The following is a 57,671-nucleotide window of genomic DNA, read 5'->3' as shown; positions in this document are numbered from 1 at the left end:
GTGCAGTTCGCCGAACTCGACCTCCTCGGGGGCGTCGAGGTAGCGGGCCGCGCGCAGGACGACGAAGAGGGTTTCTCCGTAGCGTTCCAGCTTCGGGCGCTGGTGGGCCTCCATCGCGTCTTCCAGGGCCAGCTCGTGGAGGTCGAACTCCTCCGCGAGGGACAGGAGTTCGGCCTCTGTTGGGCGTGCCAGGCCGATCCATGCCATTCCGTCCGGTGCGTCGCGCAGCTCGCGGAAGGTGTTGGCCAGGGTGCCGGGCGTCGCCACGCGGACGCCGTCGCGGTACAGCGCCGCCTCGACGACGCTGCCAGCGGCCGGCCGGGGAGCGGCCTCCCGAGGCTCCGGGTGCGGCTGCGTGCTCTCGGGAGGCGGGGCCGCCGGGGGTCGCGTCGCACGCCGCCATGTGTGCTTCTTGGTGTTCGCGGTCGGTGTGGGACGGGTGCGGCGCTCCGCCATGCTGGCCGCCTCCTTCGTCGATCGCTCGCCTATATGGTCACGGAGTAGGATATGCGGCCAAAAGGTGCGGGCGGAGCGGGGGCTCCGCTGTGCGGTGCCTCCGATGTGCGGGGGCCGCAGAGCCTCGTGTGCTTGCGGACCGTATCTGTCCTCGGGCCGCGTTAGCGTGCCGCCATGAAGACGACGAAACCGGTTCCGGCAGGTTCCGTACCCGTCCTGGGGGTGCGTGACCTCAATCGGGCCACTCTTGAGCGGCAGCTCCTGCTGCGGCGGGCGGACGACCTGTCCGTCAAGGACGCCGTGGCCCACCTCGTCGGCCTCCAGGCGCAGAACGTCAAACCGCCCTACTACGCTCTCGCCGCGCGCCTCGAACACTTCGATCCCGCCGAGCTCTCCGCACTCCTCGAGGCGCGCGAGCTGGTCCGCATCGTCACCCTTCGCTCCACCATCCATCTGCACACCGCCGACGACGCCCGCGCCCTGCGCCCGCTCGTGCAGGACGCGCGCGAACGCGAGCTGTCGACGTTCCGCAAGGGCCTGGCCGGCGTCGACCTGGCCGAGCTCGCGGGGATCGCCCGCGAGGCCGTCGAGGCGGAGCCCCGCACCATGAGGCAGCTCCGCGAGGTGCTGCTCGTGCGGTGGCCCGACGCCGACCCGCAGTCCCTCGCCGTCGCCGCCCGCTGTACGCTGCCGCTCGTCCAGGTCACCCCGCGCGGGCTGTGGCGGCGCAGCGGGCAGGTCGCGCTCACCACCCTCAATCAGTGGCTCGACGACGACCCTGGCCACAGCTCTGCCGACGCCAGGGGCGACGCCGAGGCCGCCTCCCTCGATACCGCCGTCCTCCGCTACCTCGCCGCCTTCGGCCCCGCCTCCGTCAAGGACATGCAGACCTGGGCCAGGCTCACCCGGCTGAGGGAGCTCTTCGAACGGCTCCGGCCCCGGCTGCGTACCTTCCGCGACGAGAACGGCGTCGAACTCTTCGACCTGCCCGACGCGCCGCGCCCCGACGCCGGCACCCCGGCCCCGCCCCGCTTCCTGCCCGAGTACGACAACCTCCTCCTCTCGCACGCCGACCGGGCCCGCGTCGTCCCCGCCGAGTACAAGGGCCGTACGTGGAAGGGGAACGTCTCCCACTGCGTCTTCCTGCTCGACGGGTTCCTCGCCGGGGTGTGGCGGCTGGAGGAGGACGCCAGGAGCGGGACCGCCGTGCTCACCATCGAGCCGTTCGGGCGGCCCGGCCGCGCCGCGCGGGAGGAGCTGGTGCGGGAGGCGGAGCGGATGCTGACGCGCATCGCGGAGACGTCCACGTCGTACGACATCCGCTTCGGGGCCGTCGTCGACGCCTGATCGGAGGGGCGCCTCGTTGCCGGTCGGCACCGTGAGCCGGTCACGGGAGCAGGCCCGCGCGGCGGGCCGCGACCACCGCCTCCAGGCGCGTGTGCGCGCCCAGCTTCCGCATCGCCGAGCGCAGGTAGCCCTTCACCGTCTCCGGGCGGAGCCCCAACCGGTCGGCTGCCGCCGCGTTCGTGATGCCCACGGCCACGCAGGACAGCACGTCGATCTCGCGGGGCGCGAGGGAGACGGGCCGGGCCCGCAGGCGGTCCGGCACCGTCACCGCCGACTCCAACCTGCCGCACACCGAAAGGAGTTCGGCCCGCAACGCCGCGTCGGCGATGCGCGGGGCCAGCGCCCGCAGCGCCCCGTGCGCCTCGCGCACCCGCTCCCAGGCCCCCGGGTCCGCCACCGGCTCCCGGGCCGCCGCGAGCAGCGACCGCACCTCGTCGCGCACGACGAGAGCCTGTTCCACGTCGCGGGCCGCGGCCACCGCCGCCGACAGGGTCCGGTCGCCGAGCGGCTGGGCCGCGCGCAGCGCGCCGTACAGGACTCCGCGCACCCGGCGACGTACCACCACGGGCACCGCGAGCACCGACCGCAGGCCCTCGGCCGCGACCGCCGTGTCGTACTCGTGGCTGATGTGCCGCGACACGTGGTAGTCGGTGACCGCGCACGGGCGCGACAGGGCGACCGCCTTCCCGCCGAGGCCGTTGCCGGAGAAGATGGCGAGGCCCTGGAGAGCGCGCGTCGCCGTACCGCTCAGTTCGCCGATCCGGACCTGGCCCGGTCCGTCGAGGAGGCCGCCGAAGGCCACCGGGAGCCCCGTGCCGCGGCGCAGCCGCAGCAGCGCGGCCCGCATTTCCACCGTCTCGCCGCCGTCAGCCGACACGCGCTCGCCCTTTCACCTCGTGACACCCCCGTCCGGGGGTGGTGAGACCTGCATCACGAATTACACGATGCTACGTAGCGTCCGGCAATGAGTACGGCAGTACGAGCAGCAGCGTGATCCACCGCGAAAGCGGGTGACGAGGGGTGCATATGACGACTGACGGAACGACTGACGGAACGACCGACGGGACGACTGGCGGGACGACCGACGGGACGGCTGGCGGGACTGATGAAGGGACGAGTGTGACGGAGCAGTTCCGGACCGCGCGGGACTTCCTCCTGCGGCATCGAGAGGACTACGCCACCGCGTACGAGGGCTTCGCCTGGCCGCGGCCCGAGCGGTTCAACTGGGCGCTCGACTGGTTCGACGTCATCGCCGACGGGAACGACAGGACCGCCCTGCACATCGTCGAGGAGGACGGCGGGGAGTCCCGCTTCTCCTTCGCCCTCCTCTCCGCACGCTCGAACCGCGCCGCCAACTGGCTGCGCGCGCAGGGCGTCCGGCCCGGCGACCGCATCGTCGTGATGCTCGGCAACCAGGTCGAGCTCTGGGAGATCGCCCTCGCCGCGATGAAGCTGCGCGCCGTCGTCATTCCGGCGACACCGCTGCTCGGCCCCGTCGACCTCCGCGACCGCATCGACCGGGGCCGCGCCCGGCACGTCGTCGTACGCCCCGAGGACACCGCGAAGTTCGACGACGTGCCCGGCGACTACACCCGCATCGTGGTCGGTGCGGGTGCGGGTGCGGGTGCGGGTGCGGGTGCGGGTGCGGGTGCGGGTGCGACGGTCGGGGAGGGAGCCGACGGAGGGAGCGGTGGTGGGTCGGACTGGCTCTCGTACGCGGGGGTCGATGACGCCTCCGACACCTTCGAGCCCGACGGGATCACCCTCGCCGACGACCCGCTGATGCTCTACTTCACCTCGGGCACCACCGCCCGCCCGAAACTCGTCGAGCACACCCATGTTTCCTACCCCGTAGGCCACTTGGCGACGATGTACTGGATCGGTCTCAAGCCCGGCGACGTCCATCTGAACATCTCCTCGCCCGGCTGGGCCAAGCACGCCTGGTCCAACCTCTTCGCCCCGTGGAACGCCGAGGCCACCGTCTTCATCCACAACTACGCGCGCTTCGACGCCGGGCGGCTCATGGCGGAGATGGACCGGGCCGGCGTGACGTCGTTCTGTGCGCCGCCCACCGTGTGGCGCATGCTCATCCAGGCCGACCTGACGCAGCTGCGCACCCCGCCGCGCGAGGTCGTCGCGGCCGGGGAGCCGCTCAACCCCGAGGTCATCGAGCAGGTGCGGCGCGACTGGGGCGTCACCATCCGCGACGGTTTCGGACAGACCGAGACCGCCGTGCAGGTCGCCAACTCGCCGGGGCAGGAGCTGAAACCGGGCTCCATGGGCCGCCCCACGCCCGGCTTCGCCGTCGAGCTCCTCGACCCGGTGACCGGTGCGCCGGGCGCGGCGGAGGGGGAGATCTCCCTCGACCTGGCCGCGGACCCGGTCGGCCTGATGGCGGGCTACCACGGCGACCCGGAGCGCACGGCGGAGGCCATGGCGGGCGGCTACTACCGCACCGGTGACATCGGTTCGCGCGACGCCGACGGCTACATCACCTACGTCGGGCGGGCCGACGACGTCTTCAAGGCATCCGACTACAAGATCTCGCCGTTCGAGCTGGAGAGCGCGCTCCTCGAGCACGAGGCGGTGGCCGAGGCGGCCGTCGTGCCGGCGCCCGACCCGGTGCGGCTCGCCGTCCCGAAGGCGTACGTCGTCCTCGCCGAAGGCTTCGAACCGGGCCCGGACACCGCGAAGTTGCTGTTCGAGCACTCCCGTGCGGTGCTCGCTCCGTACAAGCGTGTGCGCCGCCTCGAGTTCGGGGCGCTCCCCAAGACCGTGTCGGGCAAGATCCGCCGCATCGAGCTGCGCGAGGCGACCGCGGCCGGGTCGGACGCGGAGTACCGCGAGGAGGACTTCCGGTGAGTGCACCGACCGAAGTGCAGGGGGCGACTGAACTCTCGTACGCCCACGGAGTGAGCGGCACGCCATTGCTCGGTGACACCATCGGGCAGAACCTCGACCGGGCGGTGGCGGCCTGGCCGGAGCGGGACGCACTCGTGGACGTCGCCGCGGGAACCCGCTGGACGTACGCCGAATTCGGCGCCGCCGTGGCCCAGTTGGCGCGTGGCTTCGTCGGGGCGGGCGTCGCCAAGGGCGACCGCGTCGGGATCTGGGCGGTGAACTGCGCGGAGTGGGTGCTCGTGCAGTACGCCACCGCGCGTATCGGCGCCATCATGGTGAACATCAACCCGGCCTACCGCGCACACGAGTTGGAGTTCGTGCTCAACCAGTCGGGCGTCTCCGTCCTCGTCGCCTCACAGGCTCACAAGAGCAGCGACTACCGCGCGCTCGTCGACGAAGTGCGCCCCCGCTGTCCCGCACTGCGAGCCGTGCACTATGTCGGGGACGGCTCGTGGGACGAACTCCTTGACGCCGCCGTCGCCGTGAGCCCGGCCCAACTCGCCGCGCGCGAAGCGGAGGTGAGCTGCGACGACCCGGTGAACATCCAGTACACCTCGGGCACCACCGGCTTCCCCAAGGGAGCCACGCTGTCCCACCACAACATCCTCAACAACGGCTACTGGGTGGGCCGTACCGTCGGCTACACGGAGCAGGACCGCGTGTGCCTGCCCGTACCGTTCTACCACTGCTTCGGCATGGTGATGGGCAACCTCGGCGCCACCTCGCACGGCGCGTGCATCGTCATTCCCGCGCCGTCCTTCGACCCCGTCGCCACCCTGCGCGCCGTGGAGCGCGAACGCTGCACCTCGCTGTACGGGGTGCCGACGATGTTCATCGCCGAGCTGAACCTCGCCGACTTCTCGACGTACGACCTGAGTTCGCTGCGCACCGGCATCATGGCGGGCTCGCCCTGCCCGGTCGAGGTGATGAAGCGGGTCGTCGCCGAGATGCACATGGCGGAGGTCTCCATCTGCTACGGCATGACCGAGACGTCGCCCGTCTCCACGCAGACGCGCCGCGACGACGACCTGGAACGCCGCACCGGCACGGTCGGCCGGGTGCTGCCGCACGTCGAGGTGAAGGTCGTCGACCCGGCGACCGGCGTGACGCTGCCCCGAGGCGCGTCCGGCGAGCTGTGCACCCGCGGCTACAGCGTGATGCTCGGCTACTGGGACGAGCCCGAGCGGACCGCCGAGGTCATCGACGCCGGGCGCTGGATGCACACCGGGGACCTCGCGGTCATGCGCGAGGACGGCTACGTCCAGATCGTCGGCCGCATCAAGGACATGATCATCAGAGGTGGCGAGAACATCTACCCCCGGGAGATCGAGGAGTTCCTCTACGGCCACCCGAAGGTCGCCGACGTCCAGGTGGTGGGCGTCCCCGACGAGCGGTACGGCGAGGTGCCGCTCGCCTGTGTGATCGTGCGGGACCCCGGCGACGTACTGACTCTCGAGGAGCTGCAGGCCTACTGCGAGGGGCAGTTGGCCCACTACAAGATCCCGGCCGCTCTGCGCATCCTGGAGTCCTTCCCGATGACGGTCTCCGGGAAGGTGCGCAAGATCGAGCTCAGGGAGCGGTACGGGGAGCGGGGCGGGGAGTGATGTCGCCCCGGGCCGCGTGGAGGCCGCGGGACATGCAGAGGCGGGGCCAGCGGTCGAGGCCGAGTTCCGCCTCGTGCGCGCGGATCTCCCGCAGGGCGGGGGTGAGGTCGCTCTCCGCGAGTGGGCTGAAGCCGATGCGGGCGTAGTACGGGGCGTTCCACGGGACGTCGGCGAACGTGGTCAGGGTCAGTGCGGTCGCGCCCTCCGCGCGGGCACGCTCCGCGGCGTGCTCGATGAGGGCGCGGCCGACGCCGCGGCGGGCGGCGCGCGGGTGCACGGAGACCTGCTCGATGTGGAGCGCGCCGGCGTCGGGGAGCGGCTCGGCGATCAGGTACGCGAGCGGGGCGCCGCCCTCGTCGACGGCGGCCCAGGCCCGGCCCGCCCGGCGGAAGCGTTCCAACTCCTCGACGGTGGGCGGCTCGTCGTCCGCGATCGCGGCCATGCCGAGGGCGCGGAAGGGCTCGCCCGCGGCGCGCTCGATGTCCTGGAGCGCGGGCAGTTCGGCGGCGGTGACGGGGCGGATGAGCATGCGGCGAGTATGCGGCGAGTTGTGCCCCGGCCAAAACCTCTTGTGCGGGCGGGGGCCTACCGGCGATCGTAAGCCGGTCCGTCAGCCGATTCCGTGAGGTGAGTGTGCGCCTGTCCAAGGCCGGTGAACCCGAGGCCGGTGAACCTGAGGCCGCTGAACCCGAGGCCGGCGAACCCGAGGAGGCCGGGGCGGGTGGGTCGGGTGCCGTGGCGGGGGCGCCCGGACTCGGCCGGGGCATGGTGCTCCTCCTCGCCGTCACCTGCGGGGTGGCCGTCGGGAACGTCTACTTCCCGCAGGCCGTCAGCCCGTTGGTCGCCGACGGCCTGCACGTGTCGGCCGACACGGCTGCGCTCGTCGTGACGGCCACCCAGTTCGGGTACGCGGGCGGCATCTTCCTCCTCGTGCCGCTCGGTGACCGCGTCCCGTACCGGACGCTCATCGTCACGCTCCTCTCGCTGACCGGGCTCGGCCTGCTCGGCGCGGGCCTGGCGCCCGGCATATCGCCGCTGATCGGCGCGAGCGTTCTGGTGGGTGTCACCACCGTGATAGCCCAGGTCATCGCGCCCACCGCGGCGGGCCTCGTCCCCGCGGAACGGCGCGGCGCCGTCGCGGGCACGCTGCTGAGCGGGTCCATCGGCGGCATGCTGCTGTCCCGGGTCTTCGGCGGCACGGTGGGGGAGTGGCTGGGGTGGCGTGCCCCGTATCTGACGACGTCCGCCGTCGCCCTCGTCATCGCGTGCGTGCTGGCCCGCGCGCTGCCGAGGTCGACCGCGCCGTCCCGGCAGCGCTACCCCGCGCTGCTCGCCGAGTCGTTCCGGCTGCTGCGCACCGAGCCGGATCTGCGCCGCTCCGGCTTCTACCAGGCGATGATCTTCGGCGGGTTCTCCGCCCTGTGGACCGGTGTCGCGCTGCTGCTGACCGGCCCCGAGTACGGTCTCGGCGCGTCGGCGGTCGGCGTGCTCGCCCTGGTCAACGCGGCGACGATGCTCTGTACGCCGGTGGCGGGGCGGCAGGTGGACCGGCGGGGGTCCGACGCGGTCAATCTCGTCTGCATCGTCGGCGTCCTGGTGGCGTCGGCCGTGCTCTTCGCCGGGGGGCTCGGAGGGGCGGTGGGGCTCGCGGCCCTCGGGGTGGGGTCGCTGCTGCTCGACGTGGCGATGCAGTCGGGCACGGTCGCCAATCAGGTCCGGATCTTCGGCCTGAGCGATCAGGCTCGCGCCCGCCTCAACACGGCGTACATGACCTGCGCGTATTTGGGCGGGAGTGTGGGGTCCTGGCTCGCCGTGCACGCGTACGGCGCCTTCGGCTGGCCGGGGGTGTGCGGCCTCGTGGCACTCCTTGCCGCCTCGGCGCTCGTCCGTCACGTGGCGCACTTGCGGGGTGCGGGCCGGGAGCCCGTCACGCTGAGGTAGCGGTCGGCATTACGCCCCCGTCGCGACCAGTTCGTCCGCCGCGCTGTTGACGGGCTGGGGCGTGCCGGTCGGGTCCACGGTGAACAGGGGCACTCCTAGGGTGTCCGCGCCGGCACGGGCTCCGGCCGTGTACCCGGCGAGGGAGAAGAAGGCGCAGGCGACGGGGGTGTCGCCGGACTCGGTCATGGCGGTCAGCCAGAGGCACTCGACGTCGCGGAGGGTGGTGGGCCGCAGCGCGGGGTCGACCTGGGCCAGCATGCCGCGCGCGGAGATGCGGGAACCGGAGGGTGGGCGCCGGGCGGCACTGCGCGTGTTCAGGTAGCCGAGCCACCGCAGGTACAGGGCGACCACGGTCACGGCGTCGCGGGCGTCCCGAATGGCCACGGGCCGAAAGGCGGGCCGCGACCGGCGTGCGGCACGCGGCGCCTGCCGCCGCGATCCCTCTCCACCCGCCCCGTCGCCGGGGCCCCCACCCTCACCACCCCCACCCTCACCACCCCCCGCATCGCCCCCCTCTGGGGGCCGGTCCAGGGGCCGGGCGTCTTCCCCGCCGCCTCCTGAGGCCCGGGCCCGGTCACCGTCCTGCGCGCCGCGATTCCCGCCGCGGACCCCTGCGGCCCGGGCTCCATCACCACCCGTCGCGTCGCGGTTCCCGCCGTGGGCCCCTGCGGCCCGGGCTCCGTCGCCGCCCGTCGCGTCGCGGTTCCCGCCGCCGGCCCCTGCGCTCCGGGCCTCGCCACCGCCCACCGCGTCGCACCCCTCGCCGCCGCTACCTGCGGTCCGGGCCTCGTCGCTGTCGGTCTCCGCGTCGCGGCCCTCGCCGCCGGCCCCTGTGGTTCGGCCCCCGTTGTCGCCAACCTCCGTGCCGCTGGTCTCGTCGCCCTCTGCGGGTCGGCGTCCCTCGTCGTCGTCCTCTGCGGGGCGGCGTCCCTCATTGCCGCCGGCCGTCGCGTCGCGGCCCTTGCCCCCGGTCCCCGCGGGGCGCGCCCCCTCCCCGCCGAGCCCCGCGCCGCGGCCCGCCCCGCCGTCGACCGGAACGCGCAGAACCGTCCCGCACGGGCAGTCCAGCTCCGGCTGGGGCCACTCGCCTCGTTTGCCGCAGGAGTCGCAGTGGACTGTGATCCACTCGTCCGCCCAGGCCCGGTCGGTCACCGGGGTCGCCATCGCGTCCTGGGCCACCGGCGGGATGACAGGGGCGCCGCACGCGCAGGGGTAGGGCGGCGGAGCGTACAGATGCTCGCGCCGACAGGCCGGGCACCGCACCGGCACGCCACCGTCGTCCGTCATCGCCACCACCACCTGCCGTGAACCGCCCTGCCGAGCCCTCACCCAGCCACCCAGCCACCCAGCCACCCAGCCACCGAGCCTCTGCCGGTCCGTGCCGTCCTCCCCGACCTCTCTCCCCATCCTCCACCCAAGGAATGCCTGGCGACCGCCAGTTGGGACATCGGCCGGACCGGACGCGGCGGACGGCCTCCCGGAGGTGGTCCGGCACGTCCGGTCCGGGGATCTCTCTTGACGGTCTCCCGCACACCCGCTTACATTGCTTCCATATAGCAGAACAAACTTTCCATAATGCGGAAACAGAAGCTCACCGCGGGGCGCGACGGGAGCCGGATCCGCCAGCCGAATCCGGCAGCCGAAGAGCTGTCGAAGCTGTCGAAGCAGGAGAACCCCATGGCTCGTATGACCGCTGCCCGCGCGGCAGTTGAGATCCTCAAGCGCGAAGGCGTCGTCAACGCGTTCGGTGTGCCGGGCGCCGCGATCAACCCCTTCTACAAGGCGCTCAAGGAGGGCGGTGGCATCGACCACACCCTCGCCCGCCACGTCGAGGGCGCCTCGCACATGGCCGAGGGCTACACCCGGACCGCCCCGGGCAACATCGGCGTCTGCATCGGTACGTCAGGACCGGCCGGCACCGACATGATCACCGGCCTCTACTCGGCGATCGGCGACTCGATCCCGATCCTCTGCATCACCGGCCAGGCACCGACGCACCTCCTCCACAAGGAGGACTTCCAGGCCGTCGACATCGCGACGATCGCCAAGCCGGTCACCAAGATGGCCGTCACGGTCCTGGAGGCCGCACAGGTCCCCGGCGTCTTCCAGCAGGCCTTCCACCTGATGCGCTCGGGCCGCCCGGGCCCGGTCCTCATCGACCTGCCCATCGACGTCCAGCAGACCGAGATCGAGTTCGACCCGGAGACGTACGAGCCGCTGCCGGTCTACAAGCCGGCCGCGACCCGCGCCCAGATCGAGAAGGCGATCACGTTCCTGGTCGAGTCGGAGCGCCCGCTGATCGTCGCGGGCGGCGGCATCATCAACGCCGACGCCTCCGACCTGCTGGTCGAGTTCGCCGAGATCACCAACACGCCCGTCGTGCCGACCCTGATGGGCTGGGGCACCATCCCCGACGACCACGACCTGAACGCGGGCATGGTCGGCCAGCAGACCGGCCACCGCTACGGAAACGCCACGTTCCTGGAGTCCGACTTCGTCCTCGGCATCGGCAACCGCTGGGCCAACCGTCACACCGGCTACAAGCTGGACGTCTACACCCAGGGCCGCAAGTTCGTGCACGTCGACATCGAGCCGACCCAGCTCGGCAAGATCTTCGCGCCCGACTACGGCATCGCGTCGGACGCCAAGGTCGCCCTGGAACTGTTCGTCGAGGTCGCCAAGGAGCTCAAGGCCGCGGGCAAGCTGCCCGACCGCTCGGCGTGGGTCGCCTCCCACCTGGAGCGCAAGGAGACCTTGCAGCGCCGCACGCACTTCGACAACGTGCCGATGAAGCCGCAGCGCGTCTACGAAGAGATGAACAAGGCCTTCGGGCCCGAGACGCGTTACGTCACCACCATCGGCCTCTCGCAGATCGCGGGCGCGCAGATGCTGCACGTCTACAGGCCGCGCCACTGGATCAACTGCGGCCAGGCGGGTCCGCTCGGCTGGACCATCCCGGCCGCGCTCGGCACGGCGAAGGCCGACCCCGAGACGCCGGTCGTCGCGCTCTCCGGCGACTACGACTTCCAGTTCATGATCGAGGAGCTGGCGGTCGGCGCGCAGCACCGCATCCCGTACGTCCACGTGCTCGTGAACAACGCGTACCTGGGTCTGATCCGGCAGGCGCAGATCGGCCTGGACATCAACTTCCAGGTCAATCTGGAGTTTGAGAACCAGAACTCCCCGGAACTCGGTGTCTACGGCGTCGACCACGTCAAGGTCGCCGAGGGCCTGGGATGCAAGGCGATCCGCGTCACCGAGCCCGACGAGCTCCTGCCCGCCTTCGAGCAGGCCAAGAAGCTCGCGGCGGAGCACCGGGTGCCGGTCGTCGTCGAGGCGATCCTGGAGCGCATCACCAACATCTCGATGAGCCCCACCGCCGACATCAGCGCGGTCAAGGAGTTCGAGGAGATCGCGACGGAGCCGGGCCACGCGCCCACGGCGATCAGGCCGCTGAAGGTCTGACGCCACCCCGACAGGGGCGGTCCACCCGAGGGGGGTGGACCGCCCCTTTGGCGTGCGCTCACGCCGCGCTCACGCCGCGCTCACGCCGCGCTCACGCCGACTGTGACGTCGGGTCCTTGAGGTGGCTGAGCAGTTCCTCGGCGCCTCCGAATTCGGCGGCCTCGGCGCTGCGCGGGAATATGGCCCGCTCGTACTCGGCGAGCGCGGTCTCGACGTCGTCGGGGTGCGCGGCGAGGGCCGTGCCGAGTTCGGCACCGTCGAGCATGGCCAGGTTGGCGCCCTCGCCGTTCGGCGGCGAGAGGTGGGCGGCGTCGCCGAGCAGGGTCACCCCGGGCACCCGGCCCCACCGGTGTCCGGCCGGCAGGGCGTACAGGGGACGCAGGATCGGCGGTACGTCGCAGTCGGTGATCAGCGCGGTGAGCTCGGGCGCCCAGCCGGCGAACTCCCGCGCGATCCGTGCGGTGGCCGCGGCGGCGTCGGTGAAATCGACGGCGGCGAACCACTCCCGCGGCTCGTGCAGCCCCACGTAGGCGTGCAGGGTGTCGCCCCGTTCCCGGTGGGCGAAGATCTCCCGGTCCGGCGTGAGCGCGATCATCGCCCCGCCGCCGACCGTCTTCGCGGCGACCGGATGCCGGGTGTCGGACTCGTACAGATAGGTCTCGACGACCGACTTTCCGGCGTACTCGGGTGTGGCGGTGGAGAGCAGTGGCCGGACCCGGGACCAGGCGCCGTCCGCGCCGACCAGCAGGCCGGTGACGACGGTGCGGCCGTCGGCGAACGTCACCTCGTGGCGGCCGTCGCCGAGGGCGCGGGCGGCGGTGACCTTCCGCCCCCACCGGACGGTGCGGGCCGGGAGCGAGTCGAGCAGCATCTGCCGCAGCTCGCCGCGCTGCACCTCGGGGCGGCCCCCCGTGCCGTCGTCGGCCATCTCGTGCAGGACGGTCCCGTCCGGGTCGATGACCCGCATGGCCTGGCGGCCCTCCACGACGAGGCCGCGGAACTCGTCCATCAAGTCGGCCGTATTCAGCGCGAGTTGGCCGTTGTAGTCGTGGATGTCGAGCATCCCGCCCTGAGTGCGCGCTGCCGGGGAGGTCTCCGCCTCGTACACCGTGGCCGGTATGCCGCGGAGGTGCAGGACGCGGGCGAGCACGAGGCCGCCGAGCCCGGCGCCGATGATCGTGACGTCAGTGGGCATGAGGGATTCCTTCCTGGTCCGGCCGGTGCCGTGGGTGACCGGCGCCGACCGGATCCACTGTCCGCGCGGCCCACGACAGATCGCCGACAGATCGCCGACGGCCGCCGACAGCCGCCCGACACGCGCGCTCCGGCCCACGCGAAAGAGCGGCGGGTACGGGGACCGTCCCGTACTCGCCGCTCTTTCTCGACCGCCCCGTGGGGCTGTGGAGTTGTGACCGCCCGACCGCGCGCGACTGGCGGAACATGCATACGCGCTGCCGGACGGAGTTCGTGTCCCCCGAAGGGAAGGCCCCCGAAAGGAAGGCCCCGAAAGGAAGGCCCCGAAAGGAAGTCGGACGGGACCGCGGCGGTTGCGACGGACCGTGGGTTCCCCTCCCTCAGGTCGAGAAGGAATCCGCCGGACCTTGACCACCGCACTGGCTCGCAGAGCCGCCGCGGACCGTGCCTGCCCGCCCGCGTCACGTACCACCCCTCATCCGGGCCGTGACGTCGCGCGGGCTCAGCGCCGGTGAGGTGACCTCCCGTCAACCCACCGGCGCAGCCTGGGAGTTACTGCCCCGCTCAGTCCTCGCGCAGGGCGCGGACGGCCTCCTCGACGCGCTTGCCGTAGTCGGCGTCGGCGGCGTGGAAGTGGGCGAGGTTCTTCTCGATGACGTCGTCGCGGGAGACCTGGGACAGGCCGCCGGCGATGTTCGCGACCAGACGGGACTTCTCGTCCTCCGACATCAGGCGGTACAGCTCACCGGCCTGGAAGAAGTCGTCGTCCTTGGTGTGGGTCGCGGCCTCGTGCGTGCCGGTGTACCCGGCGACGGCGAGCGGCGCCGACAGCGGCTGGCCGGTCTCGACGGGGCCGTCGTACGAGTTGGGCTCGTAGTTCTTGCGGTCGCGGCCGTACGCGTTGGACGCCATCAGGCCGTCGCGGCCGTAGTTGTCGGCCTTGGCCGCCTTGGGGGCGTTCACCGCGAGCTGGGTGTGGTTGACGCCCAGGCGGTAGCGGTGCGCGTCCGCGTAGGCGAACAGGCGGCCCTGGAGCATCTTGTCGGGGGAGGGGCCGATGCCCGGAACGAAGTTGTTCGGGGAGAAGGCGGCCTGCTCGACCTCGGCGAAGACGTTGTCGGGGTTGCGGTCGAGGACCAGGCGGCCCACGCGCTGGAGCGGGTAGTCCTTGTGCGGCCACACCTTGGTGAGGTCGAACGGGTTGAAGCGGTAGTCGGCCGCCTCCGCCGCGGGCATGATCTGCACGTGCAGGGTCCAGGACGGGTTCACACCGCGCTCGATGGCCTGGAGCAGGTCGGTCTGGTGCGAGTTCGGATCCTTGCCCGCGGTCTCGGCGCCCTGCTCGGCGGAGAGGCAGCGGATGCCCTGGTTCGTCTTGAAGTGGTACTTGACGAAGAAGGCCTCGCCCTTGGCGTTCGTCCACTGGTAGGTGTGCGAGCCGTACCCGTTCATGTGACGGTAGGAGGCGGGGATGCCGCGGTCGCCCATCAGCCAGGTGATCTGGTGCGTCGCCTCGGGGGCGTGCGCCCAGAAGTCCCAGACGTTGTCCGGCTCCTGCTTGCCCGTGAACGGGTCACGCTTCTGGGAGTGGATGAAGTCGGGGAACTTGATGGGGTCCTTGATGAAGAAGACAGGCGTGTTGTTGCCTACGAGGTCGTAGTTGCCCTCTTCGGTGTAGAACTTCAGCGCGAAGCCACGGGGGTCACGGACGGCGTCCGCGCCACCGAGGTTGTCGGCCACGGTCGAGAAGCGCAGGAAGACCTCGGTGCGCTTGCCGATCTCGCTCAGGAAGTCGGCGTGGGTGAAGCCGGTGACGTCGTCGGTCACCTCGAAGTGGCCGTACGCACCGGAGCCGCGGGCGTGCACGACACGCTCCGGGATGCGCTCACGGTTGAAGCGGGCGAGCTTCTCCAGCAGGTGCTGGTCCTGGAGGAGGATCGGGCCACCGACGCCGGCGGTGGCGGAGTTCTGGTTGTCGGCGACGGGGGCGCCGGACTCGGTCGTAAGCACGCGCTTCGACATCGTGACCTTCCGTGCTGTGACTGCTGAGGTGTTCGGAGCGTAAGGACCCCTGAACTGCTACGTCAACAGTTTGTTGAAGTTGATGATGGGGTTCCGGACCGCGGCGACGCCTGGGCGCGACAGGACAGGTGTCAGCGCCACCGCGGCCCGGAAGTTCGAGGGGGCTCTGGAAGGACTAGAGCTCGGCGCCCGAGAGGCGCTCGACGGAGCGCAGCAGGGCGGAGTGGTCCAGGCCGCCGTCGCCCTGGGCGCGCAGCGAGGCGACCAGCTGGGCGACGACCGCGCCGACCGGCAGGGCGGCACCGACGTTGCGGGCGGCGTCGGTGACGATGCCCATGTCCTTGTGGTGCAGGTCGATCCGGAAGCCGGGCTTGAAGTCCCGGTTCAGGAAGTTGTCCTTCTTGCGGGTCAGCACGGTCGAGCCCGCGAGGCCGCCGTTCAGGACGTCGAGCGCGGCCTTCAGGTCCACGCCGGACTTCTCCAGGAAGACCACGGCCTCGGCGCACGCCTGGATGTTGACGGCGACGATGAGCTGGTTGGCGGCCTTCACGGTCTGGCCCGAGCCGTGCGGACCGCACAGCACGATGGTCTTGCCCAGAGCCTCCAGGAGCGGCTTGGCCTCGTCGAAGTCGGCCTGCTCGCCGCCGACCATGATGGAGAGCACGGCCTCGATGGCGCCCGCCTCGCCGCCGGACACCGGGGCGTCCAGGACGCGCAGGCCCTTCTCCTTGGCGGCCTTGGCCAGGTCCACGGAGGTCTGCGGGGTGATCGACGACATGTCGACGATCAGCGCACCGGACCTCGCGTTCTCCAGGATGCCGTCGGGGCCGTACGCGATGGCCTCGACCTGCGGCGACGCGGGCACCATCGTGACGATCACGTCGGCGTCCTCGACGGCCTCGGCGATGGACTTCGCGGCGGTGCCGCCGGCCGCGGCCAGGCGGTCCAGCTTGTCCTGCTCCAGCGTGAAGCCGGTGACGGAGTAACCCGCCTTGATCAGGTTCTCGGACATGGGGGAGCCCATGATGCCGAGGCCGATCCATGCGACCTTGGGAAGCGTGCTCATGAGGGTGCCTCTCTAACTGCTGTGTTACGACGATGAGTTGGCGCTCAGCGCGCGGCGCGGGCCTCGGTGGGCAGCCAGTCGAAGGACTCGGCGCTCGGGGTGTCGCCCGGCTTGTACTCCAGGCCGACCCACCCCTCGTAGCCGGTCTTCCTGAGCTGGTCGAGGAGACCCTCGAGCGGCAGCGACCCCGTCCCGGGAGCGCCGCGGCCGGGGTTGTCCGCGATCTGCACGTGGCCGGTCCTGGCCGCGTACTGCTCGATGACCTGCGGCAGGTCCTCACCGTTCATGGACAGGTGGTACAGGTCCATGAGGAACTTGGCGTTGCCGAGTCCCGTGGCCGCGTTCACCTTGTCGACGATCTCGATCGCCTTGGGCGCGCTCACGATCGGGCAGAGCGGCGACTCCGGCTTGTTCAGCGCCTCGATCAGCAGGATCGCGCCGACGCGGTCGGCCTCGCGGGCGGCGAGCACCAGGTTCTCCAGGGCGAGTTCGTCCTGGACGGCCGGGTCCACGCCGTCCACGCGGTTGCCGTACAGCGCGTTCAGCGCCGTGCAGCCGAGGGACTTGGCGAAGTCCGCCGCCACCGCGAGGTTCGCGCGGAACTTCTCGCTCTCCTCACCGGGGATCGACAGGGCGCCGCGGTCCGGTCCCGGCAGCCGGCCGGCGTAGAAGTTCAGGCCCACGAGCCGCACGCCGGCGTCCTCGATCGCCTTCTTCAGGGCGTCGAGCTCGGACTGCTCGGGGGTGGGGGCGTCGACCCAGGGCCACCACAGCTCGACCGCGCCGAAGCCGGCCTTCGCGGCGGCCGCGGGGCGCTCCAGGAGCGGGAGCTCGGTGAAGAGGATCGACAGGTTCACATTGAAGCGCTGGTCGGAGTATCCCATGGGGCTTCCGCGCTCCTTCCGTATTGCGGAAGTTCATTTCTGCTTGATGGAAGACTGCCTGCGATCTGCGGAAGCTGTCAAGAGGGGACTGCCGAAAAATCGAAGAGCGGCATTAGGTTGTTGAGCGTGCGATTGAGAGTGGAGTTCACGACCGAACCCTTCGATCTCGACGAGGCCCCGCCGCATGCGCTGGTGGCTCGTGAGGTCATTCAGGGGGCCCCGCTGGACACCGTGGACGTAGGTCCGTTCGGCAATACGGCCGAGGGCGACGTCGACGCGGTGCTTACCGCCGTCGACGCGATGCTGCGCCGGTCCCTCGGGGCGGGCGCCACCCGGGTGTCGCTTCAGGTCAACGTGATCGGCGAGCCGGGGAAGCCGGCGGACCCGGGGGAGGCGGATAAGTGACCGGTTTCGGGGACGACCCCTTCGTCGCCGCGGTGAAACCGCTGGTGGACGCCATGGGCGGCGAGATGATGCCGCCCGACCAGGCGGGAACCGACGACGTGGTGCTCGCCTGGGAGGGCGAGGACGTGGTGGCCGTGCGGCTGCCGCAGCTCGCGGACTCCCTGGACCACATCCTGCTCGCCCTCGAGCGCAAGCAGGGCCGGCCCCTGTCCGAGCTCGACCGCAAGGCGAAGCAGGAGGTCGTACGCGTACTGGAGGCGCGCGGCGCCTTCTCCGTCCGGCATGGCGTGGAGACCGTGGCCGGAGCGTTGGGCGTCAGCCGTTTCACCGTTTACAACTACCTGAACAGGGAGAACGCCGCGAAGGGCGAATAATCCCGCCTTCGTCCCGCCTCCCATGTCACGCTGCGCGGCCGAGCCGTCACCCGTATCGCCGGGTGGCGGCTTCTTTGTTCAAGTTATTTCAACAAAGTGTTGACGCTGCGTTGTTGAAGGTCTTAGCTGTTCCGCAGCCCGTCCAGCACAAGGCCACGGAGGCTCCCGTGACTTCGAGTACGACGCCGGGTATTGCCCGGTTCAACGCCTTGGAGGAGGCCGCGGCCACCGCCGCGCTCCACGAGGCCTGCGCCTCTTCGGCCTGGGGGAGCAAGCTGCTCTCCCGGCGCCCCTACGCCACCGTCGAAGCCCTCTTCGCCGCGAGCGACGCCGCCATGGCCGAGCTCACCGCGGACGATCTGGCCGAGGCGATGGCGGGGCACCCGCCGATCGGGCGCCCGAAGCCTGGGGACCCGACCTCGTCCCGCGAGCAGCGGGGCATGGCAGGCGCCTCCGAGGAGCTCAAGACCGAGATGCTCGAACTGAACCTGGCCTACCAGGACAAGTTCGGTCACGTCTTCCTGATCTGCGCCACCGGCCGCACCGGTGAGCAGATGCGGGACGCGGTCAAGGAGCGGATCGGCAACTCGCCCGAACAGGAGCGGGAGATCGTCCGCTCCGAGCTGGGCAAGATCAACCGCATCCGCCTGACCCGCCTCCTGGAAGAGGAAGCCGCATGAGCACGGAAACGACCGCCTCGGTGTCCACGCACATCCTGGACACCAGCGTCGGACGCCCCGCCGAGGGCGTCGCCATCTCCCTGTCCGCCCGCAGCGGCGCGGACGCGGAGTGGAAGACGCTCGGCGGCAGCAGGACCGACGCGGACGGGCGCTGCAAGGACCTGCCGGCCCTGCCGGAAGGCACCTCGCACGTACGGCTCGACTTCGAGACCGAGCCGTACTTCCTGAGCAAGCACGACACGCAGAACAAGCAAGCCGAGGCGCAGCAGGACGCCCCCGCGAATCGGGACAGCGGTGCGACCGGAGCGTTCTTCCCGGAGGTGGCGATCACGTTCGCCGTCACGCCGGGCGAGCACTACCACGTACCGCTGCTGCTCAACCCGTTCGGCTACTCCGTTTACCGAGGGAGCTAGCAGACATGCCCACCATTCTGGGACAGAACCAGTACGGCAAGGCTGAGAACCGGGTCGTAAAGATCACGCGGGACGGCGACACCCATCACATCAAGGACCTGAACGTCTCCGTCGCCCTCTCCGGCGACCTGGACGACGTCCACTACAACGGCTCGAACGCCAACTGCCTGCCGACGGACACGACGAAGAACACCTGCTTCGCGTTCGCCAAGGAGTACGGCATCGAGTCCGCCGAGCAGTACGGCATCCACCTCGCCCGGCACTTCGTGGACAGCCAGCCCTCGATCCACCGCGCGCGGATCCGGATCGAGGAGTACTCCTGGGAGCGCATCGGCGGCTCCGACAGCAACTCCAAGTTCATAGGCGCCGACGAGGTCAAGCACTCCTTCGTCCGCAAGGGGCAGGAGACGCGCCTCGCCCAGATCACCTATGACGGCCAGGAGTTCGAGGTCCTCTCGGGCCTGAAGGACCTGACCGTGATGAACTCCACGAACTCCGAGTTCTGGGGCTACATCAAGGACAAGTACACGACCCTCCAGGAGGACTACGACCGCATCCTCGCCACCTCCCTGTCCACGTGGTGGCGGCACAACTGGACCAGCGACGAGCAGCGCATGCCGAGCTGGGAGCGGTCGTACGAGCAGGCGAAGAAGCACATCCTGCACGCCTTCGTGGAGACCTACTCGCTGTCGCTGCAGCAGACGCTCTACCAGATGGGTTCGCGGGTCATCAACAACCGCAGCGAGATCGACGAGATCCGCTTCTCCGCGCCCAACAAGCACCACTTCCGTCAGGACCTCTCGCCCTTCGGCCTCGACAACGAAGCCAAGGACGGAGCCGTCTACTACGCCGCCGACCGCCCGTACGGCCTGATCGAGGCCACGATTCTGCGGGACGGCGTCGAGCCGAAGATCCCGGTCGACATGACCAACCTCTGACGCGGGATGCGCGCCCCCGCCCCACCGCAGTGGGCGGGGGCGCGCCACACCGGAGGGAACATCCGCAATGGCACAGCCTGCAAAGGGGCCGGCAGCAGCCGAAGGCCCGTGTTCCACCCCACCGGACATAGCTGACAGCGCGTCAACTGCCGACTGTCACCCGGTGGATGAGAAGCTCCACCCCTCGCGGCTCGTCCCCGCCGCACTCCAGCACATCGCCGCCATGTACGCGGGTGTGGTCACCCCTCCGCTCATCATCGGCCAGGCCTGCGGCCTGGACACCGTGGCCCAGACCAGGCTGATCGCCGCGGGTCTGCTGATCGCCGGTCTCGCCACCATCCTGCAGACCCTCGGCGTCAAGGGCTTCGTCGGCAACCGCCTGCCGTTCGTCAACGCCGCGTCCTCGGCGGGCATCGCGCCCATCCTCGCCATCGCCGAGACCAACGCCAAGGGCGACCAACTCCCCGCGATCTACGGCGCGGTGATGGTCGCGGGTGTCTTCTGCCTCGCCGTCGGACCCTTCTTCGGCAAGCTGCTCCGCTTCTTCCCGCCGCTGGTCACCGGCGTCGTCATCACCCTCATCGGCGTCACGCTGATGCCCGTGCCCGTGAAGTGGGCGCAGGGCGGCGACGACACCGACCCGACGTTCGGCGACATGAAGTACCTGGCGCTCGCCGCCTTCACGCTCGTCGTCATCCTGCTCTTCCAGCGATTCGGCCGCGGCTTCCTCAAGCAAGTCGCCCTGCTGGCGGGCATGTTCATCGGCACGCTCGCCGCGATCCCGTTCGGCCTCGCCGACTTCACCTCGGTGCAGACCGCCCCGCTGGCCGCGCTGCCCACGCCGTTCGCCGCAGGCGCCCCGATCTTCCAGCCCGCCGCGATCCTCTCCCTCTGCATCGTGATGCTGGTCCTGATGACCGAGTCCGCCGCCGGCATGCTCGCCCTCGGCGAGATCTGCGAGCGCAGGACCGACGGCAAGACCATCACCCGCGGCCTGCGCACCGACGGCATCGCCACCCTGGTCGGACCCGTCTTCGGCGGCTTCCCGACCTCCGCCTTCGCACAGAACGTCGGCGTGGTCTCGCTGACCCGCGTCCGCAGCCGCTACGTCGTCGCCGTCGCGGGCGGCACGCTCATCGTCCTCGGCGCCTTCCCGGTGCTCGGTGCGGTCGTCAACGTCGTCCCCATGCCGGTCCTCGGCGGCGCGGGCATCGTCCTCTTCGGCTCCATCGCGGTCAGCGGCATCCGTACGCTCTCCGAGGCGGGCCTGGACGACAGCTCCAACATCATCCTGGTGGCCGTCGCGCTCGGAGCGGGCATCATCCCGCTCGCCGCGCCCACCTTCTACGCGGAGTTCCCCGCGTGGGCCCAGACCGTACTCGGCTCCGGCATCAGCGCCGGCGCGCTCGTCGCGGTCACGCTCAACCTGTTCTTCCACCATCTCGGCACCCGTGGCGGCGCGCAGAGCGCGGCCGCGGCACTCAAATCTTCCTAGGGTCATGCCGTGCCCTCCCCCAAGCTCTTAATGAGCAGGGGGGACCCCCAACGCCACTCACCCACGAAGGAAGCACCATGGCAGCCTCGGCAAACCCCAGCTCTCCCGTAGAGCGCATCGTCATCGAGAACGCCGCGATCGCGACCGTCGACGCCCAGGACACCGAGTACGCCTCGGGACATGTCGTCGTCGCCGGGAACAGGATCGAGTCCATCGGCGCGGGCAAGGCCCCCGAGGGCCTGGAGAACGTCGTACGCCGTGTCGACGCCACCGGCCACCTCGTCACCCCCGGCCTGGTCAACACGCACCACCACTTCTACCAGTGGATCACCCGGGGCCTGGCCACCGACCACAACCTGTTCAACTGGCTGGTCGCGCTGTACCCGACGTGGGCCCGCATCGACGAGCAGATGACGTACGCGGCCGCGCAGGGCTCCCTCGGCATGATGGCCCGCGGCGGCGTCACCACCGCCATGGACCACCACTACGTCTTCCCGAAGGGCTCCGGCGACCTCTCCGGGTCGATCATCCGCGCCGCCTCCGAGATGGGCGTCCGCTTCACCCTGGCCCGCGGTTCCATGGACCGCAGCGAGAAGGACGGCGGCCTGCCGCCGGACTTCGCCGTCGAGACCCTGGAGGGCGCGCTCGCCGCCACCGAGGAGACCGTCAAGAAGCACCACGACGCCTCCTTCGACGCGATGACGCAGGTCGCCGTCGCGCCCTGCTCCCCGTTCTCCGTGTCGACCGAACTCATGAAGCAGGGCGCCGAGTTGGCGCGACGCCTGGGTGTACGTCTGCACACCCACGGCAGTGAGACGGTCGAGGAGGAGAAGTTCTGCCACGAGCTCTTCGGCATGGGCCCCACCGACTACTTCGAGTCGACCGGCTGGCTCGGTGACGACGTGTGGATGGCGCACTGCGTCCACATGAACGACTCCGACATCGCCGCGTTCGCCCGCACCGGCACGGGCGTCGCGCACTGCCCGTCCTCCAACGCCCGCCTCGCCGCCGGCATCGCCCGTGTCCCCGACATGCTCGCGGCGGGCGTCCCGGTCGGCCTCGGCGTCGACGGCACCGCGTCCAACGAGTCCGGCGAGCTCCACACCGAACTGCGCAACGCGCTCCTCATCAACCGCCTCGGCGCCCACAGGGAAGCCGCCCTGAACGCCCGTCAGGCCCTGCGCCTCGGCACCTACGGCGGCGCGCAGGTCCTCGGCCGCGCCACGCAGATCGGCTCCCTGGAGGCCGGCAAGCTCGCCGACCTGGTGCTCTGGAAGATCGACGGCATCGGCCACGCGTCGATCGCCGACCCGGTGACCGCCATCGTCTTCGGCGCGGCCGCACCGGTCACGCTCTCACTCGTCAACGGCAGGCCGGTCGTAGAGAACGGCCGCCTCCTGCACGCCGACGAGGACGCCATCGCCCGCTCCACGCGGGAGGAGGCACAGCGTCTCGCGCGGATCGCCGCCGAGAGCTGAACCCAAGAACTCCGGTCAGGGGGGACGGCCCCTGACCGGACTTGAGCAGCCGAGCGGGCTGCTCAAGTGCCGCCCCGGAACGTGACCCAAAACTTCGCGTTCCCGGGGCGGTCAGTACTACCTGGGCGCATTTCCACAACCGAACACCGAGCAAGTCCTTGCACCACGCACCGCCCCCCCCCACCTCCCAGAAGCGAAAAGTGCCGACATCCCCGCCGGTACTGGAAAACAACCGGAGGAGCCACAGTGGCCACTCAGCCCAGGTTCACCAAGCAAGGCACCACCCCAGAGCCGTCCAAGAACGACGGCGAACCCGCCATACATCCGGTCGACGAGAAGCTCCCCGCGCTGAAAATGGCGACGACCGGCCTCCAGCACGTCGCCGCCATGTACGCGGGAGTCGTCGCCCCGCCGCTCATCGTCGGCGCCGCGATCGGGCTCTCCGCCAAGGAACTCACCTTCCTCACCGGCGCCTGTCTCTTCACCGCGGGTCTCGCGACGTTCCTGCAGACCCTCGGCATCTGGAAGATCGGCGCCAGACTCCCCTTCGTCAACGGCGTCACGTTCGCCGGTGTCGCGCCCATGCTCGCCGTCGTCGACTCGACCAAGGACAAGGACGACGCCCTGCCGATCATCTTCGGCGCGGTGATCGTGGCGGGCGTCCTCGGCTTCATCGCCGCCCCGTTCTTCTCCAAGATGGTCCGCTTCTTCCCGCCGGTCGTGACCGGCACGGTCATCACCCTCATCGGCATCTCGCTGATGCCGGTCGCCTTCGGCTGGGCACAGGGCCCGGTCCCCGGCGCCGACGACTACGGCTCGATGAAGAACCTGGGCCTCGCCGGCATCACGCTCGTCATCGTCCTGCTGCTCCGCCGCTTCACCACCGGCTTCGTGAAGCAGATCGCGGTCCTGCTCGGCCTCGTCATCGGCACGCTCGTCGCGATCCCGTTCGACGCCACCGACTTCAGCCCGATCGGCGACTCGGACGTCATCGGCTTCCCGACGCCGTTCCACTTCGGCGCACCGCAGTTCGCGGCCGCCGCGATCGTCTCGCTCTGTGTCGTCATGGTCGTCTCGATGACGGAGTCCACCGCCGACATGCTCGCCCTCGGCGAGATCGTGGGCCGTCCCGCCGACGAGAAGACCATCGCCGCGGGCCTGCGCGCCGACACCCTCGGCTCGGCGATCAGCCCGCTCTTCAACGGCTTCATGTGCAGCGCCTTCGCGCAGAACATCGGCCTGGTCGCGATGACGAAGATCCGCAGCCGGTACGTGGTCGCCGCGGGCGGCGGCTTCCTCGTCCTGATGGGCCTGTGCCCGATGGCCGCCTCACTGATCGCGGTCGTGCCGCGCCCGGTGCTCGGCGGCGCCGGCGTCGTCCTCTTCGGCTCGGTCGCGGCGAGCGGCATCCAGACGCTGGTCAAGGCGAACCTGGAGAAGGACAACAACGTCCTCATCGTGGCGGTCTCGCTGGCCGTCGGCCTGATACCGATCGCGGCGCCGGAGTTCTACCACGCGTTCCCGGAGACCGCGAAGATCATCCTCGACTCGGGCATCTCGACGGGCTGTGTGGCGGCCGTGCTCCTGAACCTGGTCTTCAACCACATCGGCAAGGGCCGCGACGAGGACGACGTGACGGCGCCGATGGAGCCGGGCGGGGAGATCGCACAGACGCGGGTGCCGGGGCAGGCGGTGGCGCACTGACCCGGCCCCGGACTCGGGGCGGTCCTCCCGCGGTCAGTTGTCGCGTGGGGGGCCGCTTCCGCCGGGACCCGCCGCCGACGCGGCACCGCAGGACTCGATCCCCGTACGGGCCAGCCGCACGATCGTCTCGTCCCCGGCCGACAGAAGCTCTTCGTACAGGGCGCGAGCGGCCGCGCAGGAGCCCGCCTCGTGCGTGGCACGGGCCCGCCACAGCAGGGCGATGTGCCCGAAGCCGTCCAGTTCGACCTCGTCGTGGGCCAGCGCGGAGTCCAGGGCGTCCAGCTCACGAAGGGCCGCGCCGTGCTCCCCGCGCTTCAGGTGGGCGGGGACGAGCTTCAGCCGAAGGTCGATGACCGCGAAGTGATGGGGCGGCAAGTACGAAAGCAGCCCCTCCAGGGCGCGGCCCAGGTCGGCTGCGGCCGCTTCGAAGTGGCCCTCCGCGTACAGGAGTTCACCCCGCTGCTGGTACAGCTTGACCACGCCCCGGCCCACCGCGCCGCGAGTGTCCGGCACCGAGTCGTACCGCTCCAGAAGCCCGCCGACGACCTCCAGCGCCTCCGCGGGGCGCTCCTGTTGCACGAGGTTGCCGCAGAGCAGCGACGCGGTGTCGAGATACAGCACCGAGTTCTGCTCGCCCGCCTGCTCCAGCAGGCTCAGCTGATCGCGGTGCGCCTGCTCGGCCTCGGCCAGCAGGCCCGCCTCTTCCAGGGCGTGGGCCACGTGGTGGCGCACCGCCACGTCGTTCTCGTCGACGTGTTCCGCCTCCAGGGCGGACAGCAGCGCGTGCGCCTCGGCCCGTGCCGCCTCGGCCTTTCCCGCTTCGGCGAGCACCTGGACGTACTCGGCACGGATGACCAAGGTGCCGTTCATCTCCAGGCGCTGCGCCACGTCGAGGAGGGTGTGGAGCTCGCGCTCCGCCTCGTGCGGCCTGCCGGCGTGACGCAGTTCGCTCGCCCAGCCGGCCCAAGCCGAGAGGGTCCCGAAGGACTCTTCGCCCAGCTTCTCGCGGGCCGACAGATACGCCTCGTGGGCGGGCTCGACCCCTTCGGCCAGCTTCCTCCGGATGAACTCGCCGACCGGGTGGCCCTCGGGGAGCTCGTCGACCCGCTCCAAAAGCAGGCGGGTGAAGAGCTCGTCGGCGTCACGGCTGTTCGACGCGACGGCGTACAGATGCGCCTGCCGCCCGGCCCACAGGAACGCGGCCAGGGACTCGGTCTCCTCGCGCGGCACGGCCCGGATTCCGGCCTCCAGATGCGGCAGGACCAGCTTCCACACCTTCCACATCTCCAGCGAGCGGGAATCGAGGCGCGCGGCGAAGACGGCCACGGACGCCGCCGCGTGCCACAGCCGCTCCCGCTCGGCCCCGGACGACTCCTGGACCCGCAGCGCGTTCGCCTCCAGGACGAGCGGATGCGCCGTGAGGCAGGGGAGCGACTCCCTCGCCGCCTCCTCGACGGTCAGCAGCCCGAGGTCGACGAGCCCTTCCAGCGCGGTTTCGCAGCTCTCCGCGCGGGCGGGCCCCTGGAAGAGGCCCGACTGCTCCAGCACGTCCAGGTCGAGGAGGAACGCGGGCAGCGGAGCGTGCGCGAAGCACGAGATCAGCCGCATGAGGAGGCGGGCCTCGGGCAGACCCTGCTCCGCCAGCAGGTCGAGGCTGATCTCCCAGGTGCCGCTGATCAGCCGCCGGTAGCGCCGCTGGTCGCCGTCCGGCCCGCCCGCCCCCTCGCCCCGGTCGAGGAGACCCGTGCCGAGCCGGTCGAGCTCGCGCGCGTACCCCGCGAAGTCCCTGACGTATCCGCCCTCCGCACCGCGCCTGCGCAACAGGCCCGCGCCACGCCCCGCCCGCGCCAGATAGGAACCGGCGAGCTTCAGGGCGAGGGGCATGCCGCCGAGGCGCCGGGCAAGGTCTCGCGCGTCTGCCATCGGACCTGCGTTGCCCGCGAAGTCGATCAGGACCTCGGCGCCGTCCTCGGGCGAGAGCACGCCGACCGGACGGCAGGTGGCCTCGCCGCCCCACACCGCGGGGTTGCCGATCCTCGTGGTGACGAGGGTCAGCCCGGCCGCGCCGGGGCGGATCCAGCCGGTCCCGTCACCGGGGGAGCCGTGCAGGGACGTCGTACGGTCCGGCTCGTCCACGTTGTCGAAGACGAGGAGCCAGGGCCGCGTCGCGCCGTCCAGCGCCCGCCAGACCAGGTCCATCGCGCTGGACCGCCCCGACCAGGCGTCCTCGATCCGCGCCTCGGGAACGCCGAGGTCACGGGCGACCTGCCGCATCCCGGTGAGGAGGCTGTCCTGCGTGGCGGCGGAGAGCCAGAAGACCTGGTGGCCGAGGTCCTTGGCGAGCCGGGCGAGGCCGAGCGCGACGGTGGTCTTGCCGCAGCCGCCGAGGCCGTGCAGGACCTGGATGCGGTCGCGGTCACCGGTCAACTCCTCCCGCAGCTCGGCCAGGAGGCCGTCCCTGCCCCGGACCCGGGGCGGCAGTTCCCCGTACGGGGCACGCACGGTGAAGGTGCCGGGGACGGCGGACTGGCCGGGGTGCCCTGCCGTCTCCGGAGCGGACGGCACGGACGGCACGGACGGAGCAGACGGAGCAGACGGAGGGGACGGGGAGTACGGGGCGGAGGGAGCGGATGGGGAGTACGAGGCGACGTGGGGTGGCGTCGGGCTCGGAGCCGCGAGCTCGTCGCGCGTGCGGGCGCGCGTACGCCGCCGCCACTCCCGCTCGGCCCTCTTGGCCGCCTCCTGCTGCCGCCGCCAGTCCGCGTCCGGCGCGATCCGGCAGCACTTGAGCAGCGTCGAGACGGTGTTCCAGGTCGGCGCCCGCGAGCCGCCCAGGGCGTACGAGACCGTGGTGCGGTTCAGGCCGCAGGCGCCGGACACTTCCCGTACGCCGCCGAAGCCCTGCTTGCCGAGCAGGCGTCGGAGCCGCACGGCGAGTGCCCGCATCTCCTCGGGTGCCTGCGCATCCACCGGCTTCAGGTTGTTCATGCGCCCCTCCCAGTGCCACGACCCGATCGAGTCCCAGTGCCACGACCCGATCGAGCGTACGGGCCGGGTCGGACATCCACGCGGCTGTCCGCGAATGTCCGCGCCCGTCCGCGCCCGGACATCCGGACAACGGCTTCCCCCGCAGGCCGCCGCGGCCTTGTCCGCGGCCTGTCCGCGATCACTTCAGGCCACCGGGCCACCGCCCGTATCCAGGTCACCGAGCGGCGGAACGACCGTCGCCACGGGGCCCGCAGGGGCGGATCGGAGTCAACGGGCAATGGAGATCGCACAGTTCGTGGTGGAGCACGGACAGCTTCTCGTGGAGCACGGACGGTTCCTCCTGGAACACAGGGAAGACGTGCTGAACGCGGTGCGGTGTGTCCGCGTCGTGTACGCGGTGTGGAGGGTCTCCCGGCGTGTGTGGCGGGCGCGGCGGGACCGTACTTCGTCGGGGGAGGGGTCTTCCGCTTCCGGGGTGCGCTGACGTAACGTCGTGCCGCCGCCGACCGTATGGCGGAAGTTACTTTCCAGTCGGTTGTGCCGGTCCCCGTTCCGCGTCTCGTGAACTCCCACGGAACGGGGCCGACTTCCGGCGTCCCGCGATGGAAGAAGCGCCCCCCATGAGTTCTGACACGAGTTCCGAAGCCAAGTCCCGGGAACCCGGAGCCGACGCCCCCGCCGTCCACCCGGTCGACGAGATCCTGCCGCCGGGCCGCATGCTCGTCGCGAGCCTCCAGCACGTCGCCTCCATGTACGCGGGCGCGGTCTCCGTGCCCCTCGTCGTCGCCGTCGCGGCGAAGATGTCACCGGGCGACACGGCCGTACTCATGGGCGGCAGCCTGCTGATGGCGGGCATCGCGACCCTCCTCCAGACCCTCGGCATCGGCACCTTCATCGGCTCGCGGCTGCCGTTCGTCAACGGCGTCTCGTTCGCCGGTGTCGGCGTGATGCTGACGATCATCTCGACCCAGGGCGGCGTCGAGGCGGGCATGCCCGTCGTCTTCGGCGCGATCATCGTGTCGAGTCTCTTCGGATTCCTGGTCAGTTCGTACTTCTCGCGGCTCGTCCGCTTCTTCCCGCCCGTCGTCACCGGCTCGGTCATCACCCTGATCGGCGTCTCGCTCATCCCCGTCGCGTACGACTGGATCGTCGACGACTCGGCGACCGGCACACCGGAGCCCAGGAGCATCGGGCTCGCGGGTGCCACCGTCCTCGCGATGCTCCTGCTCCAGCGCTTCACGCGCGGATTCCTGAAGCAGATCAGCATGCTCGTCGCGATGGTCTTCGGCACGCTGCTCGCGATACCGATGGGCCTCGCCGACTTCTCGAAGCTCGACGGCGCCGACCCGGTCGGCATCCCCTCCCCGCTGCACTTCGGCGCACCGGAGTTCAACATTCCGGCCATCATCTCCATGTGCGTCGTGATGCTGGTGATCCTCACCGAGTCCACCGCCGACATGATCGCCCTCGGGAAGATCGTCGAGAAGGACGTCGACGAGAAGACCATCGCCCGCGGTCTGCGCGCCGACGCCCTCGGCTCCGCGCTCAGCCCCCTCTTCAACGCCTTCCACGCCAGCGCGTTCGCCCAGAACATCGGCCTGGTCGTGATCTCCAAGGTACGCAGCCGCTTCGTCGTCGCGCTCAGCGGCGCGATCCTCGTCCTGATCGGTCTCAGCCCGGCCGCGGCGGCCCTGATCTCGGTCGTCCCGATGCCGGTCCTCGCGGCCGTCAGCCTCTTCCTCTTCGGCTCCATCGCGGTCAGCGGCATTCAGACGCTGCTCCAGGCGGACCTGCACCGCGGCGACAACGCGCTGATCGTGGTCGTCACGCTCGGGGCGGGCCTCGCGCCCGCCCTCTCGGACGGCTTCTACGAAGCGTTCCCCGACTGGGCTCAGATCGTCCTCGGCTCCGGCATCTCCACGGGCTGCATCCTCGCGGTGACCCTGAACCTCGTCTTCAACCACTTCGGTACGAAGGAGAGTCCGGCCGGCGCCGAGCAGCCGGAGCCGGCGGTCACGCACTGAGGCGACGCCCTCCCGCGCACCGGGGTCCGGACGATCACTACGCTGGTACGCCGTGACCACCCAGCCCAGCCGCCCCGCCCCGCTCGCCCCGCCAGACCGGCCCACCCAGCCCCGCAGGCTCACCGCGGCGGCCGTCGACGCGCTGCTCGCCCTGCTGTGCGGTCTGGCGGCCGCGGTGGCGGCGGGCGTCACGGTCGCCGCCGGGGTGGTCGAAGTCCGCGTGCAGTCCCCGGCGATGTGGGGCGCGGCACTCGGCTTCTCGTTCCTGAACCACGTCCTGCTCACCCGCCTGGCCCGGGCGAGCCTCGGCAAGCTGACGACGGGACTGCGCGTCGTCCGCGCCCGCGACGCCGGCCGCCCCCGCCTCCCGGCGCTCACCGGGCGCTGGCTGTTCGGCTTCTACTGGATGGTGGTGTTCGTACCCCTGCACGTCCTGACGGACAGCGACGTGGAGCAGCAGGACGCGGCGGGGGTGCGGACGGTGCGCCGCCGGCGGGACGGCGCACCGGCACCGGCCGTGTCTACTTCCCGCACACCTGCGCGGAGTTGACGTACCCGCCCGCGTTCTCGTCGTCCGTGCCGAGGACGGCGTCGCGCGAACCCGGCACGCATTCGACCGCCTCGATCTTGTGGCCCTTGAACTTCCGCAGCACGTCCGGGGACTTGGCGACGGACAGCCGCACCTTGCCGGTCCGGCTCACCGAGAGCGAGCCCGCGTCCATGACCGCCGAGTCGAAGGGGCCGTCGTCGCCCGCGTCGGATGCCGAGCTGATCACGAGGCGGCCCGACGGTGTGACGGAGATGTCCGAGGCGTGCCGGACGTCGCCGGTCGGGTAGGGCGCGCGGAGACGGGCCGTGGTGACCGGGCCGAAGTCGGCCTCGCCGTACTTCGTGAAGGAGAAGGGCGCCGCGTGCAGCGTCGCCGGGCGCTCCTTGCCCGCGCCCCGGTCGGCCCAGACCGCCGCGAGCCTTCCGTGCCGTGAGGTCAGCGCGAAGCTCTCGTAGTCGTCGCCGTCGGCGATGGCGGGGAGCGGGGAGGTGTCCAGGACGTGGACTTCGGTGCCGCTCACCTTCAAGTGGTGGACCAGGCCGCGGCTCGCCAGGGCCATGTACTCGCCGCGGGCGCCGGGCACCGCCTCGATCGCCTCCAGGTCGATGGGCTCGGCGGCGCCCGTCCAGGTGAGCTGCTGGACGGAGGCGGCGCGGTCGGAGTCGGCGCCGGGGCGGTAGGTCAGCCGGGCGACGCGGTTTTCGCCGGGCTTCTTGTTGTCGCGTACGACGAGGGCGTGCGTCGCGCCGTCCGTCCGGCCGGTGAGGGCCAGACCACTGATGCCGGAGCTGATGTCGTCACCGGCCCGCTGCCAGCCGCCGGGGGCCGGGGGCGCCGGGGCGGCGCCCGCCGTGAGGAGCGCGGCGGCGGAGGCGGCCGCGGTGGCAAGCACGGTCGTACGGAAGGACATGGAGATCTCTCACCTCGGTGCAGGTCGAGCGCAGGTCGGCTGTGTTGACGCGCGTAGACGGGAGTTGGCCGGGACCGTACCCAGTTCAGCCCGCGGGAGGCAAGAGGTGGCGCGGGTGCGCGGGGCGCCGGACGGCGCCCCGCGCGTCCGGGCTATCCGATGTGGTACGGGTCGCCGTAGACCTTCCAGTCGAGCGGCGGGTCCAGGTTGAGGTTCCGCTTCTTCAGGAAGACGCGCTGTGCGGTGTCGACGCGGCTGGTGTCCTCGTGGGCCTCCTCCTGCTTCATCGCCCAGACGCGCGCGTCGAGGAACGCGTTCAGGTACGTCACCTCGTCGCCGCCCTGCGCCGGCGGCTTGGCCGAACGCAGCGCGCGCTTGCGGATGTTGCGGAAGCTGGTCGAGTCGCTGCCGTCGCCGTGCATGACGATCGCGTCGTAGTAGCAGAACTGGCCGAGGACGCCGATGCCGTCCGCCTTGCCCTGCTTGACCGACGGGTTGAAGTAGACGCGGTCGCGCTCGCTGTCCTGCGCCTTGCGGAACTCCGCGTCGGTGTCGGCGGCCCGCTCCCAGTCGCGCGTGAAGTTCGGGTCGAGTCCTTCGTGCGAGTCGGTGCCGTCGACCCTGCGCAGTGCCGGTAGGTACTTCGCGAGGACGTTGCCGGGCTTGCGCCGGGTGTAGAGCTCGACGAGGTCGAGCATGTCGCCGGTGCCGGAACAGAAGCCGATGATGCCCGCGGTGTAGCCGCGGCCGTCGTCGATGTCCTCGATGTAGCGGTACTGCTTCTTCCATTCGAGCGAGGAGTTCTCCGCGCTGCAGACGATCTGCATCGCGATCTCCTTCTTCGCCGGGTCGTCGAGACCGCCGGCCGTGATGAAGGAGGAGAACGGGGTCGCCGCGCCCGCCGACTGCGTGGTGAGGAGCGGGCCCGCCACGGCCGCCGCGCCGATGAAGGCGAGCAGGGTGCGACGGCTGGCGTGGGTGGTGTGAGTGGCGTGGGCGGTGTGGGTGGTGCGCGGGCTGATGTGGTGGGGGGTTTCCACGAGGGCCTCCAGATGGGGGAGTTCACGTGCCGCGTACTGTTAGGAAGGTTTCCTACCAGAGATTCTGCGTGACGTATACCCGTCAAGACGCGATGAGTCGCGGATTCCGAATGGCCGGACTTCCCGCTGTCCGCGGGGCCCACCCGTCCGTACGATCCCCCTCGCTCACGCAATCCGCTCCAGGCACCCGCAATGTGCTCCACGCACAACAGGCACTTCTCCAACTCCCCACATCAGCAATGGAATGGAGAACCATGGCCGGTGCACTGCTGCTGAGCGGCGCCCTCGTGGCGCTGTTCGGTTCGACTCTCCCCGCGCAGGACACGACCGCGATCAAGGACCCGCCGCCCGACAAGATCGTGATCGAGGTGGCCACGGTGAACGGCTCGGGCTGTCCCCTCGGCACCGCGGCCGTCGCGGTCTCCGAGGACAACACGGCCTTCACCGTGACCTACAGCGACTACCTCGCCAAGGCGGGCGGCGGCGCGGACCCCACCGCGTTCCGCAAGAACTGCCAGCTCAACCTGATCGTGCACGTCCCGCAGGGCTTCACGTACGCGATCGCCAGCGCGGACTACCGCGGCTACGCCTCGCTCCAGCCCGGCGCCAAGGGCACGGAGAAGGCCTCGTACTACTTCCAGGGCTCGCCCCAGACGGCCGCGATCAGCCACGAGTTCAAGGGCGCCTACAACGACAACTGGCAGGCCACGGACACGACGGACTGGGCGCAGCTCGTCTGGGCGCCGTGCGGTCAGCGGCGCAACTTCAACATCAACACGGAGTTGCGCGTCGACGCGGGGACGTCCGACCCTGCGAAGTCCAGCTTCATGACGATGGACTCCACGGACGGTGGCATCAGCACGGTGTATCACATGGCGTGGAAGGAGTGTCCCCGCGCCTGATTGGCGGTTGGGGTCCCCGCGCCCGCAAGGGGCGCGGGGAGCTGCGCGACCGGCCAGGACCGGCCCGCAGCCGACGGATCGCCGGCCGGTTGACGAATCAACCGGCCGGTTCCGCGCTCACTCTCCGGAGGCGAGGCGCTCGCGGATCAGGGCGGCGATCCTGTACGTGTCGCCCGTCGGGCGGGTCCGCAGCGGTCCGGGGTCCCGGATCCACGCCTCCTCGACCGTGAACCAGTCGATCTTCTCGGGGGTGCGGTTCTCCGAGAGGGCGGCCCGCAGTTCCTTGAAGTACCGCCCCCAGCGCAGCCGGTAGAGACCGCCGACGAGCCCCGCCCACTCGCGGTTCGCGTAGTCACGCAGCCCGGCGTCGGCGCCCGACCGGGTGCCCCACACCGTCAGCAGCGAGAGCTGGTCGTACGCGAGCCGGTCACGCTCCGCCGCGTCGGCTCCCCACGCGCGGGCGTCCGCGACCCAACGCCCCAGCAGATGACGGGAGTCGGTGGCGAGGAGCCGGTCGAGCAGGTCCATCAGGCCGAGCCACTCGCGCGTGAGCCGGTCGAAGCGGCCGGCGTCCCCGGCGTCGTACGCCTTCTTGATGCGCGGCAGCAGTACGCGGCCGCGGTTGGAGAGAGCCTGCCGTGCGACGTCGAGAAGATCACGGCGGTACGCGGACGAGCGTCGCAACCCGGGCCGTACGGCGAGGAGTTCGCCGAGCGCGGGCTCGAACTCCGCCGGTTCGTAGCGCATCGCCTTCGGCGACCAGGCCGCCGCCGACTTCGCCGCGAGGTCGGGCCGGGCCCCGAAGAGGCCGTCGGCGCCCTCGGCCCACCCGTCGGCGCGGGTCGTACCGTAGGCGGTGCGGCGCAGCACGTCCCAGGCGGCCGCGGCGTGCGGGTCGGCGGCTCCGTACCGTGCGGTCGACCACTCGGCGAACCAGGACTTCAGGTCCAAGGTGCCCTCGCGCCAGGCGAGTTCCGAGAAGAGCTCGAAGGCGGCGGGATTGTTGTCGGCGGCCTCCGGCATGAGCGAGATGCCGCGCAGCGTGCTGCCCTTCCTGGTGCGCCACTTCTCGTACAGCTCCGCCCAGTCCGGGGTGTTGGCGCCCAGTGTCGTGTGGCCGCCGAAGTTCCAGATGGAGCCGAAGGTGTAGGGCGTGGAGCCCCAGTCGTTCTCGCGGTCGGTGACGTGCGGGAAGCGGTCGGAGAGGCCGTCGACGACGAGCATCCGCTCCTTGTCGACGGCGTCGGTGATGGCCTTCGGCGGATTGTGCTGCCAGCCGAGGATCACCCAGGTGGCGCCCGGGTGCGCGGTCCGCAGCGCCTTCTCGACGCCCTTCGCGGCGTCGGGGACGGGCACGTCGCCGGGCTTCCCGCCCTCGTGGAGCAGGTCCATCTTGTACATCGTGGTCGGGCCGAACAGCTCGTCCTGCGCACGGTAGAACGCCTCGGCCACGCGCGCGAAGTGGCCGGTGCGCGGATCCAGCCAGTCCGGTCGCGCGAAGCCCACCCAGTCGCCCTGCGGGACGGTGCTCGCCCCGGGGTTCTTGTCGGTGAAACCGGGCGGGACGGTCCCGAAGTAGCCCGGCAGGACGGGCGTCATGCCCAGCTCGCGCAGCCGGTCGCAGATGCGGCGGCCCAGGCGGGCGCGGGCGTCGAGCAGCTGCCGTGAGACCGGGTGCGGGAACGACGACATGTTCTGCAGGAGCCACCACGGCTGGTGGGCGGGCGCGGGTATCCAGGCCCGCAGCTCCTCGTCCGTGTACCCGAACTTCTGGAGCGCGCGGTCGTAGACGGCGTCCGCGCCCGCGTACACGAGGACTTCGTTGTAGCCGTGCAGCGCGAGTACGTCGATCTCCCGCTCCCAGTACGCCCAGTCGTAATAGGCCCCCGTGTAACCGTCGTTGGTGTCGTTGAGGACGAAGCGGTGAGGGGTGTTGGCCTCGCCGGTGAGGGGCGCGGAGGGGGCTGGGAGCCGTTCTGGAAGGTGGTCGGTCCGGCTGCCCGCCCAGGTGATACCGGCGTGCGCGACGTGCTTCAAGTAGTGGCGTAGCCCGGTGAGTTGGGTCGCCGGGTCGGTGGCGGCGACGGTGATGCGGCCGCGGCGCCCGGTGACCTGGAAGGAGTCCTCGGCGTTCGCCTTCTTCGGGACGGTTCTGAAGGTGATCTGGTCCCAGTGGCGGGGGAGCAGGCGCCGGGCGGCCTCGGTGGCGGCGGTGCGGCGCGGGGCGGGCGCGTCGGTGGTGACGCCGTCGGCGGCCCCGCCGGAACAGGCGACGGCGGCGACACCGGCCGTACCGGCGAGGCCGGCGAGGAAGGCGCGGCGGTGGAGGGGAGGCATGCGGGCTCCGTCGGTCGGGTGGGGGTGCGGGGGAGGGGAGCGGGGTGGCGGCTGCCGAGGGGTTTCTTCCCCCGGCAGCCCCCTGCCTCTAACCACACGAGGGCCTCCGACCGGTTGCCTGGCCTCCGACCGGTTGTCTGGCCTCCGACCGGTGGCCCGGCTGCCCGGCTCCGACCCGTTGCCTGGCCTCCGACCGGCTGACTGCCTCCAACCCCGGCTGGCCTGCCCGACTCCGGCTGACCCGGCCTCAGACCCCGGCTGACCGCCTCCGCCCCCCTACACGCTCAGGACCCCGACATCACATCCCCGAACATGGGGTCGTCCCCCGACTTTCCGATGCCGACGGACGACGCGCCGAAGCTCACCGCGCCGGTGGGCGTGATGCCGTCGGCGGTGCCGCGCAGGGACCACACGGCGCCGTCGTCGCTGTTCTCGCCGCCCGCGCCCACCGACAGATCGGCGCGGCCGTCCTTGTCGAGGTCGGCGAGGTGGACGGCGGTGCCGAACATGTCCGAGGCCTCGTTGGCGCCCGGGACGCCCGCGGTGCCCTGGTGGAAGGACTGGGCGCCGGTGCCCGTCAGGCCGGAGGCGCCGCCGCGCAGTACCCAGACGTTGCCGGCGTGGCTCGTGGAGCCGATGGTCTCGAAGACCGCGCTGACGGCGAGGTCGGGGTATCCGTCACCGTCGACGTCGCCCGCGGCGAGCGCCCCGCCGAACGAGTCGTCGGACTCGTCGTCCCCCGGCACGCCCTCTGTGGCCTGGCTGAAGACGGCGGTGCGCGTGGTGCTGACGCCCGTCGCGCCGCCGTAGAACACGGTGGCGTAACCACCTTCGGCAGTCTGGTCCATGATGGTGCGGAAGTCCGTTCCGACGACCAGGTCGTCGTGCCCGTCGCGGTCGAAGTCGGCGACGGTGAGCGCGCCCGCGTAACCGGGGCCCGCCTCGGTCTGCGGGGTGAACCCGGCGGCGCCGCCCCGGTAGACGAAGTTGCCGGCGGAGGACCCGACCACGATGTCGTCGGACCCGTCGTCGTCGAAGTCACCGGCGGCCAGGTGGACGGCGCCCATCGGGTACGCGCCGGACTCGATCTCCGTGTCGAGGCGCAGCTTCCCGGCCGCGCCGCCGGACTTGGTGAAGCCGCCCTTGAAGATCCACACGTCCTTGCCGGTGGAGCCGACCGCCAGATCGGTCTTCCCGTCGCCGGTGAAGTCGCCGACGGCGAGGGACTGTCCGAACCGGTCGTGGCCCGACGCGTTCGGGTCGGCGATCGTCGTGCCTCCCGACAGGCCGGACGAGCCGCCCCACAGGATGGTGACCGACCCGCCGTCGGCGTCGCCGTCGACGTCCTCCAGCGGCGTGCCCACGACGAGGTCGCCGTAGCCGTCATTGTTGAGGTCGCCGTGCGCGAGTTCGGCGCCGAAGCGGTCGGAGGTCTCCGAGGCGCCGGGCACGCCGGAGGAGCTCTGCGAGGTGGTCTTGTGGCGTGCGGCGCTGATGCCGCTCGCCGAGCCGTAGTTGACGACGACGGCGCCCGCCTTCGCCTTCTCACCCGCGACGGCCCCCGGGGCGCCGGTCGCCAGGTCGCGGTAGCCGTCACCGTTGAAGTCGTCGGCGAGCCCCCGCCCCGCGGCACTCGCGGTGCCGGGCAGGGAGATGAGCAGGCCACCGGCCAGAGCGGCCGCGACGACGGTGGCGCCCAGCGCGGCGGCGCGCCGGGAGCGCTGGTTACGGGGCTGGCGACGGGACCGGGAACGGGGCCGTGACATGAGTTCCTCCAGGACATACGTGCGAACTCAAGGAAGACCTTTCAAGATCCCGGAAGGTTGTACCTCCGCCGGTCACCTCGGACCCGGCGTCCGAGAGCAGTCCCGCGATCTTCGCGGCCGAGCGGTGCTCCTGGAGGGTCGTCTCCGGCTCGTCGTGCAGGCTGTGGCTGAGGCCGACGAGACGCTCGCCCCAGGCGCGTACGGCCGAAGTGACCGCCGCCCGGGCCTCGCTGTCACGTACGCCCGAAGTGACCGCCGCCCGGGCCCCGTCGCGGTGCTGGTACGTCATGCCGGCCCCCCTTTCTCCGCCATCCGCTCCTTGGACGGCCGTACGATCCCGTCGCGTGCCCCCTTCGGCGCGCGGTAGCGCAGTGCGAGGCCGGAGCCGAGCAGGGCGACGGCGGCGCACGCGCTCCAGCCCCACAGGAAGCCGGACTCGCGGCGTTGGTCGACGCGCTGGTCCGGGACGGCCGGCTCGCCCCGGCCGAGCTCGCCACCCGTACGGGCACCAGCGCGGCGACCGTCCGCCGCAGACTGCGCCGCCTGACGGAGGCGGGCGTGCTCGCCTTCCGCTGCGACCTGGCCGCGCCGCTGGCCGGGCACCCGGTCCCGGTGACCCTGCCGGCGCAGGCCCCGGCGCGAGACCTGGGCGCCGTCCACCGCACGATCGCCGCGCTGCCGGAGTGCCGGCTGGTCGCGGGCGTCACGGGCCCCGCCAACGTCCTGGCGACGCTCTGGGGCCATGACATCGCGGACATCCAGCGCCGGGAGACCGCGCTCTGCGCGCGCCTGCCCACGCTGACTGTCACCGACCGTGTCGTGGGTCTGCGCACGGTCAAGCGGATGGGGCACCTCCTGGGGGACGACGGCCGTCGCACCGGCATGGTGCCGATCGCGCCCTGGTAGAGGCGCACCCGCGCCTCCGTCGGCGAGTCATCGGATCGGTGGGCGTGATGCGCGGCAATTAGGCGCCGTGTCACGGCTGTTGAGCCCATTGACATCCGATGTATTCATCCCTACGTTCCCGTGCGACCCCCAACCCCAGGGAACCCGGGAGCCGCCCCATGCGCCACAGAGCCACTGGACTCGCCCTGCTCCTCGCCGCCGCCCTCGCGGGCACGGCCGCCGTCCCCGCCGCGACGGCCACCCCCGCCGCGACGGCCACCCCCGCCTCGTCCCCCGAGCCCCCGTCCGCCGCGGCCCCCGCATCGCCGCCCTCCGCGCCCCCCGGTCCGCCGCCCGCCAAGGGCCCCGGCACCGACCACGCCGCGGACGACCCCTTCACCTCCGACCGCACCAACTGGTTCCGCCAGGACCGCTTCGGTATGTTCATCCACTTCGGCGCGTACTCGAACCTGGAGGGCGAGTACAAGCGCCCCGACGGCACCACCTGCCGCAACGCGGAGTGGATCAAGCGGGAGTGCGACATCCCGATGGACGCGTACGAGAAGCAGGCGCAGAGCTTCGACCCCGCGGACTTCGACGCGAAGGCCGTCGTCAAGGCGGCCGAGGACGCCGGGATGCGCTACATCGTCATCACGTCCAAACACCACGAGGGCTACGCGATGTGGCCGACGAAGGTGAACGACTGGAACCTGCGCGACCACTCCTCCTTCGACAGGAACCGCGACATCCTCGCCGAGCTGAAGAAGGCGTCGGACGACGCGGGCATCAAGCTCGGCTTCTACTACTCGATCTGGGACTGGCACGACAAGGACTTCGCGGACCCGGCCACGTTCCCCGCGTACGAGAAGCGCATGTACGCCCAGCTGAAGGAGCTGGTCGACGGCTATGACCCGGCGCTCCTCTGGTTCGACGGCGAGTGGGACACCGACAACCCCCACAACCCCTGGACGGCGAAGGACGGCGAGCGCCTGGAGTCCTACCTCCGCGGCCTCGACCCCGACCTCGTCATCAACAACCGCGTCGGCAAGCGCCGCGTCGTCGACGGCGACTACGGCACGCCCGAGCAGGAGATCCCCGGCGCCCCGGTCGACGGCCAGCTGTGGGAGTCCTGCATGACCCTCAACGACCATTGGGGGTACGCCCGTCACGACGAGAACTGGAAGTCGGCAGAGACCCTGACCCGCAACCTCCTCTCCACCACCTCCCGCAGCGGCAACTACCTCCTCAACGTCGGCCCCGACGCCCGCGGCCGCGTCCCGCAGCCCTCCGTGGACCGGCTCGAGGCAATGGGGGACTGGCTGCGCGCCGACGGCCAGGGCGACGCCGTGTTCGGCGCCCGCTACGGCGGCCTCGTCGAGGAACCGGCCTGGGGCCACGTGAGCCGCAAGGGCGACAAGCTGTACGCGGCGGTCACGCGCTGGCCCGCGACAGGCGGCGCCCTGCACCTGAAGGCGCGCACGGCCTTCACGGTGAAGGCGGCCCGCGTCCTCGGCAGCGACCAGAAGGTGACGGTCGCGAAGTCGGGCGACGGTTACGACATCAGGCCGTCCGGCGCGGCCACCAACGGCACGGCGACCGTGATCGAGCTGAAGGCCGACCCCGGCCCGACGGCCCGCCCCGGCCGCGGCAAGGGCCTCACCCAGCGGATCTTCGACAACGAGACCCTGTCGGGCACCCCGAGGATCACCCGCACCGACCCCACCCTCAACCACGCCTGGAAGTACTCGGGCTCACCGGCCGCCTCGATCCCCGCGGACAGGTTCAGCGTCCGCTGGACGGGATCGGTCGAGCCGCGCCGCTCGGAGACGTACACGCTCACGACGGTCTCCGACGACATGGCCCGCGTCTGGATCGACGGCAAGCTGGTCATCGACTCCTGGACGCCGCACGAGCCGAGGATCGACAAGGCGGAGGTGCGGCTGACCGCCGGGAAGCGGCACTCGATCAAGGTCGAGTACGCGGAGCGGACGGGCGAGGCGCACCTGAAACTGCTGTGGTCGAGCCCGGGGCAGGAGCAGCAGATCATTCCGCGGTCGCAGCTGTACGCCCACTGAGCTTCTGACCGTCTGCCCGCCCGCCCGTCTGCCCGGAGAGTTTGTGGCGAAACAGGTCCCAAGTCCCTGGGAACAGGGACTTGGGGCCATGTTCGTGAGGGCGAATGCCGGGCACTTTCCCTGGTCGGGGTTGGCAGTGTTGATCGACGTCCGACCACGTCCGACCACGTCCGACCACGTCGGACCACGTCAGCCGGGTCCGACCCCGACCGACCGACCCAGGTGCCGACAGAGAGAGTGACTGACCAGTGAGCGCGCCCGAAGCCCCCGAAACACCGGCACCGCCGGCTCCCGAAGCCGTGGCACGGCACCGGGCGCTCTTCAGGGCGATCCACCGCCGCAAGAACCCCCGCCTGCGCCAGTCGGACATCACGGTCACCGAGGAGACGCAGGTCAAACGCGCGGTGAAGGCGACCGCGCTGGGCAACGCCATGGAGTGGTACGACTTCGGCGTCTACGCCTACCTCGCCGTCATCATCGGCAAGGAGTTCTTCCCCTCCGGGAACGACACCGCGCAGACCCTCTCCTCCCTGGCGACCTTCGCCGCGGCATTCCTCGTGCGCCCCATCGGCGGCATGTTCTTCGGCCCGCTCGGGGACAAGGTCGGCCGCAAGAAGATCCTCGCGCTCACCATGATCATGATGTCGACGGCGACGCTGGCGATCGGCCTGATCCCCAGCTACGCCTCCATCGGCTTCTGGGCGCCGGTCCTCCTCGTCCTCTGTCGCATGGTGCAGGGCTTCTCGACGGGCGGTGAGTACGGGGGCGCCGCGACGTTCATCGCCGAGTACGCCCCCGACAAGCGCCGCGGCTTCTGGGGGTCCTTCCTGGAGTTCGGCACGCTGATCGGCTACACGGTCGCCGCGGTCCTCGTCACCACACTCACCGTGGTGCTCAGCGACGACGCCATGCAGTCGTGGGGCTGGCGCATCCCGTTCATGGTGGCGGCGCCGCTCGGCCTCATCGGCCTCTACCTGCGGATGAAGCTCGACGAGTCGCCCGCCTTCCAGAAGATGGAGGAGGGCGAAGGACCCGCGGCCGAACGCCAGAAGAAGTCCTTGAGGGAGTCCTTCTTCGGCCAGTGGCGGGCGATGCTGCTCTGCATCGCGCTGGTCGCCGCGTTCAACATCACCGACTACATGCTGCTGTCGTACATGCCGACGTACCTCACGCAGCTGGGCTTCGGCGAGACCGGCGGTCTGATGTCGATCGTCGTCGTGATGCTGATCCTGATGGCGCTGATCAACTCCGTCGGCCGCCTCTCCGACCGCATCGGCCGCAAGCCGGTCCTGATGGCGGGCTCGGTCGGCTTCTTCGTCCTCGCGCTCCCCGCGTTCCTCCTCATCAAGCAGGGCGGCACGGTGGCGGTCTTCACGGGCCTGCTCATCCTCGGCCTCGCCCTGGTCTGCTACCTGGGCGCCATGTCCTCCTCCCTCCCGGCCCTGTTCCCGACGGACGTCCGCTACGGCTCCCTGTCCATCGGTTTCAACATCTCCGTCTCGCTCTTCGGCGGTACGACCCCGCTGGTCGTCGCGGCCCTCATCGGCGCCACAGGCAACGACCTGATGCCCGCGTTCTACACGATGCTCGCCGGCCTCGTCGGCATCGTCGCGGTGGCCGCGATGAAGGAGACGGCCCGCAAGCCCCTGGAGGGCTCCCCGCCGTCGGTGGCGACGGACGAGGAGGCGCGGGAACTCGTGGAGTCCCAACGCGGCTGAACCACACCTGAATTGACGGGCCCCCGCCATGGTTCACGCTGTGTACATTCGGGCGGGGTGTTACCGGACGTGCGGCGTATGCCGGACCGTCACGGGCGGGCCCCAGTCTCACGCAAGATCCATCCGTTCCCGGAACGAGGAGACACCGCGTGACCAGACATTGTCCGACCCGTCGAACGATCGGTTCGGTCGCACTCGCCCTGACGACCGTCCTCGTGGGCACCGCGGCGACCGGCACGGTCACGGCGGCGACCGGCACGGTAACGGCGGTGACCGCCACCGCCGCCGACCCGCTGCCGGGGATCACCCCGCGGGCCGAGACCCCCGTCCTCCACGACGACGACGCGGGCGGCAACGCCGACGCCGACGACCCGGCGATCTGGCGCGACGCCGCGAACCCGGCCCGCAGCCTGGTGATCGCCACTGCCAAGGAGGGCGGGCTGCGCGCCTACGACCTCGACGCGCGCCCCGTCCAGTCGGTCGCCGCCCCGCCCGCGGAGGGGCCCGAGGACGCGCCGGGCCGCTTCAACAACGTCGACCTCGTGCACGGCCTGAAGCTCTCCTCCGGCCCCGCCGACCTCGCCGTCACCAGCGACCGCGGCCACGACCGGCTGCGCTTCTACCGCATCGACCGCGACCGCCCCGGCGGCCCGCTCACCGACGTCACGGACCCCGCCGCCCCGCCCGTGTTCTCCGCCGACCAGGACGAGATCAACGAGCAGCGCACCGCGTACGGCCTCGCGACCTGGCAGGACAAGACCACCGGCCGCTCGTACGCCCTGGTCAGTCAGCGGGAGCGCACCAGCGTCGCCCTCCTCGAACTCACCCCCGGCCAGGACGGCAAGGTCTCGTACCGCAAGATCCGCACGCTCGGCCTGCCGTCCACCTTCCGCCTGCCCAACGGCACTTCGTGGACCCCGTGCGGCGAGCCCGGTGAACTCCCGCAGGTCGAGGGCATGGTCGTGGACCCCGACAACGGCACGCTGTACGCGGGCCAGGAGGACATCGGCATCTGGCGCATGCGCGCCGACCTGACCGGCACGCCCAAACTGGTCGACAAGGTCCGCGAGTACGGCGTCCCCGGCACCTACGACGAGGAGGCGGAGGAGTGCACCCCGGGCACCGACCCCGGCTACGGCGGCGAGCGCATATCGGCCGACGTCGAGGGCCTGACCCTCGTCAAGGAATCCGACGGCGACGGCTACCTCCTAGCCTCCAGCCAGGGCGACAACACCTTCGCCGCGTACGACCGTGAGCTGAGCGACCACAACGAGTACGAGGGCGGGTTCCGCGTCACCCCCGCGAACAGCACGCTCGACGGCTCCGAGGAGTGCGATGGCGCGGCCGCGCTGAACGAGCCGCTCGGTCCGAAGTACCCCAACGGCCTCCTGGTCGTCCAGGACGGCCACGACGCCCCCGGCGACGGCGACCGCCCGGCCACCAACTTCAAGTTCGTCGACCTCGGAAAGGTCATGAAGAGCCTGGACGACTGAGCCCCCTCAGCGAATTCCACTTTGCAGCCGCATGGTTGAAGGGGCACGCTATCGCGTTGAAGGTAATGCCGATGCTGCATTGTGAGCTGCTTCACGGTACGTCCGCCGGGCCCGTGGTCGAGTAACTCCAACGGGCGTGAAAGCGGCCGAATTCCCGTCAAAGACCACGGCCGCCCCACGTCGTGTGAAAGACACAAGGAGGAGTTGCGTGAAGCGTAATACCCTGCGAGTGAGTGCGGCCACCGCGATGGCCGCAGTCGCCTTTGGTGTCGCGGCGCCGGCCGCCTCGGCTGTTGAACATCACCGCACCGGAGGCATCGTCGCCGCCGCGGAGGCCGGGTCCGAGCTCGGGGCTGCCGAAGCCCGGACCCTGCTGACTGTGCCCGAGTTCCGAGCCGAACTCGCCCCCGAAGCCGAGGCCGCCCTGCATGCCGTGGCCGACGGCAGCGCTACCCAAGAGGAGCGCATCGCCGCCCGTGCGTCCGCCGTCGGAACGTTCTGGAATCTGCTCAAGAAGGCCGGCCCGTCCGTTGTCAAGGCGGCAAAGAAGGCAGCCGGGAAGTACGCAACCTTCCGGAACTGGGTCAACGGCCTGTCCTGGTACAACCCGATTAAGCTGGCCTGGCAGGCTGCGGGTGCCGAAACTCAATACCAGATATGGAAGTACGTCCACGACCACATCTGACGCTCGTGCCGAGGGGGCCGAATACGTTTCTCGCACACGGCCCCCTCGGTCGCCCATCGTCGCCGGCTCTGGAAAGACCTCGACCTATGATCTCCTCGCGCCCCCCTCATTCCGATACAGCGGTCGGCTCGTCACCCGGAAACCGCACCGAGACCGTGATCGGCACCCTTCTGCTCACGGCTTTCGTCGGCTTCCTGTTCCTGTTCGTCGAGGACGCCCGAAACAACGATGCTCTTGCCACGACCGGTCGTGTCCTGCACTGGGCGGCGGGAGCGGGCATCGCTGCCACCATCGTCATCACCCGTACTGTGTTGCGGCGCTGGACGTCGGGATTCGATTGGATTTTCGCCGTGATGTGGGCCCTCCTCACGATCCTGACCTGGATGAACGGGGACCTTTGAGTTGCCGCGGCAGGCGTGAAGTGCTGGGCGGACAAGGCGTACATCGTGGAGGGGATCGCGTACGACGGAAAGCGCCCGGCCGGGATATTTCCGGCCGGGCGCTCGTGGGTCCTGCTGCCGTGCCCTGCTCACCAAAGGTGATCAGCAGGGGAGAGTGGTCTTGCCGGCAGCGCCTGTGGCACCGGTGGTGCCGTCCGCGAACGCCGTGGCGGCGGTTCCGTTACCGCCGGGCTTGCCCGGGCACACCGGACTGGCCGCGCCACCGGCCCCGCCCTTGCCGCCCGTGTGGCCGCCCGCGACGACAGCCGCTCCGCCGTTGCCGCCCTTGCCGCCGTTGATACCGGCACCGGCATTGCCGACGCCGCCTACGCCGCCCTCGCCGCCGGTGCCGCCGAGCTTGGCCTCGCCGCCGTAGCCGCCGTTGCCGCCGTTCCCGTTGGCGCCGCCGGCTCCGCCCGTGCCGCCGAGGCCGCCGACGCTCGCGACGCCATTGGCATTGCCGCCGTTGCCGCCGTTGCCGCCGTTGCCGTTGGCACCCGCGGCGCCACCGGTGCCGCCGAGGCCACCGATACCGCCGAGCGTCCCGACGCCGTTCGCCCCGTTGCTGCCGGGGGACCCGGCGATGCTCTGCGCAGGGGCGCCGCCCGTACCGGGCTGGGCGGAGGCGAGAGCGGGAGTGAAGGCGAGACCGGCCACGGCGATCGTGGCGATGAGGAATGTCCTGGCAGTGGTCGTGCGCATGGTGCGCATGGTGTTACTTCCTTCGATTTTCAGGCGGAGAGATGCTCCGCCTGACAGTCCCAACGTAGGGAAGTACGACGCGCTGCGTCCTCAGAAGGTTGATCGAATGCCTTTTATGGCGTGAATCATCAAAGTTTGGCTCCAAAGTCCAAATTCTGACGAGTTCCCGAGCGGGTGCCGGTGACGGCATACGTCACGAACTGCGCCCAGGCGCGCGGCTCCACGGCGAGCCGGGGGCCTTCGGGGCGCTTGGAGTCGCGGACGTGGATGGTGGTGGGGCAGGGGGCGAACTCTATGCAGTCATCGCCGGAGCCGCCGCTGTAGCTGGACTTGCGCCAGGCGAGGGCGACTTCAAGGCAGTCGTCGCCTGAGCCGCTGCTGTAGCTGCTCTTGAACCAGGCCAGTTCAGGGGTGCTCATTACGCTCCTCGCATCCGCTCCAGCAGGCTCACTGAATCCTCGAACGAGAGAGCCTGTGCGCGCATCCTGGCATACCGCATCTGAAGCATGCTGACGACTTTCGCGTCGGAGAGGAGCTGGCCGCTTTCCTGGCCCTCGGAGTAGGCGAACCACCTGTTCTCCGGTGTCTCCAGCAATCGGATGGGGCCGCCTAGCCCGGCATGGCTGCTGCGCACCACGGGCATGATCTGTAGCTCGATGTTCCGGCGCTCCGCGAGCTCCAGAACATGGTCGATGAGTTCCATGGTGACGTCATGCCCGCCCATGCCGCGCAGGAACAGATGTTCCTCAAGGATGAAGCTGTACGCGGTGTTCGGCCGCTCCGTGAGGAGGAGTTGACGCTCGACCCGTGCCGTCATCAAAGCCTCGATCTGCTCATCGCCCTGCGGGGGCAACTGGTTGAGGAACAGCGTCCGCGCGTACGCCTCCGTCTGCAACAAGCCCGGGATCAACCGGCACTCGTACGTCGAGAGGGCCACCGCCTCCTGTTCGAGCTGAGCCCACTTCCGGAACCACGACGCCAGCCCCCGCTGACGCGACAGCTGATTAGCCGTCAACCGCAGTGTGCCGAACGCGTCCAGCGTCACCTCGCACTGGTCGACGAACCGGGTCGGCGGAAAGCGTCTGCCCTGCTCGATGGAGGCGAGGAAGTGGACGGAGTAGCCGATCTCCCGGGCCAGGGCCTCCTGTGTGTACCCGGCGCGCTTGCGGAAGCTCTTCAGGACCGCGCCGAAGGCCCTGAGCCCATCGGTCGGTTCGGGCTCATTACTGCCCTGTGTATTTGACGACATCACGGGCATCCCCTGACGCTCGTTTACCGGTCCCCGCTGAACGCACCCATGGTCACGTTCGGTGACCCGTACTGTCCACTGTTTGTGCTCGTACAGTTACGCAGCGTACGAGTTTCGGAGCTGGTGACGCCCTCGGCGCGGGGCCACGGTGGGCACATGCCGACCCGAACCCAGTCCGCACCCCAGTCCGCACCCCCGTCCGGGAGTCGGTCCGAGGGCCAGTCCGAGACCGAGCCCGTCACCGCCGCCCTTCGCGCCTTCGTGCAGCGCTTCAGTGCCACGCCCCGGGGCGCGCGCCTGGCGAGGAGGCTGGCCAGGTATCACCTGGACGGCTGGGGCGTCGCGTACGACAGCGAACTGTCGGACGCCGCCGAGGCGATCGTCGCCGAGCTCGCCGCGAACGCCGCGACCCACGGGCGGGTGGAGGGCCGGGACTTCGAGCTCGCCCTGACGCTGTACGAGGACACGCTGCGGATCGAGGTCGCCGACACGCGCTCCGAACGTACGCCTTCGGAGACGCCCGAACCCCCGGCGCCCGACGAGGAGTCGGGCCGGGGGCTCGTGATCGTGGCGGCGCTGGCGGCGGAGTGGGGTGTGACCGGGAGGGCGGTCGGCAAGACGGTCTGGGCTCAACTGGCCCTGGGTGAGGCGGGTCGCAGCACCGTGGCGGCCAGGGCCAGGCCCGCCGCCGCGATGCCCGCGGCTATCCAGAAGGCGAGCCGGTAGCCGTCGGCCGCGGCGGCGAGGGCGGACGTTCCGGTGTCCGTCAGGGACTCCGTGCGGCCCGCCGCCAGGGTCGTCAGAACCGCGAGACCGAGTGAACCGCCCACCACCTGCGTGGTGTTGAAGAGCCCGGAGGCGAGACCCGCGTCCTCTTGGGAGGCGCCGCTCATCGCGAGCCCCGTCACGGCGGGCATCGCGGCGGCGAATCCGGCGCTGAGCAGCAGCATGCCGGGCAGGACGTCGACGGCGTACGAACCGTCGGAGGGCAGTCGGCCGAGGAGGGCGAGGCCCGCGGTGATGAGGGCGAGGCCCGCGAGAAGCGTGCGGTAGGGGCCGTAGCGGCCGATGAACTTCGCGGAGAGGCCGAGCATCAGGACGCCGATGGTGACGGGGGCGGGGAGGAAGGCGATGCCGGTCAGCAACTCGCCGTAGCCGAGGACACGTTGGAGGTAGAGGGCGCCGATGTACTGGAAGCCGTACATCCCGGCGATCATCAGTATCTGCACGGCGTTGGCGCCGGTCAGGACGCGCGAGCGGAAGAGGCGCAGCCGCAGCAGGGGGCGGGCCGCGCGACTCTGGCGGGCGGCGAAGGCGACGTACAGGAGGAGCGATCCGGCGGCGAAGGAGAGGGTCGCGGGGGTGGTGTGCTCGGAGGTGGTGACGATGGTGTAGACGGTGAGCATGAGTGCGCTGGTGATGAGGGCGGCGCCGGGGTAGTCGGCGCCGTCACCGAGCCCCGTACCGCGGCCGCTCACGTTGTCGGCGTCGGCGTCGCCGTCGAGCACGCGGACCGCCGCGACGAGGGCGACGAGGCCGATCGGCAGGTTGATCAGGAAGATCCAGTGCCAGTTGAGGGCCTCGGTGAGGGCCCCGCCGAGGAACGTGCCGATCGCCCCGCCCGCCGCGCCGACCGCGCTGAACACCGCGATGGCCCTGGCCTGTTGCCGCGGCTCGGGAAAGAGCGCGACGAGCATGCCGAGGACGACGGCGGAGGTCATCGCGCCGCCCACTCCTTGCAGGGCGCGGGCGGCGACGAGGACGCCCTGGTCGTTGGCGACGCCGCACAGGACGGAGGCGGCGGTGAAGACGGCGAGCCCGGACACGAACATCCGCTTGCGCCCGACGAGGTCGCCGAGCCGCCCGACGAGGAGCAACAGCCCGCCGAAGGCGATGAGATAGGCGTTGACCACCCAGGCGAGCCCGGCGGCGGTGAACCCCAGATCGCTCTGGATGGCCGGCATCGCGACGGTCACGATGTTTCCGTCGATGATGGTCATGAGCAGCCCGGAGGAGAGGACGGCGAGCGAAGCCCATGGGGAGGAGGCGGACGTTCTCCCCGACGAGGAAGGTCGGTCGACCTCGGACACGACCTCGGACACGACCTCGGACACGACTTCGGGCGCGGCCTGGGACACGACTTCGGGCACGGCCTGGGACACGGTGGCGACCTCCGTAGCAATGTGCGCCTCTGAGCTGCAAAGGTGCATGACTTGTAACGGGGTTCATCGTGAGTGACCATGGGGGCCCGGAGAAGGAGGCACTTTGATGTCCCAGAGGAACACCGGTGTTACCTCGCAGGTGGTGAACGCGGAAGCGTGCCCCGTCCGCGAGGTTATTGACAGGGTCGTGGGCAAATGGAGCGTCCCGATCATCATCGCCGCGGCCCACGGGCCGATCCGCTTCACGGAGTTGGAGCGCGTGATCGACGGCATCAGCCGCCGCATGCTGACGCTGACCCTGCGCAACCTGGAACGCGACGGCCTGCTGGTGCGGACGGTGCATCCGACGGTCCCGCCCAAGGTCGAGTATGAACTGACGCCCGTAGCACACGAGTTGTATGGAACGCTCCTGTCCCTGACCGGCTGGGCGGAACGCCACCGGATCACGATCGCGGAGTCGCGGGCGGCGTACGACGAGGAGCGTTCGCGCTGACTCCGCCTGGGTGATCAATCCCGAGGGGCCGGTGATCGCGAGGGAGATCCCGCCGGTAGGGTCGGCTTGACGGCGGCGTCACCTGGGGGAACTGATGACAGCAGCGGATGCGGTGCCCATAGTCTTCGCTCACGGGACGCGCTTCAGCGCGGGACAGTGGAGCATGCAGCTCGCCGCGCTCCGGGACGAATTCCCGGTGGTCGCCGTCGACCTGCCCGGCCACGGAGAGCGCTCGGCCCAGCCCTGGAGCCTGAGCGCCGCGACGGAGATCATCGCTTCCGCGGTGGACTCGCTCGGCCGCGGGCCCGCTCTGGTCGTCGGGCACTCGCTCGGCGGGTACGCCTCGCTTGAGTTCGCGCGGCACCGTCCGGAACACCTGCGCGGGCTGGTCCTCGCGGGAGCCAGCGCCTCGACCCGCGGCCTCCGGGCGGCGCCATATCAGTGGGTCGCCCGGCTGGTCCCTCGTATGCCGGCGGATCGCCTGGCCCGGTGGAACGACCGGTTGCTGCGGCGGCTCTACCCACGGGAAGTGGTGGAGGCGACCATCCGTGCCGGGTACGCCTTCCACACCCTGCCGACCGCCTGGGGCGAAGTCCTCGGACGCTTCGACGCGGGTGCGATGCGTCATGTGAAGGCTCCGGTTCTCATCCTGAACGGTGAGAAGGACGCCGTCTTCCGCGCCGGAGAGGCGGACTTCGCCTGCGCGCATCCGCACGCTCGCGTCGAATTGATCCCGCGGGCACGACACCTCGCGAACTTCGACGACCCAGCTGCCTTCACCGACGCGGTCCGCCGCTTCGCCCGCCAACTCCCTGCCGTCAGCTGAGCGTGCGGGCGGACAGGGCGCTCAGATTCAGAGCCATCGTTGTGCCGCCTCGACGGTGTCCCCGACGCCGGCGTTGAACGCGAGGGCGGCCTGAGGCGCATGACGGCGGGTCAGGTTCACGATCCGTTCGAAGAGCGGAAGCAGCTGCTCGGTCTTGCGGATACCGGCGCCGACGACCACGACATCCCAAGGCCGCTCGGTCAATGCTGCGACGAGGGCGGACTCGTACGACGCGTCGAACGCGATCAGCGTCATGGCGGCGTCGACGCCGTGCTCACCGAGCCGGACCATCTCCGCGTCCAGCGCGGCGCGTAGCGCCTCTCCGTCGACGCCGGGTATCGCTTGCGGGTCGTAACCGACAACAAGTGCAGAAGGCATGGGGGCAACCTATCGAGTCCTGTGTTGTACATGATCCCCCGCCCGCTGCTCACCCCCCCTCCGCCGCCCGCTGCTCACCCCCCCCCGCCCGGCGCGTCATCCTGGATGCCGGGTGAGCGCCGCGCGCTGGGCAGGGGTGAGCCGGTCCGGCTGGGGCGTGAGGACGTACGCGCCGGAGGGGGTGCGGCCGAGCGCCAGAGGGCCGCACACCCTCGGCTGCTGCTCGGCGGTTTCGACGGCGATCACCGTACGGGCCTGCGGCCAGCCGAGCGCGGCGGCGAGTTCGCCGGTGGGGAGGGGCCGGTCCGCGTGGAGCAGGGCGGCGAGGACGATGACCGCGTCGTCGAGGGCGGCGGTGGCGGACGGGCCGGTCATGTCCCGGTAGACCTGGGCGAAGAACCTGCGCATTCCTTCGAGCCGGGCTCCCGTGGGGGTGGCGGGGCCGAACAGGTCGGAACCTTCCTGGGCGGTCTCGGCCCACCTCGCGTTCTGCTCCGCGCTGGCCAGCCAGGTGCGGAGCCACGCCCCGTCGTCGATGACGTACCGCTCCCGGCGCCGACCGGGCTCGTGCTCGTGCTCGCGCGTGAGGACGTCGAGCCCTTCGAGGTATCCCACGGCCTTTGACACGGAGGCCGGGCTGACCGCCAGCAGTCGGGTGAGCTCCGCGGCGGTCCGCGTGCCCGAGGGGGTGGTCACGAGACAGGCCAGCACTTTGGCGGCCGTGCGGGGGAGTCCGGTGCCGATCAGCATGGCCGTGAATCTCTCCACGTACGCGTGGATGGCGTCGGTCAGCGGGGTGTGCGGGGTGGGCGAGGTGGGCGAGGTGGGCGGGGTGGCGACTTCAGTGCCTGGGTGCGTCGCGGAGTGGGGTAATTGAGTGGCCTGAGGTGAGTGAGGTGAGTGAGGTGAGTCAGGTGAATGAGAGGGCTGAGGTGGTTGAGGTGAGTGAGTCGGGTGGGGTGGGCGCGGCGCAGCGGAGCGCCGACGCGGACGGTTGCGTCGACGCCACGCTTCGGCGCGGTCGGCATGCTCCGCGCGGTAGCCTCCGGGACCGCCGTTGCGGGCGACCTCCCTGCTGACGGTCGAGGTCGGCCTGCCCAGCCGCCGGGCGATCCCGGCGTACGGCAAGCCCTCCGCCAGTCCCGCCTCGATCCCCCTCCGGTCCTCCGCGGTCAGCCGCCCGCCGCCCATGCCGTCGCCCCCTTCCGCCCCGCGCGTTGCGTTAGCTTTCACCAGCGACGCTACAAGACCCGAAAATCTGCCGGTTTTCCGGGAGTTCAAGCGCCTGTACGGCCCTCCGTGACATATGCACGACGTAGCTTTCAGGAGTTGCGAAAGAGACCCAGGAAGACCCAGAGGGAACGCAGGGGGAACCCATGAAGGACGCCGCTCCAACGGCGCGCACCACGCACGGACGCCGCGACCACGGCGCCGCTCAGCGTGTGCTCGACCAGGCCGTCGAGGAAGGGGGAGTGCCGGGAATCCTCACCCAGATCCGCGACGGCGGCGGGCACTGGTTCGGTACGGCGGGGGTCGCCGACACGCGGACGCGCAGGGAGCGGGGGCACGAGGACCGGTTCCGTATCGGCAGCATCACCAAGACCTTCACCGCCACGGTGGTCCTCCAACTCGTGGCCGAGGACAGGCTGTCCCTGACGGACACGGTGGAGCAGTGGCTTCCGGGCGTGGTCACCGGCTCCGTGCCGGGCGGCGCCGCGGACGGGAAGCGGCACGACGGCGCCACGATCACCGTCCGGCAGCTCCTCGACCACACCAGCGGCATCTTCAGCTACACGCACGACCAGCCGGCCCTGAGCAGCCAGGAGAGCTACACGCCCGCCGAACTGGTCGCGATCGCCATGTCGTACCCGGCGGACTTCCCGGCGGGCACCGGCTGGGCGTACTCCAACACCAACTACATCCTCGCCGGGATGATCGTGGAGCGGATCACCGGCCGGACGCTCGCCGAGGAGATCGCCGACCGTATCGCCCGCCCGCTCCGCCTGACCGGCACCACCCTGCCGCTCGGCGCGGACCCGGCGCTCCCCGAACCGCACGCGCGCCACTACACGAGATTGTTCTCCGCCGACCCAGACGCTCCGGTCCACGACGTCACGGAGCTGGAGACGACCCCGTACTGGGCGGCGGGCGGCATGATCTCCACCGTCGACGACCTCACCCGGTTCTTCGCGGCCCTGCTCGGAGGCCAGCTCCTACGGCCGGAGCAGCAGCGCGAGATGCTCTCCGTGATCCCCACGGACAACTGGCTCCCCCGCGCCGCCTACGGTCTCGGCGTCTCCCGTCTGACCCTGCCCTCCGGCACGGCGGTCTGGGGCATGGGCGGCGCGCTCTTCGGCTCCTGGTCGTACGTCTACGGCACACGCGACGGCACGCACATGCTCGCGGTGAACATCAACGCCGACTGGACGACGGGACGTTGGGACGACCCCGTCGGCGTCTTCACCGACCTCCTGGAGGCCGAGTTCAGCTACGGCTGCGCCCTGGGCTTTGCGTCCCCATGACTGAGTGATGAGGTTCCGCATACCCGCGACGAATTCGGTAACTACTCTGTCTGCAGAGGGCGTTGATCGGCACAATGGTGTCTGTGCCACATGACGACTACGTGGAATTCACCCTGGCCGACGGGGTGGGGGTCCGCCTCGAACTCGCGGCGGTCGGCGAGCGTCCGCAGGAACCGCAGGACGGTTCCGATCTGCCGGACGGCATCGCTGGAGTGACCCCCGTGGGGCGCGGAGCCCGCGTCGGAGAGCTGGCCACCGAGGCGCTGCGGACCGTGCTGAGCCCCCTGGGACCCGTCCTGCAACAGGTGCACGACGCGGTGTGCGGCATCCCCGATCCACCGCACGAGATCAGCGTCGACTTCGGGATACAGATCGGCCAGGACCTCAAGATCGGCATCGTCGGCGCGAACGGCCAGGCCAGCATGACGATCTCGGCCACCTGGCAGCTGCCGGGCGAAAGGCAGACGTGACCTGGTTCGCCACAGCACTGGACGAGACGGCCGCGGACGCCCGCGGCGGGCTCGTGAGGGTGCTGTCCAAGGACGGCACGGCGACGGCGGGGGCCGGTGTGTATCTGGTCGGCCGATCCCTGCTGACCTGCGCTCACGTCGTCAACGCAGCGCTCGGCCTGCGCATCCTGAGCCCCGGCGACCCCGGTGATGTCGTGCTCGACGTGGCGTTCCCCGCGCTGTCCGCCGTCCACACCCGGCGGGCGCGCCTCGCGGTGTGGATACCCCCGCGGGCCGAGCGCCAGGGGCCGGTCGGCGACGGCACCCTGCGCTGGGACGGCGACCTGGCCGTCCTCGAACTGGAGGACGATCCGCCCGCGCCGGTGGGCCCGCTGCGCTGGCTGGGGATGGCGATGGGACAGCAGGTACGCGCCTGGTACGGCGGTGGCCAGGCATTCTCGTACGCCGATGTACGCGTCGCCTCGTACGAGGACGGTGTCGGTTACCTCGACGGCCAGCTGTCCGGTGCGGCCATCGGGGAGGGGTACAGCGGCGGGCCGTTGTGGTCGGTGACCGACCGCGCCGCCGTGGGCCTGGTCATGGGCCGCATCAACGCCCCGGGCTCGGTGTTCGCCGCACAGCACACCGTACGCCGCAGCTGGGGACGGAGCTGGCAGTCGGTCATGGCGGAACTGCGCAGGGCCGGGGCCGTTCCCGATCCACACCTGTCCGCCCTGGGCGCGGAGCCCGCCGCCGGCGTGGACGAGTCGGTGCGCGACATGATGGTCGGCCCGCTGCACACCCTGCTCGGCGACCCCGCGGCACGCGCCGCGCACGCCGGGGCGCTCGCCACCCAACTCGGCCTGCGGGCCCCCGCGGACGGCAGCGCGCCGTCTGTGGAGGAGCTGGCGCAGCTGCTCGGCGGAACGGAGCGGGCGTTGCCCACCCTCGCCGAGTCCCTCGCACCCAAAGTGGCCGATGATCCACGCGGCCGTGCCGAACTCGACCGGCTGCTCGCCGTGGGCCGGGTCACCGAAGCGGCCCGCCTCCTGTCGGTCGCCGAACACCGCGTCCTGCTGGCCAAGCTGGAACACCTCGCGGCGTCGGACCCGGGCCTGCTGCACCGTGCCGCCAACGCCGCGCTGCCCTACCTCGACCTGCCCCGCTCGCTGCAGACCGCCCGCCTCGCGCCGTCCGCCGTGCCCGGCGTCCTCCGGGAGCTGGAGACCTGGCACGGCGACGGGTCCCCGGTGCCCGAGGAGACCCCACGGGTGCCCGCCCTGCTGCGCGTGGTGGAGTACGTTGCCGCCGAGACCGGCGGCCTCGCCTGCCAGGCGCTCCAGGAATGGAGCCGCCGGGTCGCGGCGCGTCTGGGCGTGCACGCCTCTGCCCTGTACGAGCGGCGCGCCGACGCCGAACGCTGGTCACGGCGGACCGCCCCGGCCGGAACCCGGATTCTCGTCGAACTCGACCAGTACGCCAAGGACCCCGCAGGGCACTACCGCTGCTCGGTGTGGCGGGTGCGGGCCGACGGCAGCGCCGCGCGCGCCGTCACGGGAACCGAACGGCCCCGCACCGGCAAGGAGATCGCGCAGCTGGTCCGCGACGCCGCGGACACCACCGACGACGGGGTGCCACTGGTCGCCGTGTCGGTGCCGCCGGACGCGCTCGAACTCCCCGTGGACGAGTGGGACGCGGCCGGAGCCGACGAGGTCATCCCCGCCCCACTGGGCGAGGACTTCCACCTCGTACTGCGCTGCCCGAAGCTGCGTACCCGCTCACGCACCGGAGCCGCCGACCTGAAGCGGCGATGGCGGGCGCGCGCCCAGAGCCCGCCACTCGTGGCCGATCACACCGTCGGCGGGCGAGCGGGGCTCATCGGCCTGCTCAAGACAACCCACAGGGACGGCGCCCGCGTCTACCTCCAGGTATCCGCCGAACACCGGGGCGAACTCCTCCCCGTCTGCCTCGTGATGGGGGTGCCGATCGTGCTCTGGGACCGCGCCGACGGAGACGGGCGCGCGGAGCACCAGCGCGGGTCCGACGCGGGCCCGCCGCTCGCCGCCGTCGCCGCCGAGGGGCCCGTCGACGAACTGCCCGAGCGGCTGCGGCACTTCAGGGTCCGCCGCGCCGCCCACGCCACCGGGGCCGCGCGCCCCTCGCTGGTGTGGGAGGACGCGGGACTTCCCCTGCCGGACGAGCTCCGGCTGGCCGACCCCACGCGAGGAACGGAGCAGTCGGTATGACCAACGGCGAGGACTGGCGGCTGTTCCGCGGTGAGGGCACCATCCGGCCGGTGGACTTCCCCCCGCCCCCGCCGTGGCGGAGGTTCACCGACGCCACCAACGGCGGCGGCCGGCCGCGCCCGTACCTGATCGGACGCACCGAGGCCGACGTGGTGAGCGCCGCCCTGCATCTGCGCCGCCCGCTGCTCGTCACCGGACACCCGGGCACCGGAAAGTCGTCACTGGCCCACGCCATCGCCCGCGAGCTGGCCCTGGGGCCCGTACTGCACTGGCCCGTCAACAGCCGCTCCGTCCTCAAGGACGCCCTGTACGGGTACGACGCCGTCGGCCGACTCCGTGAGACCCACCTGAGCAAGGAGCGCGGCGACAGCGACCCCGATATCGGCACCTTCATCCGGCTCGGCCCGCTGGGCACGGCGCTCGTACCGCGTGACCGGCCGCGCGTGCTGCTCGTGGATGAGCTGGACAAAGGCGACGTGGACCTGCCCAACGACCTGTTGACCGTGTTCGAGGAGGGCGAGTTCGAGATCCCCGAGCTGTCCCGGCTGCCCGAGACGCAGTCCGAGGTGTCGATCCTCGGTTCCGGCGCGGACGAGGAGCCGATCAGGGTGGTCAGGGGGCGGGCGCGGTGCCGGGAGTTCCCCGTCGTCGTCATCACCAGCAACGGCGAGCGGGACTTCCCGCCCGCCTTCATGCGCCGCTGCGTGCGCCTGGACCTGCCAGACCCGGACGAGGCCCGGCTGCGCGACATCGTGGCCGCACACCTCGGTGAGGAGGCACTCGCCGACGTCGACGACCTCCTGCACACCTTCCTCAACCGCAGGGCGCCCGGTGAACTCGCCACGGACCAGCTGCTCAACGCCGTGTTCCTGCGCAAGGGTGGAGTCGACCTCGACGCCGACGGGCTGCTCGACGCGGTCCTGCACCGGCTCGGCGGGGAGATCTGAACGGCCATGGAGCGCGGTGCCCCCGAACCGGCAGGCAGCGACGACCAAGCGCCGCTGACCGCGCTCGGCCAATTGGCACAGCTGACCGGACACGATCTGTCCCTGCACGAACTGCTCGACACCGTCTGGCTCGCCGCGCGGCTGCCGGGCGGAGCCGACGCCCCGCTCGCCCGCTCCCTGAACAACGCCGTGCCACCCGCTTCGGGGCCGGGCACGACCGCGGATGCCTCGGGGCCCGACGATCCCTCGTACACCCGGCCCGCCTCCGACCCCTCACCGGCCCAGGGGTCCGCGCCGCAACCACCCGCCCCGGCGCAGCTGCTCGGCGCCCTGCACGCCGCGGCCGCCGCGCGCAGCGCACCCGAACTGGCCGAGCTCGGCGCGGGACACCGGACGGACCTGCCCGAGGGAGCCCTGCCGGTACGGGTCCCGGAGGAGAAGGCGCTGGGGGAGGACGAACTGCGCTTCGCCCGCGCGCTGAGAGCACTCAAACAGTCCGGCCCCGACCCCTTCCGGACCGAGTTCGACGAGGAGGCCACCACCGCGGCGCTCGCCGAGACAGGGCTGCCGGACATGGTCACGCGCCCCGCGCGACAGCGTCGGCTGAACCTCGTGCTCCTCATCGACGAGGGCATCTCGATGCTGCTGTGGCGGCGGCTCGCCATAGAGCTGCGCACCCTCCTCGAGCGCCTCGGTGCCTTCCGCGACGTCCGGGTGCACGGCCTCGACTCCCGGTCGGCGCGAGCACCGCTGCTACGGGCCCGCCCCTTCGACCCGTTCGCCCCGGCGCTGTCCCCCGCCTCCGTCGTCGACCCCTCGGGCCGCACCCTGATCCTGGTGATCAGCGACGGCGTAGGAGCGTGCTGGCGCGACGGGCGGCTGACGAAAGCGCTGGAACGCTGGGCACGGCACGGGCCGACCGCGATCATGCACACCCTGCCCGCGCACCTCTGGGACGGTTCGGGCATCCGCTCCGAACCGTGGCTGGTGACGAGCAGGCGGCGCGGCGCGGCCAACGACACGTGGGAAGTGACCGACCCACTGCTGCCCGCGGGGCTCGGTGAGGAGTTCGGGCGCGTACCCGTTCCGGTGCTCGAACCGTATCCGCCCGCCATCGCCATCTGGGCACGCCTGGTCGCCTCACCCGGCGCCAGCGCCCGGCTGCCGTTGCTGCGGCCGCCGCACGCCGGGGCGCCGCGCGGCAGCGCCGACACCCGTGGCGCGGACGCGCCCAGCGCCGTCCTGCGTTTCCGCGACGCGGCGTCCCCCGCGGCGTACCGCCTGGCCGCCCACCTCGCCGCGGTGTCACCGCTGACCGTGCCGGTGATGCGACTCGTACAGGCGGCCGTGCCGTGGGAGGCCGACACCGCGCAGCTCGCCGAGGTGTTCCTGGGCGGCTTGATGCGCCAGACAGATCCGGGCGACGCGCACCTTCCCGCGCAGCACCGCCGGTTCGGATTCCCCAAGGACGCCCAGGACATCCTGCTCGACACGGCGTCCCCGGTCGATCTGCTGCG

General features: G+C 71.0%; 48 protein-coding genes and 3 pseudogenes (2 of these 51 cut by a window edge). 30 read left to right on the top strand and 21 right to left on the bottom strand.

Annotation, left to right across the window (positions count from 1 at the left end):
* A protein-coding gene (locus AB0N81_RS18560) for a magnesium and cobalt transport protein CorA (RefSeq protein ID WP_365359441.1) crosses the window boundary here: on the bottom strand, positions 1–456 show its beginning. 711 nt of this gene lie to the left of the window's left edge; 456 of the gene's 1,167 nt are visible here — the first part of the coding sequence; it begins with the start codon at positions 454–456; its stop codon lies beyond the left edge, outside the window.
* 174 nt (positions 457–630) lie between these two features.
* Between AB0N81_RS18560 and AB0N81_RS18555 the strand changes: the two genes are divergently transcribed.
* On the top strand, positions 631–1,803 hold the full coding sequence (locus AB0N81_RS18555) for a winged helix DNA-binding domain-containing protein (protein ID WP_365359439.1): 1,173 nt from the start codon (positions 631–633) through the stop codon (positions 1,801–1,803).
* Positions 1,804–1,843: 40 nt separating this feature from the next.
* Here the strand turns inward: AB0N81_RS18555 and AB0N81_RS18550 are convergent, their stop codons facing one another.
* Positions 1,844–2,650, bottom strand: a complete 807-nt coding sequence (locus AB0N81_RS18550) for a LuxR C-terminal-related transcriptional regulator (RefSeq protein WP_365359523.1) — start codon at positions 2,648–2,650, stop codon at positions 1,844–1,846.
* A gap of 272 nt (positions 2,651–2,922) precedes the next feature.
* On the opposite strand from AB0N81_RS18550, the gene AB0N81_RS18545 reads away from it, so the two are divergent.
* Positions 2,923–4,665 carry an AMP-binding protein gene (locus AB0N81_RS18545; RefSeq protein WP_365359437.1) on the top strand — a complete coding sequence of 581 codons (1,743 nt, stop codon included), beginning with the start codon at positions 2,923–2,925 and terminating at the stop codon, positions 4,663–4,665.
* Positions 4,662–6,308 carry an AMP-binding protein gene (locus tag AB0N81_RS18540; RefSeq protein ID WP_365359435.1) on the top strand — a complete coding sequence of 549 codons (1,647 nt, stop codon included), beginning with the start codon at positions 4,662–4,664 and terminating at the stop codon, positions 6,306–6,308. The genes AB0N81_RS18545 and AB0N81_RS18540 overlap by 4 nt, the downstream gene beginning before the upstream one ends.
* On the opposite strand, the gene AB0N81_RS18535 is transcribed toward AB0N81_RS18540, so the two are convergent.
* The gene (locus AB0N81_RS18535; RefSeq protein WP_365359433.1) at positions 6,274–6,837 is read right to left on the bottom strand and encodes a GNAT family N-acetyltransferase; all 564 of its coding nucleotides are present in this window, start codon (positions 6,835–6,837) and stop codon (positions 6,274–6,276) included. The two genes, AB0N81_RS18540 and AB0N81_RS18535, sit on opposite strands and share 35 nt — an antisense overlap.
* A 98-nt stretch (positions 6,838–6,935) precedes the next feature.
* Here AB0N81_RS18535 and AB0N81_RS18530 point away from each other — a divergent pair, with 98 nt between their 5' ends.
* Complete coding sequence (locus AB0N81_RS18530) at positions 6,936–8,249, top strand: MFS transporter (protein WP_365359431.1); 1,314 nt, start codon at positions 6,936–6,938, stop codon at positions 8,247–8,249.
* A gap of 9 nt (positions 8,250–8,258) precedes the next feature.
* Here the strand turns inward: AB0N81_RS18530 and AB0N81_RS18525 are convergent.
* Together AB0N81_RS18525 and AB0N81_RS18520 are read right to left on the bottom strand one after the other, a co-directional pair.
* Positions 8,259–8,651, bottom strand: a pseudogene (locus AB0N81_RS18525) (hypothetical protein); the annotation flags it as partial.
* A gap of 627 nt (positions 8,652–9,278) precedes the next feature.
* Positions 9,279–9,536: pseudogene (locus tag AB0N81_RS18520) on the bottom strand (hypothetical protein); the annotation flags it as partial.
* Between the two features lie 390 nt (positions 9,537–9,926).
* Between AB0N81_RS18520 and gcl the strand changes: the two are divergent.
* Positions 9,927–11,714 carry a glyoxylate carboligase gene (gene gcl, locus AB0N81_RS18515; RefSeq protein WP_365359521.1) on the top strand — a complete coding sequence of 596 codons (1,788 nt, stop codon included), beginning with the start codon at positions 9,927–9,929 and terminating at the stop codon, positions 11,712–11,714.
* A 91-nt stretch (positions 11,715–11,805) separates the two neighbouring features.
* Here gcl and AB0N81_RS18510 read toward each other — a convergent pair whose 3' ends face one another.
* From AB0N81_RS18510 to AB0N81_RS18495, 4 genes are all read right to left on the bottom strand, one after another.
* Positions 11,806–12,909, bottom strand: a complete 1,104-nt coding sequence (locus AB0N81_RS18510; protein ID WP_365359429.1) for an NAD(P)/FAD-dependent oxidoreductase — start codon at positions 12,907–12,909, stop codon at positions 11,806–11,808.
* 563 nt (positions 12,910–13,472) lie between these two features.
* Complete coding sequence (locus tag AB0N81_RS18505; RefSeq protein WP_365359427.1) at positions 13,473–14,930, bottom strand: catalase; 1,458 nt, start codon at positions 14,928–14,930, stop codon at positions 13,473–13,475.
* Between the two features lie 175 nt (positions 14,931–15,105).
* Positions 15,106–15,996 (bottom strand): 2-hydroxy-3-oxopropionate reductase, encoded by an 891-nt coding sequence (locus AB0N81_RS18500; RefSeq protein ID WP_365359424.1) that lies wholly within the window; start codon positions 15,994–15,996, stop codon positions 15,106–15,108.
* 44 nt (positions 15,997–16,040) lie between these two features.
* Positions 16,041–16,880 (bottom strand): TIM barrel protein, encoded by an 840-nt coding sequence (locus AB0N81_RS18495; RefSeq protein ID WP_365359421.1) that lies wholly within the window; start codon positions 16,878–16,880, stop codon positions 16,041–16,043.
* Between the two features lie 126 nt (positions 16,881–17,006).
* Between AB0N81_RS18495 and AB0N81_RS18490 the strand changes: the two genes are divergently transcribed.
* From AB0N81_RS18490 to AB0N81_RS18455, 8 genes are all read left to right on the top strand, one after another.
* Positions 17,007–17,285 (top strand): hypothetical protein, encoded by a 279-nt coding sequence (locus AB0N81_RS18490; RefSeq protein WP_365359419.1) that lies wholly within the window; start codon positions 17,007–17,009, stop codon positions 17,283–17,285.
* Positions 17,282–17,659: a helix-turn-helix domain-containing protein gene (locus tag AB0N81_RS18485; RefSeq protein ID WP_365359417.1), complete on the top strand. Its 378-nt coding sequence runs from the start codon at positions 17,282–17,284 to the stop codon at positions 17,657–17,659. Before AB0N81_RS18490 ends, AB0N81_RS18485 begins: the two co-directional genes overlap by 4 nt.
* A gap of 167 nt (positions 17,660–17,826) precedes the next feature.
* Entirely contained in the window at positions 17,827–18,339 is a 513-nt protein-coding gene (gene uraD, locus AB0N81_RS18480; protein WP_365359415.1) for a 2-oxo-4-hydroxy-4-carboxy-5-ureidoimidazoline decarboxylase, read from the top strand.
* Positions 18,336–18,752, top strand: coding sequence for a hydroxyisourate hydrolase (gene uraH / locus AB0N81_RS18475; protein ID WP_365359413.1), 417 nt, complete (start codon positions 18,336–18,338; stop codon positions 18,750–18,752). The genes uraD and uraH overlap by 4 nt, the downstream gene beginning before the upstream one ends.
* Before the next feature lie 5 nt (positions 18,753–18,757).
* Complete coding sequence (pucL, locus tag AB0N81_RS18470; RefSeq protein ID WP_365359411.1) at positions 18,758–19,690, top strand: factor-independent urate hydroxylase; 933 nt, start codon at positions 18,758–18,760, stop codon at positions 19,688–19,690.
* A gap of 67 nt (positions 19,691–19,757) precedes the next feature.
* On the top strand, positions 19,758–21,185 hold the full coding sequence (locus tag AB0N81_RS18465; RefSeq protein ID WP_365359409.1) for a nucleobase:cation symporter-2 family protein: 1,428 nt from the start codon (positions 19,758–19,760) through the stop codon (positions 21,183–21,185).
* Between the two features lie 77 nt (positions 21,186–21,262).
* A complete protein-coding gene (locus AB0N81_RS18460) occupies positions 21,263–22,663 on the top strand; it encodes an 8-oxoguanine deaminase (RefSeq protein WP_365359407.1) in 1,401 nt (466 codons plus the stop codon).
* 318 nt (positions 22,664–22,981) lie between these two features.
* Positions 22,982–24,367: a nucleobase:cation symporter-2 family protein gene (locus tag AB0N81_RS18455; RefSeq protein WP_365359519.1), complete on the top strand. Its 1,386-nt coding sequence runs from the start codon at positions 22,982–22,984 to the stop codon at positions 24,365–24,367.
* Between the two features lie 33 nt (positions 24,368–24,400).
* Here AB0N81_RS18455 and AB0N81_RS18450 read toward each other — a convergent pair whose 3' ends face one another.
* Positions 24,401–27,355: a hypothetical protein gene (locus tag AB0N81_RS18450; RefSeq protein ID WP_365359405.1), complete on the bottom strand. Its 2,955-nt coding sequence runs from the start codon at positions 27,353–27,355 to the stop codon at positions 24,401–24,403.
* Positions 27,356–27,975: 620 nt separating this feature from the next.
* Here AB0N81_RS18450 and AB0N81_RS18445 point away from each other — a divergent pair.
* Both AB0N81_RS18445 and AB0N81_RS18440 read left to right on the top strand, forming a co-directional pair.
* Positions 27,976–29,379, top strand: coding sequence for a nucleobase:cation symporter-2 family protein (locus AB0N81_RS18445; protein ID WP_365359403.1), 1,404 nt, complete (start codon positions 27,976–27,978; stop codon positions 29,377–29,379).
* 52 nt (positions 29,380–29,431) lie between these two features.
* Positions 29,432–29,929, top strand: coding sequence for an RDD family protein (locus AB0N81_RS18440; RefSeq protein WP_365359401.1), 498 nt, complete (start codon positions 29,432–29,434; stop codon positions 29,927–29,929).
* On the opposite strand, the gene AB0N81_RS18435 is transcribed toward AB0N81_RS18440, so the two are convergent.
* The gene (locus AB0N81_RS18435; RefSeq protein WP_365359399.1) at positions 29,901–30,839 is read right to left on the bottom strand and encodes a hypothetical protein; all 939 of its coding nucleotides are present in this window, start codon (positions 30,837–30,839) and stop codon (positions 29,901–29,903) included. The two genes, AB0N81_RS18440 and AB0N81_RS18435, sit on opposite strands and share 29 nt — an antisense overlap.
* 152 nt (positions 30,840–30,991) lie before the next feature.
* The gene (locus AB0N81_RS18430; RefSeq protein ID WP_365359517.1) at positions 30,992–31,861 is read right to left on the bottom strand and encodes a chitosanase; all 870 of its coding nucleotides are present in this window, start codon (positions 31,859–31,861) and stop codon (positions 30,992–30,994) included.
* 272 nt (positions 31,862–32,133) lie between these two features.
* Here AB0N81_RS18430 and AB0N81_RS18425 point away from each other — a divergent pair, with 272 nt between their 5' ends.
* Positions 32,134–32,781: a DUF4360 domain-containing protein gene (locus AB0N81_RS18425; RefSeq protein WP_365359397.1), complete on the top strand. Its 648-nt coding sequence runs from the start codon at positions 32,134–32,136 to the stop codon at positions 32,779–32,781.
* A gap of 117 nt (positions 32,782–32,898) precedes the next feature.
* Here the strand turns inward: AB0N81_RS18425 and AB0N81_RS18420 are convergent, their stop codons facing one another.
* Together AB0N81_RS18420 and AB0N81_RS18415 are read right to left on the bottom strand one after the other, a co-directional pair.
* Positions 32,899–35,118, bottom strand: coding sequence for an alpha-N-acetylglucosaminidase (locus AB0N81_RS18420; protein WP_365359395.1), 2,220 nt, complete (start codon positions 35,116–35,118; stop codon positions 32,899–32,901).
* 284 nt (positions 35,119–35,402) lie between these two features.
* Positions 35,403–36,884, bottom strand: a complete 1,482-nt coding sequence (locus tag AB0N81_RS18415) for an FG-GAP and VCBS repeat-containing protein (protein WP_365359393.1) — start codon at positions 36,882–36,884, stop codon at positions 35,403–35,405.
* 444 nt (positions 36,885–37,328) lie between these two features.
* On the opposite strand from AB0N81_RS18415, the gene AB0N81_RS18410 reads away from it, so the two are divergent.
* The 6 genes from AB0N81_RS18410 (at position 37,329) to AB0N81_RS18385 (ending at position 44,141) form a co-directional block, all read left to right on the top strand.
* A complete protein-coding gene (locus AB0N81_RS18410; RefSeq protein ID WP_365359390.1) occupies positions 37,329–37,790 on the top strand; it encodes an Lrp/AsnC family transcriptional regulator in 462 nt (153 codons plus the stop codon).
* A gap of 158 nt (positions 37,791–37,948) precedes the next feature.
* A complete protein-coding gene (locus AB0N81_RS18405; protein WP_365359388.1) occupies positions 37,949–39,844 on the top strand; it encodes an alpha-L-fucosidase in 1,896 nt (631 codons plus the stop codon).
* Between the two features lie 248 nt (positions 39,845–40,092).
* Positions 40,093–41,562, top strand: a complete 1,470-nt coding sequence (gene proP / locus AB0N81_RS18400) for a glycine betaine/L-proline transporter ProP (protein ID WP_365359386.1) — start codon at positions 40,093–40,095, stop codon at positions 41,560–41,562.
* Between the two features lie 149 nt (positions 41,563–41,711).
* On the top strand, positions 41,712–43,055 hold the full coding sequence (locus AB0N81_RS18395) for a phytase (RefSeq protein ID WP_365359384.1): 1,344 nt from the start codon (positions 41,712–41,714) through the stop codon (positions 43,053–43,055).
* 208 nt (positions 43,056–43,263) lie between these two features.
* A complete protein-coding gene (locus AB0N81_RS18390; RefSeq protein WP_365359382.1) occupies positions 43,264–43,740 on the top strand; it encodes a hypothetical protein in 477 nt (158 codons plus the stop codon).
* Between the two features lie 86 nt (positions 43,741–43,826).
* Complete coding sequence (locus tag AB0N81_RS18385) at positions 43,827–44,141, top strand: hypothetical protein (protein WP_365359380.1); 315 nt, start codon at positions 43,827–43,829, stop codon at positions 44,139–44,141.
* Positions 44,142–44,282: 141 nt separating this feature from the next.
* Here AB0N81_RS18385 and AB0N81_RS18380 read toward each other — a convergent pair whose 3' ends face one another.
* From AB0N81_RS18380 to AB0N81_RS18370, 3 genes are all read right to left on the bottom strand, one after another.
* A complete protein-coding gene (locus tag AB0N81_RS18380; RefSeq protein ID WP_365359378.1) occupies positions 44,283–44,882 on the bottom strand; it encodes a hypothetical protein in 600 nt (199 codons plus the stop codon).
* A 128-nt stretch (positions 44,883–45,010) separates the two neighbouring features.
* A complete protein-coding gene (locus AB0N81_RS18375; protein ID WP_365359376.1) occupies positions 45,011–45,301 on the bottom strand; it encodes a DUF397 domain-containing protein in 291 nt (96 codons plus the stop codon).
* Positions 45,301–46,140 (bottom strand): helix-turn-helix transcriptional regulator, encoded by an 840-nt coding sequence (locus AB0N81_RS18370; protein WP_365359374.1) that lies wholly within the window; start codon positions 46,138–46,140, stop codon positions 45,301–45,303. Before AB0N81_RS18370 ends, AB0N81_RS18375 begins: the two co-directional genes overlap by 1 nt.
* 252 nt (positions 46,141–46,392) lie before the next feature.
* Here AB0N81_RS18370 and AB0N81_RS18365 point away from each other — a divergent pair, with 252 nt between their 5' ends.
* Entirely contained in the window at positions 46,393–46,857 is a 465-nt protein-coding gene (locus AB0N81_RS18365) for an ATP-binding protein (protein WP_365359515.1), read from the top strand.
* On the opposite strand, the gene AB0N81_RS18360 is transcribed toward AB0N81_RS18365, so the two are convergent.
* A complete protein-coding gene (locus AB0N81_RS18360; RefSeq protein ID WP_365359513.1) occupies positions 46,761–48,221 on the bottom strand; it encodes an MFS transporter in 1,461 nt (486 codons plus the stop codon). The two genes, AB0N81_RS18365 and AB0N81_RS18360, sit on opposite strands and share 97 nt — an antisense overlap.
* Before the next feature lie 178 nt (positions 48,222–48,399).
* On the opposite strand from AB0N81_RS18360, the gene AB0N81_RS18355 reads away from it, so the two are divergent.
* The gene (locus tag AB0N81_RS18355) at positions 48,400–48,786 is read left to right on the top strand and encodes a helix-turn-helix domain-containing protein (RefSeq protein ID WP_365359372.1); all 387 of its coding nucleotides are present in this window, start codon (positions 48,400–48,402) and stop codon (positions 48,784–48,786) included.
* Positions 48,787–48,880: 94 nt separating this feature from the next.
* A complete protein-coding gene (locus tag AB0N81_RS18350) occupies positions 48,881–49,612 on the top strand; it encodes an alpha/beta hydrolase (RefSeq protein ID WP_365359370.1) in 732 nt (243 codons plus the stop codon).
* Between the two features lie 27 nt (positions 49,613–49,639).
* On the opposite strand, the gene AB0N81_RS18345 is transcribed toward AB0N81_RS18350, so the two are convergent.
* The 3 genes and pseudogenes from AB0N81_RS18345 to AB0N81_RS18335 form a co-directional block, all read right to left on the bottom strand.
* Positions 49,640–49,990, bottom strand: a complete 351-nt coding sequence (locus tag AB0N81_RS18345) for a hypothetical protein (protein ID WP_365359368.1) — start codon at positions 49,988–49,990, stop codon at positions 49,640–49,642.
* A gap of 96 nt (positions 49,991–50,086) precedes the next feature.
* A complete protein-coding gene (locus AB0N81_RS18340; protein WP_365359511.1) occupies positions 50,087–50,758 on the bottom strand; it encodes a MarR family transcriptional regulator in 672 nt (223 codons plus the stop codon).
* A 246-nt stretch (positions 50,759–51,004) separates the two neighbouring features.
* Positions 51,005–51,181 (bottom strand): annotated as a pseudogene (locus AB0N81_RS18335) (helix-turn-helix domain-containing protein); the annotation flags it as partial.
* A 185-nt stretch (positions 51,182–51,366) separates the two neighbouring features.
* Here AB0N81_RS18335 and AB0N81_RS18330 point away from each other — a divergent pair.
* The 5 genes from AB0N81_RS18330 to AB0N81_RS18310 form a co-directional block, all read left to right on the top strand.
* Entirely contained in the window at positions 51,367–52,512 is a 1,146-nt protein-coding gene (locus AB0N81_RS18330; RefSeq protein WP_365359366.1) for a serine hydrolase domain-containing protein, read from the top strand.
* A 74-nt stretch (positions 52,513–52,586) separates the two neighbouring features.
* Complete coding sequence (locus AB0N81_RS18325) at positions 52,587–52,982, top strand: CU044_2847 family protein (RefSeq protein WP_365359364.1); 396 nt, start codon at positions 52,587–52,589, stop codon at positions 52,980–52,982.
* Positions 52,979–55,207: a trypsin-like peptidase domain-containing protein gene (locus AB0N81_RS18320; protein ID WP_365359362.1), complete on the top strand. Its 2,229-nt coding sequence runs from the start codon at positions 52,979–52,981 to the stop codon at positions 55,205–55,207. Before AB0N81_RS18325 ends, AB0N81_RS18320 begins: the two co-directional genes overlap by 4 nt.
* Complete coding sequence (locus tag AB0N81_RS18315) at positions 55,204–56,154, top strand: MoxR family ATPase (protein WP_365359360.1); 951 nt, start codon at positions 55,204–55,206, stop codon at positions 56,152–56,154. Before AB0N81_RS18320 ends, AB0N81_RS18315 begins: the two co-directional genes overlap by 4 nt.
* A gap of 6 nt (positions 56,155–56,160) precedes the next feature.
* On the top strand, positions 56,161–57,671 hold the beginning of the coding sequence (locus AB0N81_RS18310) for an SAV_2336 N-terminal domain-related protein (protein WP_365359358.1). It continues 1,939 nt past the right edge of the window; the window shows 1,511 of its 3,450 coding nt (coding positions 1–1,511); the start codon lies at positions 56,161–56,163; its stop codon lies beyond the right edge, outside the window.

This window comes from Streptomyces sp. NPDC093510, assembly GCF_040683555.1.
Taxonomy (GTDB): Bacteria; Actinomycetota; Actinomycetes; order Streptomycetales; family Streptomycetaceae; genus Streptomyces.
This window is presented reverse-complemented; position numbering and strand designations above follow the sequence as displayed.

What these genes read in the sequence shown, in the direction of transcription:
- AB0N81_RS18350 (WP_365359370.1), top strand. Translation starts at nt 48,881, where the DNA reads ATGACAGCAGCGGATGCGGTGCCCATAGTCTTCGCTCACGGGACGCGC.
- uraH (WP_365359413.1), top strand. Translation starts at nt 18,336, where the DNA reads ATGAGCACGGAAACGACCGCCTCGGTGTCCACGCACATCCTGGACACC.
- AB0N81_RS18460 (WP_365359407.1), top strand. Translation starts at nt 21,263, where the DNA reads ATGGCAGCCTCGGCAAACCCCAGCTCTCCCGTAGAGCGCATCGTCATC.
- AB0N81_RS18425 (WP_365359397.1), top strand. Translation starts at nt 32,134, where the DNA reads ATGGCCGGTGCACTGCTGCTGAGCGGCGCCCTCGTGGCGCTGTTCGGT.
- AB0N81_RS18505 (WP_365359427.1), bottom strand. Translation starts at nt 14,930, where the DNA reads ATGTCGAAGCGCGTGCTTACGACCGAGTCCGGCGCCCCCGTCGCCGAC.
- AB0N81_RS18355 (WP_365359372.1), top strand. Translation starts at nt 48,400, where the DNA reads ATGTCCCAGAGGAACACCGGTGTTACCTCGCAGGTGGTGAACGCGGAA.
- AB0N81_RS18385 (WP_365359380.1), top strand. Translation starts at nt 43,827, where the DNA reads ATGATCTCCTCGCGCCCCCCTCATTCCGATACAGCGGTCGGCTCGTCA.
- AB0N81_RS18315 (WP_365359360.1), top strand. Translation starts at nt 55,204, where the DNA reads ATGACCAACGGCGAGGACTGGCGGCTGTTCCGCGGTGAGGGCACCATC.
- AB0N81_RS18325 (WP_365359364.1), top strand. Translation starts at nt 52,587, where the DNA reads ATGGTGTCTGTGCCACATGACGACTACGTGGAATTCACCCTGGCCGAC.
- AB0N81_RS18420 (WP_365359395.1), bottom strand. Translation starts at nt 35,118, where the DNA reads ATGCCTCCCCTCCACCGCCGCGCCTTCCTCGCCGGCCTCGCCGGTACG.
- AB0N81_RS18345 (WP_365359368.1), bottom strand. Translation starts at nt 49,990, where the DNA reads ATGCCTTCTGCACTTGTTGTCGGTTACGACCCGCAAGCGATACCCGGC.
- AB0N81_RS18330 (WP_365359366.1), top strand. Translation starts at nt 51,367, where the DNA reads ATGAAGGACGCCGCTCCAACGGCGCGCACCACGCACGGACGCCGCGAC.
- AB0N81_RS18465 (WP_365359409.1), top strand. Translation starts at nt 19,758, where the DNA reads ATGGCACAGCCTGCAAAGGGGCCGGCAGCAGCCGAAGGCCCGTGTTCC.
- AB0N81_RS18405 (WP_365359388.1), top strand. Translation starts at nt 37,949, where the DNA reads ATGCGCCACAGAGCCACTGGACTCGCCCTGCTCCTCGCCGCCGCCCTC.
- AB0N81_RS18435 (WP_365359399.1), bottom strand. Translation starts at nt 30,839, where the DNA reads ATGTCCTTCCGTACGACCGTGCTTGCCACCGCGGCCGCCTCCGCCGCC.
- AB0N81_RS18555 (WP_365359439.1), top strand. Translation starts at nt 631, where the DNA reads ATGAAGACGACGAAACCGGTTCCGGCAGGTTCCGTACCCGTCCTGGGG.
- AB0N81_RS18550 (WP_365359523.1), bottom strand. Translation starts at nt 2,650, where the DNA reads ATGCGGGCCGCGCTGCTGCGGCTGCGCCGCGGCACGGGGCTCCCGGTG.
- AB0N81_RS18450 (WP_365359405.1), bottom strand. Translation starts at nt 27,355, where the DNA reads ATGAACAACCTGAAGCCGGTGGATGCGCAGGCACCCGAGGAGATGCGG.
- AB0N81_RS18535 (WP_365359433.1), bottom strand. Translation starts at nt 6,837, where the DNA reads ATGCTCATCCGCCCCGTCACCGCCGCCGAACTGCCCGCGCTCCAGGAC.
- AB0N81_RS18370 (WP_365359374.1), bottom strand. Translation starts at nt 46,140, where the DNA reads ATGCCCGTGATGTCGTCAAATACACAGGGCAGTAATGAGCCCGAACCG.
- AB0N81_RS18495 (WP_365359421.1), bottom strand. Translation starts at nt 16,880, where the DNA reads ATGGGATACTCCGACCAGCGCTTCAATGTGAACCTGTCGATCCTCTTC.
- AB0N81_RS18415 (WP_365359393.1), bottom strand. Translation starts at nt 36,884, where the DNA reads ATGTCACGGCCCCGTTCCCGGTCCCGTCGCCAGCCCCGTAACCAGCGC.
- gcl (WP_365359521.1), top strand. Translation starts at nt 9,927, where the DNA reads ATGGCTCGTATGACCGCTGCCCGCGCGGCAGTTGAGATCCTCAAGCGC.
- AB0N81_RS18500 (WP_365359424.1), bottom strand. Translation starts at nt 15,996, where the DNA reads ATGAGCACGCTTCCCAAGGTCGCATGGATCGGCCTCGGCATCATGGGC.
- AB0N81_RS18445 (WP_365359403.1), top strand. Translation starts at nt 27,976, where the DNA reads ATGAGTTCTGACACGAGTTCCGAAGCCAAGTCCCGGGAACCCGGAGCC.
- AB0N81_RS18510 (WP_365359429.1), bottom strand. Translation starts at nt 12,909, where the DNA reads ATGCCCACTGACGTCACGATCATCGGCGCCGGGCTCGGCGGCCTCGTG.
- pucL (WP_365359411.1), top strand. Translation starts at nt 18,758, where the DNA reads ATGCCCACCATTCTGGGACAGAACCAGTACGGCAAGGCTGAGAACCGG.
- AB0N81_RS18375 (WP_365359376.1), bottom strand. Translation starts at nt 45,301, where the DNA reads ATGAGCACCCCTGAACTGGCCTGGTTCAAGAGCAGCTACAGCAGCGGC.
- AB0N81_RS18380 (WP_365359378.1), bottom strand. Translation starts at nt 44,882, where the DNA reads ATGCGCACGACCACTGCCAGGACATTCCTCATCGCCACGATCGCCGTG.